General features: G+C 43.1%; 44 protein-coding genes and 1 pseudogene. 16 read left to right on the top strand and 29 right to left on the bottom strand.

What is annotated here, in order from left to right:
- Nucleotides 1-115 precede the first annotated feature (115 nt).
- Together HWQ44_RS01300 and HWQ44_RS01295 are read right to left on the bottom strand one after the other, a co-directional pair.
- Complete coding sequence (locus HWQ44_RS01300) at nucleotides 116-598, bottom strand: hypothetical protein (protein ID WP_292713815.1); 483 nt, start codon at nucleotides 596-598, stop codon at nucleotides 116-118.
- A gap of 161 nt (nucleotides 599-759) precedes the next feature.
- Nucleotides 760-3009 (bottom strand): GAF domain-containing protein, encoded by a 2250-nt coding sequence (locus HWQ44_RS01295; protein ID WP_292713814.1) that lies wholly within the window; start codon nucleotides 3007-3009, stop codon nucleotides 760-762.
- 469 nt (nucleotides 3010-3478) lie between these two features.
- On the opposite strand from HWQ44_RS01295, the gene HWQ44_RS01290 reads away from it, so the two are divergent.
- Nucleotides 3479-5527 carry a TrkA family potassium uptake protein gene (locus tag HWQ44_RS01290; protein ID WP_292713812.1) on the top strand — a complete coding sequence of 683 codons (2049 nt, stop codon included), beginning with the start codon at nucleotides 3479-3481 and terminating at the stop codon, nucleotides 5525-5527.
- 531 nt (nucleotides 5528-6058) lie between these two features.
- Here the strand turns inward: HWQ44_RS01290 and HWQ44_RS01285 are convergent.
- The 3 genes from HWQ44_RS01285 to HWQ44_RS01275 all read right to left on the bottom strand — a co-directional run bounded on the left by HWQ44_RS01285 (nucleotide 6059) and on the right by HWQ44_RS01275 (nucleotide 6821).
- A complete protein-coding gene (locus HWQ44_RS01285) occupies nucleotides 6059-6256 on the bottom strand; it encodes an NblA/ycf18 family protein (RefSeq protein WP_292713811.1) in 198 nt (65 codons plus the stop codon).
- Nucleotides 6257-6389: 133 nt separating this feature from the next.
- On the bottom strand, nucleotides 6390-6629 hold the full coding sequence (locus tag HWQ44_RS01280) for a hypothetical protein (RefSeq protein WP_292713809.1): 240 nt from the start codon (nucleotides 6627-6629) through the stop codon (nucleotides 6390-6392).
- Between the two features lie 60 nt (nucleotides 6630-6689).
- Nucleotides 6690-6821: a hypothetical protein gene (locus tag HWQ44_RS01275; protein ID WP_292713807.1), complete on the bottom strand. Its 132-nt coding sequence runs from the start codon at nucleotides 6819-6821 to the stop codon at nucleotides 6690-6692.
- Nucleotides 6822-7072: 251 nt separating this feature from the next.
- Between HWQ44_RS01275 and HWQ44_RS01270 the strand changes: the two genes are divergently transcribed.
- The 3 genes from HWQ44_RS01270 to HWQ44_RS01260 all read left to right on the top strand — a co-directional run bounded on the left by HWQ44_RS01270 (nucleotide 7073) and on the right by HWQ44_RS01260 (nucleotide 11242).
- Entirely contained in the window at nucleotides 7073-8080 is a 1008-nt protein-coding gene (locus HWQ44_RS01270) for a zinc-dependent alcohol dehydrogenase family protein (RefSeq protein WP_292713806.1), read from the top strand.
- 324 nt (nucleotides 8081-8404) lie between these two features.
- Nucleotides 8405-10393, top strand: coding sequence for a pentapeptide repeat-containing protein (locus HWQ44_RS01265; RefSeq protein ID WP_292713819.1), 1989 nt, complete (start codon nucleotides 8405-8407; stop codon nucleotides 10391-10393).
- A gap of 474 nt (nucleotides 10394-10867) precedes the next feature.
- Nucleotides 10868-11242, top strand: coding sequence for a hypothetical protein (locus HWQ44_RS01260; protein WP_292713805.1), 375 nt, complete (start codon nucleotides 10868-10870; stop codon nucleotides 11240-11242).
- A 113-nt stretch (nucleotides 11243-11355) separates the two neighbouring features.
- Here HWQ44_RS01260 and HWQ44_RS01255 read toward each other — a convergent pair whose 3' ends face one another.
- The 9 genes from HWQ44_RS01255 to larC form a co-directional block, all read right to left on the bottom strand.
- Complete coding sequence (locus tag HWQ44_RS01255) at nucleotides 11356-13221, bottom strand: ABC transporter ATP-binding protein (RefSeq protein ID WP_292713803.1); 1866 nt, start codon at nucleotides 13219-13221, stop codon at nucleotides 11356-11358.
- A 113-nt stretch (nucleotides 13222-13334) separates the two neighbouring features.
- Nucleotides 13335-14333, bottom strand: coding sequence for an aldo/keto reductase (locus tag HWQ44_RS01250; RefSeq protein ID WP_292713801.1), 999 nt, complete (start codon nucleotides 14331-14333; stop codon nucleotides 13335-13337).
- A gap of 137 nt (nucleotides 14334-14470) precedes the next feature.
- On the bottom strand, nucleotides 14471-15073 hold the full coding sequence (locus tag HWQ44_RS01245) for a GDSL-type esterase/lipase family protein (protein WP_292713799.1): 603 nt from the start codon (nucleotides 15071-15073) through the stop codon (nucleotides 14471-14473).
- Nucleotides 15074-15224: 151 nt separating this feature from the next.
- Nucleotides 15225-15893 carry a dienelactone hydrolase family protein gene (locus HWQ44_RS01240; RefSeq protein ID WP_292713797.1) on the bottom strand — a complete coding sequence of 223 codons (669 nt, stop codon included), beginning with the start codon at nucleotides 15891-15893 and terminating at the stop codon, nucleotides 15225-15227.
- A 140-nt stretch (nucleotides 15894-16033) separates the two neighbouring features.
- Nucleotides 16034-17572 (bottom strand): amidohydrolase family protein, encoded by a 1539-nt coding sequence (locus tag HWQ44_RS01235; RefSeq protein ID WP_292713817.1) that lies wholly within the window; start codon nucleotides 17570-17572, stop codon nucleotides 16034-16036.
- Between the two features lie 242 nt (nucleotides 17573-17814).
- Nucleotides 17815-19179 carry an LLM class flavin-dependent oxidoreductase gene (locus tag HWQ44_RS01230; RefSeq protein ID WP_292713795.1) on the bottom strand — a complete coding sequence of 455 codons (1365 nt, stop codon included), beginning with the start codon at nucleotides 19177-19179 and terminating at the stop codon, nucleotides 17815-17817.
- A gap of 691 nt (nucleotides 19180-19870) precedes the next feature.
- Nucleotides 19871-20512 carry an FMN-binding negative transcriptional regulator gene (locus HWQ44_RS01225; protein WP_292713793.1) on the bottom strand — a complete coding sequence of 214 codons (642 nt, stop codon included), beginning with the start codon at nucleotides 20510-20512 and terminating at the stop codon, nucleotides 19871-19873.
- A gap of 165 nt (nucleotides 20513-20677) precedes the next feature.
- A complete protein-coding gene (locus tag HWQ44_RS01220) occupies nucleotides 20678-22276 on the bottom strand; it encodes a B12-binding domain-containing radical SAM protein (protein ID WP_292713791.1) in 1599 nt (532 codons plus the stop codon).
- Nucleotides 22277-23188: 912 nt separating this feature from the next.
- Nucleotides 23189-24469, bottom strand: coding sequence for a nickel pincer cofactor biosynthesis protein LarC (larC, locus tag HWQ44_RS01215; protein ID WP_292713789.1), 1281 nt, complete (start codon nucleotides 24467-24469; stop codon nucleotides 23189-23191).
- Nucleotides 24470-24557: 88 nt separating this feature from the next.
- Here larC and HWQ44_RS01210 point away from each other — a divergent pair, with 88 nt between their 5' ends.
- The 3 genes from HWQ44_RS01210 to HWQ44_RS01200 all read left to right on the top strand — a co-directional run bounded on the left by HWQ44_RS01210 (nucleotide 24558) and on the right by HWQ44_RS01200 (nucleotide 27638).
- Entirely contained in the window at nucleotides 24558-25217 is a 660-nt protein-coding gene (locus HWQ44_RS01210; protein ID WP_292713787.1) for an L-threonylcarbamoyladenylate synthase, read from the top strand.
- A 408-nt stretch (nucleotides 25218-25625) separates the two neighbouring features.
- Nucleotides 25626-26846 carry a HetZ-related protein gene (locus HWQ44_RS01205; protein WP_292713785.1) on the top strand — a complete coding sequence of 407 codons (1221 nt, stop codon included), beginning with the start codon at nucleotides 25626-25628 and terminating at the stop codon, nucleotides 26844-26846.
- Nucleotides 26847-27161: 315 nt separating this feature from the next.
- A complete protein-coding gene (locus HWQ44_RS01200) occupies nucleotides 27162-27638 on the top strand; it encodes a PD-(D/E)XK nuclease superfamily protein (protein WP_292713783.1) in 477 nt (158 codons plus the stop codon).
- Here the strand turns inward: HWQ44_RS01200 and HWQ44_RS01195 are convergent.
- Entirely contained in the window at nucleotides 27610-28467 is an 858-nt protein-coding gene (locus tag HWQ44_RS01195; protein ID WP_292713782.1) for a DNA adenine methylase, read from the bottom strand. The two genes, HWQ44_RS01200 and HWQ44_RS01195, sit on opposite strands and share 29 nt — an antisense overlap.
- 165 nt (nucleotides 28468-28632) lie before the next feature.
- Here HWQ44_RS01195 and HWQ44_RS01190 point away from each other — a divergent pair, with 165 nt between their 5' ends.
- The 3 genes from HWQ44_RS01190 (at nucleotide 28633) to HWQ44_RS01180 (ending at nucleotide 30440) form a co-directional block, all read left to right on the top strand.
- Nucleotides 28633-28839 (top strand): DUF751 family protein, encoded by a 207-nt coding sequence (locus HWQ44_RS01190; RefSeq protein WP_292713781.1) that lies wholly within the window; start codon nucleotides 28633-28635, stop codon nucleotides 28837-28839.
- A 127-nt stretch (nucleotides 28840-28966) separates the two neighbouring features.
- Nucleotides 28967-29386, top strand: coding sequence for a 30S ribosome-binding factor RbfA (gene rbfA, locus HWQ44_RS01185; RefSeq protein ID WP_292713779.1), 420 nt, complete (start codon nucleotides 28967-28969; stop codon nucleotides 29384-29386).
- An 817-nt stretch (nucleotides 29387-30203) separates the two neighbouring features.
- A complete protein-coding gene (locus HWQ44_RS01180) occupies nucleotides 30204-30440 on the top strand; it encodes a DUF4327 family protein (protein WP_069073690.1) in 237 nt (78 codons plus the stop codon).
- A gap of 525 nt (nucleotides 30441-30965) precedes the next feature.
- Here the strand turns inward: HWQ44_RS01180 and HWQ44_RS01175 are convergent.
- On the bottom strand, nucleotides 30966-31319 hold the full coding sequence (locus tag HWQ44_RS01175; RefSeq protein ID WP_094347158.1) for a hypothetical protein: 354 nt from the start codon (nucleotides 31317-31319) through the stop codon (nucleotides 30966-30968).
- 270 nt (nucleotides 31320-31589) lie between these two features.
- The gene (locus tag HWQ44_RS01170; RefSeq protein ID WP_292713777.1) at nucleotides 31590-32336 is read right to left on the bottom strand and encodes a 3-oxoacyl-ACP reductase family protein; all 747 of its coding nucleotides are present in this window, start codon (nucleotides 32334-32336) and stop codon (nucleotides 31590-31592) included.
- A gap of 84 nt (nucleotides 32337-32420) precedes the next feature.
- Here HWQ44_RS01170 and HWQ44_RS33480 point away from each other — a divergent pair.
- Together HWQ44_RS33480 and HWQ44_RS01165 are read left to right on the top strand one after the other, a co-directional pair.
- A pseudogene (locus tag HWQ44_RS33480) lies at nucleotides 32421-32612 on the top strand (helix-turn-helix domain-containing protein); the annotation flags it as partial.
- Nucleotides 32613-32708: 96 nt separating this feature from the next.
- Nucleotides 32709-33035 (top strand): hypothetical protein, encoded by a 327-nt coding sequence (locus HWQ44_RS01165; RefSeq protein WP_292713775.1) that lies wholly within the window; start codon nucleotides 32709-32711, stop codon nucleotides 33033-33035.
- Nucleotides 33036-33623: 588 nt separating this feature from the next.
- Here HWQ44_RS01165 and HWQ44_RS01160 read toward each other — a convergent pair.
- The 9 genes from HWQ44_RS01160 to HWQ44_RS01120 form a co-directional block, all read right to left on the bottom strand.
- The gene (locus HWQ44_RS01160; RefSeq protein ID WP_292713773.1) at nucleotides 33624-34028 is read right to left on the bottom strand and encodes a response regulator; all 405 of its coding nucleotides are present in this window, start codon (nucleotides 34026-34028) and stop codon (nucleotides 33624-33626) included.
- 723 nt (nucleotides 34029-34751) lie between these two features.
- Complete coding sequence (guaA, locus tag HWQ44_RS01155; RefSeq protein WP_292713771.1) at nucleotides 34752-36374, bottom strand: glutamine-hydrolyzing GMP synthase; 1623 nt, start codon at nucleotides 36372-36374, stop codon at nucleotides 34752-34754.
- Nucleotides 36375-36602: 228 nt separating this feature from the next.
- Complete coding sequence (gene cbiD, locus HWQ44_RS01150) at nucleotides 36603-37718, bottom strand: cobalt-precorrin-5B (C(1))-methyltransferase CbiD (protein ID WP_292713770.1); 1116 nt, start codon at nucleotides 37716-37718, stop codon at nucleotides 36603-36605.
- A 142-nt stretch (nucleotides 37719-37860) separates the two neighbouring features.
- Nucleotides 37861-38238 (bottom strand): clan AA aspartic protease, encoded by a 378-nt coding sequence (locus HWQ44_RS01145; RefSeq protein WP_292713769.1) that lies wholly within the window; start codon nucleotides 38236-38238, stop codon nucleotides 37861-37863.
- Nucleotides 38235-38507, bottom strand: coding sequence for a hypothetical protein (locus HWQ44_RS01140; RefSeq protein ID WP_292713767.1), 273 nt, complete (start codon nucleotides 38505-38507; stop codon nucleotides 38235-38237). Before HWQ44_RS01140 ends, HWQ44_RS01145 begins: the two co-directional genes overlap by 4 nt.
- A gap of 91 nt (nucleotides 38508-38598) precedes the next feature.
- Entirely contained in the window at nucleotides 38599-39057 is a 459-nt protein-coding gene (locus tag HWQ44_RS01135; RefSeq protein ID WP_292713765.1) for a hypothetical protein, read from the bottom strand.
- A gap of 94 nt (nucleotides 39058-39151) precedes the next feature.
- Complete coding sequence (locus tag HWQ44_RS01130) at nucleotides 39152-39448, bottom strand: hypothetical protein (RefSeq protein ID WP_292713763.1); 297 nt, start codon at nucleotides 39446-39448, stop codon at nucleotides 39152-39154.
- Between the two features lie 36 nt (nucleotides 39449-39484).
- Nucleotides 39485-40081, bottom strand: coding sequence for a DUF3177 family protein (locus tag HWQ44_RS01125; RefSeq protein ID WP_292713761.1), 597 nt, complete (start codon nucleotides 40079-40081; stop codon nucleotides 39485-39487).
- Nucleotides 40082-40561: 480 nt separating this feature from the next.
- Nucleotides 40562-40807, bottom strand: coding sequence for a Calvin cycle protein CP12 (locus HWQ44_RS01120; RefSeq protein ID WP_069074399.1), 246 nt, complete (start codon nucleotides 40805-40807; stop codon nucleotides 40562-40564).
- 370 nt (nucleotides 40808-41177) lie between these two features.
- On the opposite strand from HWQ44_RS01120, the gene HWQ44_RS01115 reads away from it, so the two are divergent.
- A complete protein-coding gene (locus HWQ44_RS01115) occupies nucleotides 41178-42410 on the top strand; it encodes an FIST N-terminal domain-containing protein (protein ID WP_292713759.1) in 1233 nt (410 codons plus the stop codon).
- Nucleotides 42411-42456: 46 nt separating this feature from the next.
- Here the strand turns inward: HWQ44_RS01115 and HWQ44_RS01110 are convergent, their stop codons facing one another.
- Complete coding sequence (locus HWQ44_RS01110) at nucleotides 42457-43587, bottom strand: metallophosphoesterase (RefSeq protein WP_292713757.1); 1131 nt, start codon at nucleotides 43585-43587, stop codon at nucleotides 42457-42459.
- 277 nt (nucleotides 43588-43864) lie between these two features.
- Complete coding sequence (locus HWQ44_RS01105; protein WP_292713755.1) at nucleotides 43865-44008, bottom strand: hypothetical protein; 144 nt, start codon at nucleotides 44006-44008, stop codon at nucleotides 43865-43867.
- Between HWQ44_RS01105 and HWQ44_RS01100 the strand changes: the two genes are divergently transcribed.
- Nucleotides 44007-44879: an S-methyl-5'-thioadenosine phosphorylase gene (locus HWQ44_RS01100; protein WP_292713753.1), complete on the top strand. Its 873-nt coding sequence runs from the start codon at nucleotides 44007-44009 to the stop codon at nucleotides 44877-44879. The two genes, HWQ44_RS01105 and HWQ44_RS01100, sit on opposite strands and share 2 nt — an antisense overlap.
- Here HWQ44_RS01100 and HWQ44_RS01095 read toward each other — a convergent pair.
- A complete protein-coding gene (locus HWQ44_RS01095; RefSeq protein WP_292713751.1) occupies nucleotides 44856-45236 on the bottom strand; it encodes a hypothetical protein in 381 nt (126 codons plus the stop codon). The two genes, HWQ44_RS01100 and HWQ44_RS01095, sit on opposite strands and share 24 nt — an antisense overlap.
- Before the next feature lie 128 nt (nucleotides 45237-45364).
- On the opposite strand from HWQ44_RS01095, the gene HWQ44_RS01090 reads away from it, so the two are divergent.
- Nucleotides 45365-46168, top strand: coding sequence for an Rpn family recombination-promoting nuclease/putative transposase (locus HWQ44_RS01090; RefSeq protein ID WP_292713750.1), 804 nt, complete (start codon nucleotides 45365-45367; stop codon nucleotides 46166-46168).
- A 7-nt stretch (nucleotides 46169-46175) separates the two neighbouring features.
- A complete protein-coding gene (locus HWQ44_RS01085) occupies nucleotides 46176-46391 on the top strand; it encodes a DUF4351 domain-containing protein (protein WP_292713748.1) in 216 nt (71 codons plus the stop codon).
- Nucleotides 46392-46691: the final 300 nt, after the last annotated feature.

The raw sequence follows: 46691 nt of genomic DNA, 5'->3' as shown, positions 1-46691 counted from the left end.
ACAGAGTTTGATCTTGCTCACGAGTTAGAAATACTCTTAAACGAGCGCCCATATATAAGTCACCTCATGTCGATGCATTCTCTGTATTTACTTATCTTTACATAGTCTGGTTTTTTTATGCCCACCTACTTAAGGGAAGACTTTTATAGAACCTCGCATAAGCATCATACCAGCATGATTGATGAGAAGGATTACTCTTATCCCTTACCGTATTTTTCCTCACACTATTCCAAAAATGACCCTCTGCTATCTCAATAGCCTGCTTAAAGGTAATTAGGTTATTTTGGATTGTATTTTTAGTGAGAATGGTTTGATCATACCAACTCCAGAACTCTGTTTCAGTGGAAAAGCTATTTAGAGCCTCAGCCACCTTTTTAGCTTTTTGGAGGGCTTCAACTATTCCCAGTTGAGTGAAAGTACACCCACAAGCTTTAGCTACCCGCTTAGTTCCTAGTTTAAACTGGATTAGTATGTAGGTGCCATAAGGCTTAGTTTCTCTTTTCAGTCCAACTCCTGAAGGGGTCTGCTTTTGAACATCCTTAAATAAGGCTAGTAAGCGTTCAAAGCCAATTAAATTGTCTGAAGACTCGTCTCTCATTTATCTCTCAATAATGGATGAAACCATTGAGAGATATTAGAGATAACCCTTATTTTAGGGGTTATTCGTGTAATGGAGGCTACCGTTGAGCTAGTCACCCACACAAATAACAATAGTAGCACAACATCTGACATTTAGCCAGTGCCGCCCCAAAAAACCAGTTAAAAGGGGAATCTGACGGTGAAAGTGGTTTGACCTGCTGCACTATTTACATGAATTGAGCCGCCTAAATGTCTGACCATTTTCTGCACTAATGCCAGTTCCAGTCCTGTGCCACTATGTTTCCAGGGATCATGTTTGGAAAGGTGATAGAAAGGCTCAAATATCCGTGACAGTTCATTGCTGGTAAGCTCTATTCCAGAATTTGTAATACTAAGCTCTACTGCATCCCCTATCAGGTGAGCATAGACTGTGATGGATTCGCCCGCTGGGGTGTATTTACAGGTATGGTTAAGCAGTTCGGTGACAATCCGCTCCAAATCAGTGATATCTGTCTCTAAAAGCGGCAGCGCATGATCAACTCTCAGGTTTAACTGCTGTCTTTGACAGTTGGTGAGGTCTCGAAAAGACTCGATAATGGGGTGAAGCCAGCTTTGAAAGTCAATGGCAATCAAAGTTGGGGGATCGGGTTCCGCTTCTAGATATGTGAGTGTGAGTAGGTCGTTAATTAACTTGCTTTCTCTCCCACACTCGTTATGCAGAATCTGCAAGAGTTGTGGAATTATTTCTATATCTGATATTTCTGCTGGTGTGAGGACACTTTCAAGAGTTTGGACTGCAAGACTGATGCTAGTTATTGGTGTCCGCAGTTCCTGGGATAGAGTTCTGAGAAATTGGTTTTTGAGCCGATCGCATTTTTCTAGTTCTTTTACCTGTGCCTGGGTTTGCTTGTAAAGCTGGGCTTGACGAATGGCGATCGCACATTCATTTGCTACCTGCTGCACTAGCTCAATTTCAAATTCATCAAAAGCCTCTTGTGATGGTCTTGTTAACCAAATATTTCCCAAAATCCCTTGAGTATCGAAAATTGGACAAGCCATCTGGGACATAACTAGCAACTTTGGTTGCCATCCCGGCACAATTTCTAAAAATTGCAATGGTTGTTTTTGTAATAGCGACTGATAAACTTCCAGACGGTCTGCAATCTGTCTGGTCAATCCTTGACACTGAGGTAAGTTAATGCTGTATTCGTAAGTAATAGTAACTAGAGTTTGGCAGGTGCTATAGAGTTCGATTTGGCAACGCTCAAGGTTCAGTAACTGTACTAATTCCTGGGTGAGTGTCTGCAACACCTGAGTTTCATCAAGACTGTCGCGGATTTGTTCTGTCATCCGTCGCACCAAGGCTTCAAAGTTTCGCACCTGCTGCAACTGATTGGTGTGCTTCTGTTTTTGCAACTCCATCTTGACTTTAAGATCCTTGATCTGCTGATGAAGTTCTGCCTGTTGAACAGCAATGCCGATTTGAGTTGCCAACTGCTTGAGCAAGTCAGTTTCCGTTTGCTGCCATTGACGCGTTTGGTGACAATGCTGGGCAATCAACAGTCCCCACATATCTTGCTCTTGGAAAATCGGCACGACTAGATTGGCTCTGATCTGCAAAGATGCCAGTAAATCTATATGACAAGGATGCAACCTGGCTGCATAAATATCTTCGACAACTTGAATGCAACCTCGTCCGTAGTGTTCTGCATGTTTGCCACCCAAGCAGGGATCGGTGATGTTTTTTCCCAAAAGTGGATCAATAGCAGCCACACATGATTCAGCAATGATTACTCCACTGCCATCAGCCTCGAAACGATAAATTAGCACGCGATCGCAATTCAAAAACTGCCGCAGTTCAATTGTTGTCTGATGCAGAATAGTCTCTAACTCTACATATTGGTGAATCCGTCCAGCGATCGCTTCTAGTAGTTGCTCCCGTTCCGCCTGGAATCTGATCGCTTGTTCTGCTTGCTTTACAGGAGTGGTATTGCTACTAGTACCAATCAGTCGATAAATCCTGGAGTTAGTATCCTTTAGTGGGGTGAGAGTCGTACTCCACCAAGTGGGAATTCCCTGGAATTGTAAACATTGTTCGTAAGAAATAGTTGTGCCAAAGTGTACGCAGTCAGTATAGTGCTGACGCACCCTAGCAGCATCAATGGGAGAGAGAATATCCTCTGGTTTTTTGCCCCGGAGATCGTCTGAGCGAATGCCTATCCACCGCTCATGAGTGGGATTAAGTGCTACATATCGAAAATCTCCGTCCTCCAGAACATCAACTACAAATATTGATGCCTGCACAGAATCGTACATGCTCAGTAGAAACTGCTCGCTACTGCTTTTTTCATCTACTTCTGTGCCGAAAAGAATTTGAGGTGGCGATAATTTTGTCAACTCCATAGTTGATTCCACTGGATTTATATTCATGCGAGAGTCCCTGTCTGGTATTACTGACTCTTCTAGGCGCTCTCTTGTCGTTACGCTTGTAGTAGATGCACTTTAGCGCCTATAGCAAAGTATTGTCAGCTGTTGCTCATCGAAATTTGGATCTTTCTTTACTTCTGGTCAGAAATCTAGGAAAGCTAATAGGAGTCAGCTTAACAAATCCTGCTTTTTGAAGGCGAAAATACATTTGCAGGTTAGGGCAAACTTACTGAAGTTTATTTTTAACAGTTTTTCAGGATTATTACATATATCTCAGTGCAAGCATCAGTATACATCAATTAAATTTATAATTCTTAATAATATTTTGTTTAATACATCTGAGGAAAGAAGTAGGGGAGAAGAGGAGAATAACTATGGCCTAATGCCCAATTCCAAGGATTACAAGAACAGTGAGATATAATCCTAGTAAACACATACTGTTAGCAGTATCGAATGTTGCCATCAACAGAAAGTGCATCCCCCTCCTACTGGCAATCAAAAAAAACCCCAAGACCTTTTCTTAGTATGCGGACTCCAAAGTTTAGGGCAACATTGCGTTGCAGTCCTAAAAGAGTACGATGTTAAAGTCATTGCCATTAACGATGTGCAGTCCGAACATTGGGAAGTCCCAGAAGTACCTAGTTTACTAGAAAAGTTAATCATAGGAGACTGCCGCCAGCCAAGTGTTCTAGAGCAGGCAGGTATAAGCCAGTGTCGTTCAATACTTTTAGTGACTAGAAATGAGCGGATAAATATAGAAGCTGCCTTTGCAGCCCGGCGTCTTAATCCTCACGTTCGCCTGATTGTCCGTTCTGACAAACAAAATTTCAACAAACTCTTATGGGAAAATCTCGGTAATTTTGTTGCCTTTGAGCCTACTCATCTTTCAGCTCATGCCTTCGCTCTGACAGCCCTCGGCTCTGAAGCTATTGGATATTTCACCTTAGAAGGGCAACTATTGCAAGTGATAAAGCACCAGGTAGAAGCGAAGGATAGCTGGTGTAATGGCAAGCCAGTACATAGACTCAATCTTACAACTCGCCGCATCTTGAGTCACAGACCTGTTTCATCTAACCCCCTCAAAGAATTGTTTGGCTGGAACCCAGAGGCAGAAGTGCAGGTAGGAGACATGCTAGTTTACATTGATGTTGCATACGAACTGGCTTTATCTAAGCAACACCGAAAATTTCATAGTCAAAGGTGGCAGTGGCAACAGTTTATCCAAGGCATCACAGCGAAAAATCTCAAGGAGGAAATAGCACAATTTTGGCAATCTTACTACCAAAGCCAAAATCAAATCCGGCGGATTGCGACAATATATGCGATTACTGTACTTATTCTCTGGTTCCTTGGAATAGTTCTTTATCGCTTATATTATCCTGACATTTCCCTCCAAGAAGCTTTCTATGCAACAGCAGTCTTGCTGTTGGGAGGATACGGAGATTTATTTGGCGGTGTTGAGTTTTCATCACAATCACAACCCTCAGATCATATCCCTTGGTGGTTGCGGTTGTTTAGCTTGGGACTCACATTAACAGGTCAAGCTTTCGTAGGAGTATTATATGCACTGCTGACTGATGCTCTTGTTACTTCAAGATTCCATTTTTTCAATTCTCGTCCTCCCATACCACAACGCAACCATGTGGTGATTATTGGCTTAAATCGCTTGGGACAGAGAGTGGCTGCTCTTTTGCAAGAACTCAACCAGCCGTTAGTAGGAATTCATCCTACCACTCTCGACCAAGATACTTTACCCGATATACCCCTTATCGTTGGCAATGCTACCGAAGCACTCACTAAGGTGAATCTCTCCCATGCCAAAAGCATCGTTTTAGTTGGGGACGACAACATGGAAAATCTGGAAATCGGTTTGATGGCTCATGCAATCAACCCCGCCACTACCTTGATTATCCGCTCTCAAGACCGTCAATTTAGTGATAATATAGCTCCTCTGTTTCCCTATGCTCAAGTTCTGTGTGGCGCGGCTTTATCGGCGGAAGTCTTTGCTTGTGCTGCCTTTGGAGAAAACGTTCTGAGCTTGTTTCACTTGAATGAGCAAATAGTTATGGTGACGGAATACAAGGTGGAAGAGGGCGATACTCTCAATGGGTTGCTTCTATCTGAAATAGCTTATGGCTACAGTGTTGTGCCGATTCTCTACCAGAAATATCGGCGAGATAATTACTCCTTGATGCCCTGGTATGATGTTAAGCTTAATGCTGGCGATCGCTTGATTGTTTTAGCCACAAGCAGTAGTTTACAGCGAATTGAATGGGGTGAAATGCTGCCTCGCCTTTGGCAGGTGCAAATTGAAAAGGCTCTAACTACAAATGCTATTATATATGGTGCTGAAGAGATAGTTTTGATTACGGGATGTAGTTCCCCTACCGCTAGGCAATGGATGAATAATTTGCCTAGAGTGTTGCCAATACCACTTTATAAACATCAAGCTCAACGTCTCGTGCGCGAGTTAACAAAAGTACAAGTTTTGGCAAATGTAATCTTTATTGGGCAACCTTGAACCTTGTATGACTAAAAGTCAAAATAATTCATAATTATTACCCCACACATTTAGCTTGCCCGTTGTGATATGGGCTTGTCTGAAATATCCATGCGCTATGCATTTTTATTGGTCAATATTGTTTAGTTTAGCAAGTCGTAATCTGATTGCACCTCACACCTGATATCATGTTCGGGTAAAAACTTATCATTTAGACCGCAGGGGTGCAGGGGGCAGGGAGCAGGGAAAAAGAGGTTTTCCTGATTTTTGCACGGATGCGGTAATCATAAATAATTAACCGGACTTGATATGAGAGGATCATCGCCAAAAAATTCTGTTACCAAAATTGTTACCAGTGCCTTGTGCTTGGGCGGTTACTTTATCATGATATAGAGTTAAGCTCCTCACATCACACAGAAAACCGTGAAACATAGTGTTTCACGGTTTTTTTTTCAGAAATGATGTATGGGCGTAGATATGCAGACAACAGTTGAATTCAAACATTGCTCTGCTAACACGAATCTACCACACATACTTTTATTACTTCTCTGTTTATCCAGAGACTGTGCCTAAATCTAGTCTCCACTCATGTTTGAGCAATTGCTGGAAAGTCGTTTCCCGAATCATCATCTGTTCATACAGCACAAGCAAAAACTCTTGAGCTTGTTCATGGGACATTTGTTGCACTTTGTCGGCAAAACAACGGATGCTAAATTCTTGTTCTAATGATAATTCTATGGGCTGATTCATTCTTGGCTCCTGCATTAATTAGGGACGAAAATTAGAAGCTCGATACTAGCGTGTTTGATATGTTTAAACTCCCAGAATCCAGATTAGGCCTCTCTAATCACCGTGTCCGGCTTTTAGTTAATAGCCAACCTGTTTACACAGAGTTATTGAAATAGGTTGCCCAAAGAGTTCCAGTTACTCCAAGAGCGATTAAGAGGTATGTAAAAAATTTGCCTAATTCAGGTTGTTGTCCTAATACCTTGTCTTCTTGACCAGCGGTGAAAAATAATGACCAAGCTTGATTGGCATTAATTTTTTCAAAGTCGTTAAAACTAGGTCTAAAAACTACTGCCCCAAGCAAATTTTTGTTGGGATAATCAAAATCGGTTTTCATGATCTTCTCTCTATTGTTTTATTGATTCGACAAGGGAATGATTGTCATCTGTTAACTAAATTACTTGGCAGAATTTAAGCGATCTTTGTGAATTTTGCCATCAGGCATTTTTGCCCCTATTAGATTAGTCATTAGGCTGATTCTTTTCAAATCTGCCTGAGCATATTGGTCTAAAACTTCATTGGCATCCATATTGGTTGCCTCGCAACGAGTAGCGTTGTCGCTGTATATTTTTATTATAGCTATATTTCGGAATATTTAGTTTTATTTCAAATAATAGATAATTATTAAGTTGATTTTTTCCATATATACCTTTGAAGATGCGTAGGCCTCTCGCACCTTGTCGCCAGATATTGCAGTTTTTCCTCAGATGTAGCTCTGTATTCACCCTCTTGCGCTAAAGTTGCAAATGAACGTGCATCTAAAGCCAGGAGGAAAGAGTTGTGAAAGCAGTCTTGATGACAGCGGCTGGCAGTCCCGAAGTTCTGCAAGTACAGGATGTACCAAACCCTGCTGTTCCTGTAGGGAATACTGAACTTTTAGTGCGTTTAGTGGCGGCTGGTATTAACCCCATCGACACTAAACTTCGGAGTCGAGGCACTTTCTATCCCGATCGCATGCCGACAATTTTAGGATGTGATGGTGCAGGTGTCGTGGAAGCTGTGGGTGCTGGTGTTCAGCGTTTTCGCCCAGGTGATGAAGTATATTTTTGCTATGGTGGCTTGGGCGCACATCAAGGAAATTACGCTGAATATACCGTTGTAGATGAGCGGTTTGTGGCACGTAAACCCGCGTCTATCTCCTTTGCCGAAGCAGCAGCAGCGCCTTTAGTATTAATCACCGCCTGGGAAGCTTTATATGAACGGGGACGATTAGAACCTGGGGAACGGGTTTTGATTCATGCGGGTGCTGGTGGTGTCGGCCATGTAGCAATTCAATTGGCCAAACTCAAAGGTGCTACTGTTTCCACCACAGTGGGTTCTGAGGAAAAAGCTAATTTTGTCAAAGAACTTGGTGCTGATCATGTAATTTTTTACAAACAAACAGACTTTGTGCAAGCGGTATTAGATTGGACTGGTGGCGAAGGCGTAGACTTGGCTTTTGATACTGTAGGGGGCGAAACCTTTCACAAAACCTTCCCCGCAGTGCGAGTCTATGGCGATATTGTGACGATTCTCGAACCAGATGCCAATACCGTTTGGAAAACTGCTAGAACTCGCAATCTCCGCATCGGTTTAGAATTCATGTTGGCACCAGCCTTGCTAGGATTGGAAGAAATTCTCCACCATCATGCAGAAATTCTCGAACAATCTGCCACCTGGATCGATGAAGGCAAATTAAAAATCCATGTTAGTCACAAGTTTCCTTTGAAAGAAGCAGCTAAAGCCCACCAACTGATTGAAAACGGTACTGTGGCAGGTAAAATTGTTCTGCTAATTAGTGACGAATGATCGAACAATTTGCATAATTTATCTTTTAAACGCATAGGCGCTTCTCTACGAGACGCTACGCGTAGCTTGCTTCCCCGTAGGGGTACGCCTTCCCGCAGGGTAGGCACGCAGAGGTTAAACGCAAAGGTACACAGAGGAGTTTCTCTGCGTACCTCTGCGCTTCCCTTAGCGTTCCTTTGCGTTTTACTTCTCCTCCTCCTCCCCCTACCTGCTTGGGCAGGACAAACACAACCAGAACGCACACCCTTAACTCTGGAATTATTGCAAGAACGACTACGCACACCGACACTCCGCGAAGGCAATTTAACCGTAGATTTGCAAAAGATGGCGATCGATTTGCGCCCAGAAAACGCTAGCTTTCGTGATGCTTTTTACCAACTGCTGCGAAAAGAACTAGGTACAAAACCTCTAGGTTTAGACCTCAGCTATGCTTTGATTCTGGGGGATTTTGTCGGCAGTGATTTGAGTTTAAGAACACCACTGTATGCAAAAGCGATCGCACCCATTTTCACCCCTACCGAACAAGAAAAACTAGAACGTTTGCGCTTTGTTTGTCTAGAGTCACTCGCAATCGCTTTACCCAACTCTAAAGATTGTCGATCGCTTCTGGGAACAGAGTCAACCCCAGCCAGTGAAATCGCCGTCTTTCGTGGTGTCTTAACACTGGTGCAAACTCGCTTTAACGGCGAGGTTAAGTTCTCCAATACATTTTTCCTTCAGTCTGTGGATGCCCAAGGTGCAACTTTTCTCCAACCCACTAACTGGACTGAAACCAGATTTGCTCGTCCTGTTAGTTTTACCAGTGTTAACTTCCAACAACCAAGCAATTTTCAGGGCAGTATATTTTTTGAAAAAGCTAACTTTAAAAAAATTAAATTTCGGGAACTCGCTGATTTTCAAGGTAGTATCTTTGAGAATACTGCCAACTTTAACCAAGCAACTTTTAAACAGTTGGCTAAATTCAATAGTGTCCAATGGCAAGGGAATGCTGATTTTTCTGAAGTGTATTTTGCCAATCAAGCCCAGTTTACTAAAGCCGATTTTAATCAGTTCCTCCTTTTAACAGAAGCAACTTTTGAGCAATCTGTAAGCTTTCGAGAAGCGGAGTTTAACCAATTAGTAAATTTGCAAGGTGCGAACATTCTGAACCAAGCAGATTTTAGTGATGCCAGGTTTGCTAAAGAGGCTTGTTTAAGCGTACCTGGTTTAACTTTTAACTCCAATCAAGCGAAAATTTTAGGTAATCCCGGTCAGATTGGTCAGATGTTCTGCATCCCAACATTGCAAGGTAATCAAAACGTCTTGCGGAATTTGGGGCAAAATTTTCGTCAGCAACAGCAAGTAGCCGATGCTAATGAACTGGAATACACAAAACAACGACTGCGATTAATCGAGTTTGGGCATCGTTTGACGGCTACAAATATTAATAGTGCAACTGTTGCCAGTTTGATGAATCTGGGTTTTTCTGCAACTCAAGCCCAAGCGATCGCCCAGCGTCGTCTGCTAAAATCCTTTCGCAACAGTAGTGAGTTACTCACCATAGCAGACATCGATTTAAAAAAATATACCCAACTAAGCGATCGCTTAATTGTTGGGGAAACCCTTTCTATTGGTGGATGGTTACTGCAAGCTTGGAGTTGGTTGGCGTTGAGTGTACTGCTGTTGTTGAGTGGCTATGGGACAAATTTTTGGTTAGTCTTTGGCGTGGGAGGATTAGCGATCGCTTATTTCGGCTTACTATTTTGGCTAGTGGATCGCTATCGTCGCCTGCATCCCGTACCAATTATTCCCACATCTTACGAAACCATTTCGATATTAGTCAGTTTTAGCGTTTTAGAATTCTTCAGCTTACTAGCGATCTTTCGTAATACTGCACAACCTTGGCTGACATTGGGGTGTCTTTTTATAATTATTGTCCCCGTGCCAATGGCTTTATTGATCCGACTTTACCAACAAGGTCGTTATCATGACTTAATGGACGTTTCTTATTTCACAGAAGACGGCACATTTCGCCAATTACGATTATTGATTGGACGTTTGCCAGTGATACCAAGGAATCAGACATTTCGGGAACGATATATGCCCTTGTTGGGCGATCGCCATTGGAACTGGCTCAACTACTATGATTTTAGTCTCAACAACCTAGTTAAATTAGGATTTAACGATATTCGTTTGCGAGACGAACATTTACCAGGTATTATCTCTGCACTTGCTTGGTATCAATGGAGTTTGGGTTTAATTTACATCACGTTGGTTTTGTGGACACTTTCGCGTACAATTCCGGGATTGAATTTGTTGATTTATCTGAAGTAGCTGATCGCGCGATTAGATAGCGGCAATAAATTCATTAACTGTAAGTCCAGCAGTACGGATAAGACTACGCAATGGTAAACCAAGTTCTGCACGAACTTGAAGACAAACTGCGATCACACTACAAAGTTAAGTGAATACGGCAACCGCCTTGTTAATGCGTCAGCTTGCATTGTGAATGCGACGGCCGCTTTGTTAATGCGTCAGCTTGCATTGTGAATGCGGCGGCCGCTTTGTTAATGCATCGGCTTGCATAAGTTAACTTACTCTTTTTCTAACTTTGTTTTAAACTGTTACATTTACAATCAATTTGCATTTTTTTAAATTTTGAGAAAATTTTCAAATCCTCTCTCTGTTCCCGTATTTATTCAAAAGGGAAAATTAAAAACCTTACATTTTATCTAAAAACTTCACCCTACTGTTATTTTTTACGTTCTATTGGGCACATTAAATATAGAATTTAGCACGTATACATATATGCCTAACCAAGATACAACACGTCGGTTGCGGTTTCAAGTCATTAGTCAAGATATTACCTCATTCCACGGTTTGCAAACCGTCAGCACTTACGATACAAGCCGTTCTAATGCCTCTGTTGCAAACATTCAGCAAGCTTATCAGGCGATGTTGGCACAGCAACAGGCTGAAACTGAGAAACTAGCTTTATACCGTGCTGCTGTCGATGCTGCTCGATTGGCAGAATGGGAATTTCACAATGCTGTATTAGCCATGAAAGAAGTTGTGCGCGGACAATATGGCTCAGATAGCGATCAAGCCCAAGCTGTTGGACTGAAGAAAAAATCCAACCGCAAGCGTCCCACTCGCAAAAAGTCGGTTGCAGTTGCAAGTTAATTAACTTAACTAATCAAGTCAAGTTTAAATTAATAGGTAAGCAAGTTCGTAGTAAGGACTTTAGTCCTTATTTTTTAAGCACTAAAGTGCCTACTACAAACCTTCAAAACTTATCAAGCGATCATTCCCTTTTCGACGTTATCTGTGCCAGTGCGAACCTCGTCGAGATTTTCTGGTAGAAATCCACCTGCTTGCATTTTCCATAACCTGTAGTAAGCGCCGCCGAGTGCCAGCAGTTTAGCATGGGAACCATCTTCGATAATGCGACCTTTGTCGAATACCAAAATCCGGTCTAGATGGACGATGGTAGATAATCGATGAGCTACCACGATGACCGTTTTCCCATTCATTGCTAAGTCGAGGGTATCTTGGATTGCTTTTTCGGTGATTGAATCGAGGCTAGAGGTGGCTTCATCTAAAATCAGAATCGGCGCATCTTTGAGGATTACCCGTGCGATTACAATGCGCTGTCTCTGCCCTCCAGACAACTTGACACCACGTTCGCCTACCAGAGAATCGTAACCGTCCTGACTTTGGATGATGAAATCGTGAGCATGAGCTTTTCGCGAAGCCTCCATCACTTCCTCATCGGTTGCATCCAAACGTCCGTAACGAATATTTTCTAGCAAAGTGCGATGAAACAGAGACGGATCTTGGGGAATTAAGCTGATCTGAGCGTGTAAGGCATCCTGAGTCATGTCTCGAATATCGACCCCATCAATGATAATCTGTCCAGATTGTGGGTCGAATAAACGCAGAATCAGATTGACAAAGGTCGATTTTCCAGAGCCGGACAAACCCACCAGTCCGACACGCTGTCCCGGTTGGATGGTGACAGAAAGGTTGTTGAAAACTTTCTTCTCATCTGTGTAGTTGAAATTCACGCGGCGAAACTCAATCTTACCTTGAGTGATTGAGTGTGCGATCGCTTTCTCGCGATCGACCAACTCGTGCGGTTGAACGATGGTGAAGACACCATTGGCGACATTCCCAACATGTTCAAAAAATTCCAGAAAGCGGCGGCTCAAATTGCGGGCTTCACTGATGATCAACAGTGATAAGCTAGTTGCTACAACAAAGTCAGCAGTAGCGATCTTTCCTTGACTCCAGAGAGAGAGTGAGTAATACAGGGTGCTGATTTTCAGAATGGCTGCTGAGATGAACTGAAACCAGCGAATGCGCTCCGAGTACCAGTTAGATTCTCTCACGTGTTTGAGTTCGTGTCTTAATTGCTCATTCAAATAACGTCGTTCAAAACCAAAGCGAGCAAATAGTCGGCTACTAGTGAGATTTGTGACTGTATCTACAATGATGCCAGTTGTCTCACTTCTGGCGGCTGCGGCTTTTCGGGAGTAAAATCGGCAGCGAGTTGCCAGCCAGAACGAAATACTGATGAAGAAAACTGCCCATATCCCCACGAGTGCAGCCAGCGGAGGATAGGCGCGATACAGTATCGACGTGGCAACAGTATACACAACGATTACTGGCATAAATTCAGTAATCATCATTTGCATCGTCTGGGTAACACCCAGAGAGGTTTCGCTAATCCGATGTGCCAATGCCCCAGAAAAACTGCTGCTTAAGTAGCGATGCGAATGGTACTGTAAGTAGGCATATAGCGATCGCACAATATGCTGTCGGTGGATGGGATGGAGGATGGTTTGCAAGAGTCCAGCCGAGCGCCCAAATACCACTTCACCCACACTCAAGCCGATGAACAGCATCAGGGGTTGTTTCATGGCATCAAAAATCGGCTTGCTGTCGCCCGTCGATCGCGTTACGCCCCGAATGATCTCGCCAATAGCATAAGGCAACATAATGCCACAAGTTGCGTGTATTACCTCCAGGATCACCATTAACACATACCACCAGCGGAATTGGTTAACGAAATAGCAAATGAACCTGAATGGAGTTGATGGCAAATCTGGTGCATCAGGAGCACGTTGAAAGGATTTGGATTGTCTGGTCTTTTTCGTCATGAAAGTTCCGGTTTGCAAACACGTCTAATACCAATTCGTAATGACGCTCCTACATCGCTAGTGCTGCGCTAACGTAATTCGTAATTATGAAAATCATTTTTTATTAATAGAAACTAACGAAGAGAATCTCCCCTCCGGTATTCGGCGGTTAGATCGTCTAACTTTTGTTTCAAACTATCGTCAAGTTTTAGTTCTACTGCCTTTAAGTTGTCAGTAAGTTGTTCTGGACGGCTAGCGCCAATGATGGGAGCAGTGATAATAGGATTAGATAAAACCCAAGCCACCGCTAGAGTAGTGAGGGAAAATCCCGCAAGATCCGCGACTGTGCGTAAATCTTCGACAGTATTGAACTCGCGATCGTGCCAGTAACGATCTTGATAACGTTCTGCGGCAGCACCTAGCGTGAAACGCGTACCTGATGTGGGGCCTTGAGCAAGAATGTGTTTGCCAGTTAGCAGACCACCCGCCAAGGGATTGTAAGAAATTACACCCAGTCCTTCTTCTTTGGCCAAGGGCAATAGTTCTCGCTCAATTTCGCGAAACAATAGGTTGTAGCGGGGCTGAATTGAAATGAACTTAGTTAAATTGCGTGTTTCGGCACGACCCAAGGCGCGGGCGAGTCGGTAAGCTAAGAAGTTGGAAACCCCGATGTAACGCACCTTACCAGCACGAACTACCGCGTCCAGAGCTTCCAGAGTTTCATCGAGAGGGGTTGAGGCATCGTCGGAGTGCAATTGATACAGGTCGATATAATCGGTTCCCAGCCGCCGTAGAGAAGCATCGATCGCATCCAAAATATGTTTCCGGGAAGCTCCCTGATCCCAAGGTGCAGGGCCAACTCGACCGACGCACTTAGTAGCTAAAATAAAATGTTCGCGTTTGCCTTTCAGCCAGCGCCCAACGATTTCTTCAGTGCGTCCCGCAGTAGCAAGCCCGCCGCCAAGGGGATAAACGTCGGCTGTATCTAAAAAGTTGATTCCGCCATCGGCAGCGGTATCGAGGATGTGCCTGGAAGTTTCTTCGTCGGTCTGTAAACCAAAGGTCATAGTGCCGAGACAAAGACGCGAAACAGTCAATCCAGTTTTACCGAGATTAGTAGTTGGTAAAGTCATAAAGATGTTGTTAATTGAGAAAGTGTGGAAATTTTTAAATAGAATGCGACGTGCGCTTCGCTAACGCAAAACTAAAAGCTTATGCGATATATAAACATCAGCCATAATTAGCCAATAAGATAATGATGTCGGTATTTTTAAGGTGTGAACCAATTTAACCAACCTTCCCAGTTTTGGACGATCGCAGCAAATTCTGCATAACCATCAGCTTTTGGATGAGCGCCGTCATTGGCTTTTGCTTCTGCTAGCCAAATTGGTGACTTCACCAAACGAGAAAACATATCGAGATACGGAACATCTAGTTGATCGCAAACCAATGCGAATTCCTCTGAGAGATTGGCAAGAATTTGATTATCACCACAGGGTGGCAGACTAACCATCAAGATTGGATAGAGTTGCTTTGCTTGGCTTAAGATACTGCGAGCATTTGCGATCGACTCTGAAAGTTCGATTCCTTGCTGTTTACCCGCCCATCCTGAATCGTTTGCCCCAAAAGAAAACACTACTCGACCATCGGATTCTCTTGGGAGACGATAGGAAACTTCTGAGTACCAACGTTGTTTGAGATACCGACTCGTCTCTGCCCGCACCCCCAAGTTGTAATGGGTGATAGCGTATCCTCTTGACTCAGCATTGCGGCACACTCTACCTGTCCAACCCAGAAACTCTGGATCGCCTGTGCCATTGACAAAGGATTCACCAATAAAACAAATTCTGATTTCTTTGCGAGAATCTGACATAATTCAACTAAATTTTGCCGAAAAAGTTCGGTTTTGACTTGAGAAGCATTATGTTCATGATTCTAGAAGATATTAATATATTGTTATGTTAGGCAGGCAGAACGCTGCCTACTCCACTGAATATTGCAAGTTAGTTTTTGAACATTTCACCTCAAGCAACTACAGAAATTTCACGGCGGTTCTGGGAAATTAGCCACTGTTGTAACTTCGGATCGCCGTATACCTCATCTGCAATAAAATGATCGCCTTCCGGTAGCACTGTAAAATCGACTTTTCCCCCGACTTTGCGTAAGCGCTCAACAAAATTCTCTGTATCCTCAATCGGCAGATTTTTGTCCTGTCCACCTTGGAATATCTGAACGGGAATATTTTTGAGTGCAGCTAGTTCGCTTTCTGCTAATGTTTTTGGTACACGTCCAGACACAGGTACTAAACCTGCGAAGCGATCGGGATGTAAAGCAGCGATATGCCAGATACCCGCCGAGCCTAAGCTGAACCCAGCCAATATCACCCGTGCTGGATCGACGGGTTGGGAAACGATCAGTTCATCAAGCAAAGCAAGCACATCATCTGCTCGATCTGCCCAAGTCTGTTCAGCCGGAATTTGGGGTGCAGCAAAGACATAAGGTAAGGAGTCAGATAAATCTACAAAACGAGGTAAACCCCATTTCAGTAGCACATTCAAATCTGTGCCGCGATCGCGTCCTCCGTGTAGAAAAAGTACTAAGGGTGCAGGTTTGTTGGCATTGTCAGAAACAGGCGAGAACAGATAAGGCAAGGAACCATTGTTGGTGTCGTGAGAGCGTTGTTCAACAGGCATTGTTGTGACTCCTAATTTGATTTGGGGATTGGGTACAAGAGGCAAAGGGGCAGGGTACAGGGTGCAAGGGGGAGAATGAGTAATTAATTTACCTCTTTCCCCTTCTGCTCCCTGACTCCCTTGCTTATTCACCTCGCCTTTTACGCCACCACTAAACTCTTGTCCACTTGTTTAAATTCGGTGTTACCTACCTTGGATTCGATCGCTGTACCCTTAAAGAAATCGGGGTTAGCTTGGGTGTAAAACTTGTAGGGATTAGCGAATACATAAGACTTGAAGTCGGCTTCAGAAATAACGCCTTCTTGTACGAGATCCCAGCTTTCAGCCAAGGGGGAAGTTAAGTCTGGCACATCCCAGTGACCAACATCGGAGGAATAGATGGCGTTGATTTTGACTCCCAAGGGATTGGCTTTGTCGTTGAATGCCGTAGCGATCGTGCGATCGTCGGACTCGGAACCAAAGAAGAAACTATTCACCCAGCGATCGCGGATGTCTTCAATTGTTTCAATACCTGCTGCTGCAAAATCATCCAATTCGCTACCAATGGGCGCACGGCTATGACGGCTAAATGAAGCTCCCAGTACAGTCTTGGTCAATTCGTCCTTATCGAGGAAATGTCCTTGAGTAACTTCTGCACCGTAGCGCTCAAATATCTCAAACAACTCATCGGCATTCGTCAATGCTGGATTGTAGTTTTCCAGTGCCTTGATATTGCGCTTGGAGAAACGATCTACCAAATGAATGTAGACACGCGCACCCCAATCTGCACCACCTTCCAGCATCGCTACACGCAACTGGGGAAAACGCTTGGTAACACCGCCGAAGAACAGCGCCTTCGCAAATGCTTCCGAACCATCGGCGAAGTGACCGATATGGTTGTTCATGTAGTTACTGATGGAGGAGCGACCAGTCCAGCCTTGACTGCCGTAATGGGTAGTAACGGGTACGCCAAGTTCCACGACCTTTGCCCAGAAAGGATCGTAGTCGTATTCACTATCTAATCCGTAGAAGTCGATATAAGAAGCATACTTGGCGATTTCGGGGAATTTATCGGCTGGATATTTATCAGCGATCGCTTTGATTGGTCGTTTCACACCACCAGTGATATTAATTACCTTTAAGCCCAGTGTTTTCACAGCAAACTCTAGCTCCTCAATGCCTTCTTGGGGAGTAGTTAATGGGATGCCAGCAACCGGTGTCAGGCGATCGCTATATTTCCGGTAAATATCAGCATGATAGTGATTGACTGCGCGTTGCAGCGCCTGACGATTCTCTGGACTCGCTCCAGCCGGTGCTAAAACATTGTTGGGAAACAGCACCGAATAATCCGATCCTTGCTCCGCCTGACGCTCATAGAGCAGTCCGGGGAGAGTGTAAGTTGCGAGATCCAATGTGTTTTTGGTAACTCTAGCCCACCAAGGCGATCGGATTGTCCGATTGTATTGACGTTCTTCAGGAGTTTGTTGATACCAGTCTTTACCGTTGCTCTTGGAGTTGAGGCGCGAGGCTTCAGTCTTGCGTAACTCATCTACAAGTTTCACACCGCCGTATTTAGCGATGTAATCCTCAAAAGCTGGCGTGAAATCATTAGTGTGAACGTCGGTGTCAATTACCGGATAATCAAGGGTTGCTCTGATTGCAGCAGAGCGTGAGGTCTTCAATCGGCTATATTCAGTCATATTTTTTTCCTTGCCTACGGCACAAAAATTACAGAGTTTTTCAGCATCCAATGCTGCTATTGACAAATACATTTCTTGTAGAGACGGCGATTTATCGCGTCTCTCCACAATCGCGTCTCCCTACGATTTTCTGTAAGGCGGCGATCTACAGAAGGTACAGTTTAAAAGGTATGGCTTAAGCATCCGTGAAAAATTCATTTATGCTACAGCACTATAAACACAGTGCAGATATGAAAAGTCATTTACACCAACACCAATCTTTCATCTAGTTGTTTAGCAGCAAAACGATTGGCCGGACGACGCAATCCCAGATTTTCGCGCAAAGTACTGCCTTCGTATTCAGTACGGAACAGTCCCCGTTTCTGTAGAACGGGAACGACTAGGTTAACGAATTCATCCAATCCTGTGGGAAGGATTGGCGGCATGATATTAAAGCCATCGGCTGCACCGTTGTTGAACCATTCTTCTAGCTGGTCGGCAATGGTTTCGGGAGTACCAAGTATGGTGCGATGACCTCGTGCAGTAGCAAGAGAGAGATACAACTGACGCAGCGTAAGACTGCCACGAGTAGCTAAATCTTTGACTAGTTTGAGACGACTTTTGTTAGTGTTGGTGTCGCTGGGTAGTTCGGGAGCTACATCATCTAAAGAATATTTCGACAAATCCACACCCTTGTAATAGTTCTTTAAAATCCCCCAAGCGACATCGGGATGGATTAACGATTGCAGAAATTCGTACTTCTCTTGAGCTTCTGATTCGGTACGGCCAATGATTGGGAAAGCACCAGGCATAATTTTGAGATCCTCTGGCGATCGCCCATATTGTGCTAGCCTGCCTTTGATATCAGCATAAAATTCCTGGGCATCGGCTAGGGTTTGATTGGCGGTGAAAATAGCCTCGGCAGTGCGTGCAGCTAAGTCCCGTCCCGATTCGGAGGCTCCAGCCTGAACAATCACCGGATAACCTTGGGGCGGACGACCAACGTTTAAAGGGCCTTTTACAGAAAAATATTTGCCCTTATGGTTCAATGTATGCAGTTTATCAGGGTCGAAATAGACACCAGACTCTTTGTCACGGATGAAAGCATCGTCTTCCCAACTATCCCATAGACCTTTCACCACTTCCACAAACTCTTCAGCGCGTTCATAACGCTGGCTGTGTTCTGGGTGATGCTCAAGTCCGAAGTTACGTGCAGCATTCTCATTGCCTGTAGTAACTACATTCCACCCCGCCCGGCCCTTACTCAAATAGTCCAACGAGGCAAACTTACGTGCCAGGGTATAGGGTTCTTCATAAGTGGTCGAGGCGGTGGAAATGAAGCCGATGTTTTGGGTTACAGAGGATAAGGCCGAGAAGAGGGTGACAGGCTCAAAATGGGCAATTTTACCATTGCGATGCTGAGTTTCTGGAGCGCCGCCCCAGACTCCTGGACTGTCTGCTAAGAAAACTGCATCGAATAAGCCGCGTTCGGCAGTCTGGGTTATTTCTTTATAATGCTCGAAATTCAGTCCAGCATCTGCTTGTGAATCGGGGTGTCGCCAAGCAGAGACATGGTGTCCGGTAGCTTGAATGAATGCACCTAAACGAATTTTGCGTGTTGTACTCATGCTTTTTTCTTTTCTTAAAATTGGCCTTAGCATTAGCTCTAAGGTTGGTATCGCTGATTTGTATATAGCTACGTCAGTTATTATTTGACTGCTGCTACGATAGGTTGGCTAATTCCTAATTGCTCAAATGCCTGACACATATTGGTCAAATCCAGATGCCTACGTGGCAAATGACTGATGAAAAGACGACAGCATTAGGGTTTCAACCGCTGATATAAGTCCAAAAAATACTCGGATAGCATATCGACAAAATCTTTTCCCCATAAAACTTTGAGGTATTCCTGTCAGCCACTCAGGCATTCACCTGTTGCTACACACTGAATGTAATCATGGAATGCTCTCTAGCAATCAAGATTACCGTTCAGTTACCTAATAATTGCTCAAAAATCAAATAACCGAATTGTAAGCAAGTTTAATAGCACAGCAGAATTAAGGATGCTGCTGCTTGGCGCTCGAATTACCATAAATTTATCTAGTAATTTTACCCAGCAGATATGAGCCTACACGATCGATACAAAAAAAGATGTGTTGGCAATCACAATATCATGAAATACTAATTATTAGTCTATCGAATATTAAGTATTGCAAACTATTCGTTTGCGGAGTATATAGTTATGTATGATGCCCAAAGCTTGTTAGACGAGACTCTAGGTTCGCTTGACCTATCCCCAAGGCTAGAAACTACGGATTTTTAATCTGGCAATTGTTCGCTGGTTTCAAGATTTTCTTTCATAGCAGCACCGATGGCATGAACAGTTGGCTCTGTACTTTGTAGCAACGTGTGTGCAACATTACTCTGGTCAAAATGACTGCGATTTTGGCTAAGTTTGTATTTCCCTTCCAGTCGCGTGATGGTCATCTCAAAACCGATAATGCCGTTCATCATTCCCTCGCGAAAGTTATCGGATAAGCTATGCCATTGAGATTTATACTCAGAGCTATATGTGTCAATCATCTGCTCAATCATCTTATCCATCAATTCCGGCGAATCACCAAGGGTAATAACTTGAGGTATACCATAGGCGTGTACAGCGATGTAGTTCCACGTCGGTACACTCTCTTGCTTCTCATACAAAGATGGCGAGATATAAGCATGGGGCCCCGTGAAGACAGCAAGTGCCTCGCCTCCCCCAAACACCTGCCATTGAGGATTTGGTTTGGCAAGATGACCCGATAGCTTAACCACATTATTTTGCACTGTGACAACCAGCGGAATATGTGAGGCAACAGGAACATCATTAAGAATAGACACCAACGTGGCAAAACTGTTTGCACGCATGAAGGCGACAAGTTTCTCAATGTCATCTTCTCGAAAAGCATTTGAGATGTACATGATGCTTTAACCTCAGTCTCATTCCTCTGGATATGATAACGAGAGGTGTTGTAGTTTGATCGTTCAATCTACACCAAGAGATAATGATTATCTCCTGGTATGATTGGGAAAGCGATCGCATCTGTTGTTGAAAGAGGCATTCAGTGGAGGTCTTAAACCTTTGCTCTAACTACTATGAGTTAATACTTCCATCACTTCTGCTTCCGGTTTTACCCTAGCTTCTGCTTCCAGAAATTCAGCCACTTGCGCCTCAATTTCATCCCGAACAATTTGGCGATATTCCAAGAAATGCTCAATTTGGGCACAAACAGCTAAGTAGCTACTCACCCCACCCGGATTATGCTGATACATGTTCCATAAATTGCGCCAGAATTGCCAGCGCGTCTGACGACGTACACCTTGACGCCAGCAAATAATCAAAAATGCTCGGAGTACTTTCCAGTTCAATGGTTTCTTGGCAGCTTTGCCCTTTTTCGGGTAGGTTGCTTCGCCCAAAAGCCGGAAGTGTTTGTATGTACGCTCCAAAAACCGCTCTGGCTCATACAAATCACAGAAAGCCTGCACATATTCACGAGCGATGTCTTCTAAAGGTCGAGTTGGGACAAAGTTCATCAACGTGGTTTGGTTGATGTTGGCTGATTTATTGCGGAGTCGTCCTTCCTTTTCTAATCTATGCCAAAGAGCTGTATCTGGCAGGGCTTGCAACATACTAAATAAGGCTGTGGGAATTGCTGTTTGCTCGACAAACTTGACAATTCGGGCGCCGGCTCCTACTTTCTCGCCATCAAACCCAATGATAAACCCTGCCATGACTCGCAGCCCGGAGCGGGTAATTTTATTCACCGCCTCGCTGAGTGAGTCTCTGGTATTCTGATATTTCTGCGTGAAAGTAAGACTTTCTTCGTCGGGGGTTTCAATTCCCAGAAAAACGGCTCCGAAATTACACACTACCATCAAATCCATCAGTTCTTGATCTTGGGCTAAATCAACTGAAGCCTCTGTGGCAAAGGAAAAGGGATAGTTATGTTCCACCATCCAGGGTAGAAGGGACTTCAGAAATAATTTGACGTTCCGCTTATTGCCGATGAAGTTGTCATCCACCATAAAAATACTGCGCCGCCAACCCAGTTTGTAGAGACAATCAAGTTCTGCTAAGAGTTGCTCTGGGTTTTTGGTGCGGGGTTTGCGACCATATAGCACAATAATGTCGCAAAATTCACATTGAAAGGGGCATCCACGGGAAAATTGCACCGACATCTCTGCATAAGCTTCAAACTCTAGCAAATCAAAGCGAGGAGTTGGAGTGTTGGTGACATCTGGTTTTTCACCGCCAGAGCGAAAGATACCTGTGCGATCGCCGCGGGCGATCGCTGCTACAAATAAGGGTAGGGTAATTTCCCCTTCGTCTAATATCAAATAATCTGCCCCAGCGGATGTCATTTCATTCGGTAGCGCTGTCGGAAAAGGCCCACCCACAGCAACTTTCTTACCTCTCTGCTTTGCTTCCAATATCTGAGAGAGCAAATCCTCTTTTTGCACAATCATCGCCGACATTATAACTAAATCGGCCCAAGCCCATTCGGCTTCTGTACAGACGCGAACATTTCGATCTACTAGCTTGAAATTCCATTCTTGCGGTAAAATCGCCGCTACAGTCACCAAGCCTAAAGGCGGTAGCATTGCTTTACGGTCTAATAAAGCCAGTGTTTTTTCAAAAGACCAAAAACTTTTTGGAAAACGGGGGTATAGAAGTAAAACATTCATATTTGATGCTTATAAACCTTGATTTTCGTTGCTAGTTGAGTTCATGTCAAACTAAACCAGTCGTGATCACACATTAGAGGAGCTTCTATATCCACTAGCTGTAACCTCTACTATGACTTATTTAGACAAAGCAATATTTGTTAGGGCGATTATTCCTGTTTTCAGACCAGAGTAATAGCTCAAAATTGCTCAATAAGTGTGAAGAGTTGAATCGCAGTTTTCAGAAATCCTCAAACATCTCTGGTTCAAGAGGAAAACAGTTCTTGCTCTACTTGGGATGCATCCTAGATGCGCTCTAAAAGACGCTGCACGTAGCTTGCTTTTGCGTAAGGAGCAATAGGTGGACTCGGCTAACGCTCCGCTGTGAGCAGCATGTGCCCTTCTCCCAAAGGTAAAGGCTAGCAGTGAGGGAGAATACCGCACTGGCTTCTTTGTATAGCGCATTTCGATACAATTTTTTTATATATAGCGGTTGTCGATTGTATGAGAACACCAAAGTCCTTGTTGTCAAATCATTTCAGCAAAGTTTTTGTATCTCACTGAACTGCACACCGCTATACTTATCCGCCTCTATACCCACAACTAAAATTTCTGTTAATCCTTCCTTCCTTCTGCCTCCAGCTTTTCTTTGTAAAGAATTTCGCCGGAAATACCAGAACTTGGGAAACGAAGCTAATATCTCTTCTTTTTATAACTTGGCAAATTGGCAACTCTGAAAAAACTAACTGTGTTATTTTGAATCTTATACAAGGTGTATTTGCACTTTCAAGCTATTTAGACGGGCTGCAACCCGTCTTTATTTATCGGCAGACCTTTTTAAAATCCCGTAAATTCTCGTTTCCAGGTATAACAAGGAAATGCACTTCAAAACATTACCTTTTTCTTAAGTTGTCACCAACAAAAGAATTTGTATCAGCGATTTTCTAAATACCAACGCTGTAGCACCAGCCGTTGAATTTCGCGCCAGGGAATATTATGTTTTCGGGCTAACTCTGCACAATCTTCATATTCTGGCTGCACATTAGCAATAACTTTTTCTGGTGATTGTCCTTTCCATGCAACTTTGACACGCACTTTGCCATATTCAATTTCCACTTGTTGAATTTCCCGTTGTAAAATGGCGCGTTGCTGAGTTGTTCGCCGAATGCCCAAAGTTGTAGTTTCGCGGAATATAACGGCTTCACAACTGAGCAAATTTTCTGGATGACAAATCACAGTCAACAAAATCCCTGGACGCGACTTTTTCATGCCGATCGCTTGGGTAAAAACATCCACAGCACCAGCCGCAAACAATGCCTCAAACACATAGCCGATCGCTTGCGGATTTAAATCATCAATTTGAGTTTCTAGTACCGATATCGTTTCTAAATTTGAGCTAGTATCTTCAGAATCACTGAAATTAGCCTGTAAACTTGCGCTTTCACCCAGCCAGAGGCGTAAAATATTGGGAATGGGTAAATTTATGGTTCCGGCTCCCAGTCCTACCTGCTTGATAGCGATCACAGGTGGTGAACCAAAATCTCTTACCAAAGTAGTGGCGATCGCAGCTCCTGTTGGTGTCACAAGTTCTCTGTCAATGCCATTGCTATAAACTGGACAACCCCGCATTTCCCACAGCTTTAATACCGCTGGGACTGGTACTGCCATCTGACCATGTGCAGCCCGAACAGTGCCGCCACCAGTTGGGAACGCCGAGCAGTAAAGTAAGGGCCATCCTTCGTCATTACTCTCAATCCCCAACCAATCTAACCCCAGGCAACTACCCACAATATCTACGATCGCATCTATAGCACCCACTTCATGAAAATGAACTTTTTCAGGGGAAATCCCATGCACCGCTCCTTCTGCGACTGCTAGCTGTCGGAATACCGCTAAACTCCAAGCTTCTGCCTGTGATGGCAACCCCGCTTTGAGAATCATCTGCTCTATTTCCGGCAAGTGGCGTGTGTGATGGTGATTGTCTTCGTGATCGTGGTCGTGGTGATGATCATGTACTAAATCCACATGGACTTTAGTTGCCTGCTGACCATTCCGTTGGACAAGTTCTGCCCTTAACTGATATTCCTGTTCAATACCCAACCCATTGAGTTTTTCAATTAAATACTCCACAGGAACACCCAAACTTACCAAAGCACCCAGGCACATATCACCAGAAATTCCTGTCGGACATTGAAGATAAGCGATTTTATTCATAATAAATTAGTTATTAGTCATTTGTCATTTGTCATTCGTCATTTGTTAAGAGTTAGTAACTCTCTACCCAATCCCCACTCACCGAGTTATGGCAAAAATTTTCTCAGTTCATCCGGATAATCCTCAAATTCGCCGAATAGAGGAAATAAAGTCGGCGCTTTCTAGTGGCGCAGTTATGCTTTACCCTACTGATACAGTCTATGCGATCGGTTGTGATTTGAATGCCAAGTCGGCGGTAGAACGAGTGCGGCAAATTAAAAAGCTAGCAAATGATAAACCACTGACATTTTTATGTCCCTCGCTTTCAAATGTGGCAACTTATGCCTTCGTAAGTGACACAGCCTATCGGATTATGAAACGTCTAATTCCGGGTTCATACACGTTTTTGCTCCCAGCTACTAAGTTAGTACCGCGATTGGTGCAAAGCCCCAAGCGGAAAACTACTGGAATTAGAGTACCAAACCATACTGTGTGTTTGGAGTTACTGGCAGCGTTGGGCAATCCGATTATTTCAACTTCGGCACATCTGCCACCAGATGAAGCAGATAATGGCATGGTTCGGATAGATCCAGAAATTGTTCAGTCGCGGGTAGAGTTATTTGACCGTTTGGACAAGTTGGTAGACATAATTGTAGATACTGGCGAGGAACCTACATCTGAAGTGTCTACCATCTTGGATATGACGGGAGACGAAGCAGTAATTATACGGAGGGGTTTAGGTTGGGAAGCAGCAGCAGCATGGGTATAAAAATTCAACTTCACAGGCGCACCTCTCCGTTTCGGAAATTGTGATAAAAACGACTCCAGTTTTGAAATTGTCATATTTAAAGGCGATATCTACGATGAGCTGTTCGGTGAGGCAGTGGATATAACAGGATGGTGGCAACAGTTGGCACAGCAAGGTATTTGACAACTTTGAGAAAATGGCGGGTACTCGTGTGCCAGCGTCAATTATGATGGCTTGTGAAAAAACCGACACATTGCCATAGCTGTAACTCTTTCGTATTTCCTACAGTTTTATATATGAGCTTTAAATGTGAGCATTACATGCGGCAAGTCTTGATGGATGAATGCCCAAAGATTCACAAGCCTTGGACGGTCTTGATTGCTGTGTCTGCGTTGTAATTACGGTGCAATACTACTACCTGGAAAAGTCATGAAAGCTAACGTCGTTAATCTACCAAACTCTACACCCATTTTTAAGAACCACGTTTCGACTGAAGAATTTTCAGATAGCAGCACTGATACCTTGATTCAATTGCTGTCTGAGGAAATGCAAGCGCAAGTGAAAGCAACACCCAAATGCGTAGAAGCTTTAGCAAAGCGCATAGCCGTAGAAGTAGAACGCATTTGCGACAAAAGCTCCCGTATCCAAACATCTGGAGAAATCAAATCCTGGCAGATTACGTTGGGAAGGCATCGGATGCAAAAGTGCTTACGTTACTACCAACTGGGTTCCAAACAAGGACGGGTGGAATTACATAGCAATTTGGGTGCTATGGTTTACCGCCATGTAACTATATCTGGCTCTGAGTTGGGTTTTGAGGCTCGTTACAGCCTGATTGAAGATTTTTTACAAGCATTTTATATCGAAGCTATCAAAGCTTTCCGCAGAGAAAACGAACTACCTGACGATCATACACCGCGTACTCAGCTGCAATTAGCTGAATACATGGCCTTTACAGAGCAGTATGCCAAACGCCGCATCAATTTACCTGGTGGTGCAAATCAGCAATTGATTATTTTGCGGGCCCAAGGTTTTGCTCGTCGTCAGCCGCAAGAAACTACGGTGGATATTGAAATGGCGGTAGAGTCTGCTAAGGGTGAAGAAGCAGAATCTTACCAGCGTAACTCGGCGGTGCAACAACTGCGATCGCAAATGATCGCCCAAACTAATTTCGATCCATCAGAAGAGTCAGAACGCGATCGCGTCATCACTGAATTGATGAAATATCTGGAGTCTCAAGGTCAATCTGATTGTATGAACTACCTCAGCTTGAAACTTCAAGACCTTTCAGCCCCAGAAATTGACCAAATTCTCGGTTTAACCAGCCGTCAGCGCGATTATCTTCAACAACGCTTTAAATACCACGTCGAAAAGTTTGCCAAACAACACCACTGGCAATTAGTACATCAATGGTTAGGTGCGGGTTTAGAGCAAAAGTTGGGTTTATCTTCCCAGCAGTGGGAAATCTTTGTGAATCAACTCACAGAACAGCAACAGCAAATATTACAGTTAAAAACTGCCCGACAAAACGACCAAGCGATCGCCAAAGCCATCAAATGCACCCCCAAACAGCTGCAAAAGCGCTGGACTCAACTTTTAGAAATAGCATGGGCTATCCGCAACGGTCATACTGAAGCCCAGACAGGTTGAATTGAAGGCGAAATCACTAAAATTTATCTAAGCTAAATTCCGGTTATTAAAGAGGTTAAGAAAAAGGTTAAGGAGCAAAGAGAAAAGGAAAATTCCATTTCTTTCATACTTTCCTGAATTAGTAACTCGTTTCTTATCCAAATTATTAATACATTTGTATTTATTTAGTACAAAAGTACCAAAAAGTTCGGATTTTTTACCTATTAATCCAACCTTGTTTAGTCAAAATCAAAAATTCATATTAAGCAACTTACCATTTGTTACTGCTTTTGTGAAATCCTATGATCAGCAGGACTTTTGGCAGAGGGATTTAAGATGGCTCTGACTCAAGGCGGACGGGCAAATAAGTCTGGGAATATTTTAGAAGGAAATGTAGAAGCAATCTTGAATGGGCATAATTATTTCCAGGTAGGGAACTATGTCCAAAAACAATTTATACTAAATGCTGCTTTATTACCAAAACGTTATGGAAAAGAAGTTTATATTGGAACTGGAATTTATCATACCGATCTGAAGGTTGATTTTTATGTTGTCGGCTCACCTACAATGCCATCTGGTTTAATTTTCGAGTGTAAATGGCAAGAAAGCCCTGGTTCGGTCGATGAAAAATTTCCTTACTTAAACATGAACATTCAGCACTATTATCCTGCACCAACTATCGTTATTTTAGGCGGTGAAGGGATGCGAGAAGGTGCAAGTAAATGGCTAAGAGCAAGAGTTAATGATAACCATAATTTATTAGCAGTTTATAGTTTAGACAGATTCATTGCTTGGGCAAATAAAAATCTTTAAAAGATGTAATTAATAGTTCGTCAATCAGTCCCCTATTTTTTATGTTTGAGTTAATTGAACGCGCCGCTTTAATTTTAGATGTTTCAAAATTGATATCAGAATAAATATGTTTAATAAATTCACTATCAGAATTACATACCATAACTTTGACACCACGACTTGCTAATTCTGCACAAGTATCTCTTAAAAGCTCTTGGTCTTTTTTACTAAAACAATTTTGACTATAAGCAGTGAAATAGCTAGTTCCGCTGATCGGATGGTAGGGCGGATCAAAAAATACAAAGTCATCACTGCTAGTCGCATGATTGAGGACTTCTGTAAAATCTGCTTGTTTAATTTTTGCATGAGAAAGTGCTTCTGATGCTACTCGCAGTAAATTTTCATGACAAATATTGGGATTTTCATATCTGCCTAATGGCACATTGAATTTACCCTGTGAATTGACTCGATAAAGACCATTAAAACAAGTCTTATTAAGATAAATTAGACGAGCAGCTTTTTCTATCTCAGTACCATCATGGTTGTCTCTGACACTATAGTAATAATCTTTATCATGGCGGTTTTTATGCTCTTTCAATAGAGAAATTAATTCCTCAACATGATCTCTAACACAACAATAAGTGTTAATTAATTCGGCATTAATATCAGTTAAAATGGCTGCACTTGGTTGGAGATAGAAAAAAACAGCACCACCACCTAAAAATGGTTCATAGTAATTTTTATAACTCTTGGGAAAATAAGGAATATATTGCTGTATCAACCTACTTTTACCCCCTGCCCACTTCAAAAATGGACGCGGGCTAGTTTCCTTGGGGATTTGAATTACCATTTACTTACGATTTAACTAAAAATAATCACAACTAAATAAAGCCAATATAACCGATGAGCCAAATTTTATATTAACTGGCTAAATTTCGAGCCACATATATTACAATTGAGTAGATAAAGCATATCAAAACAAACGTAAGTATATAACAAGGCAGTTTACATTCAGATGTTTGACGGATTTTGGGATAACGTCTTTCGCTACCCCCGGTACTTAATTACGATCGTCTTAGGCTTGTTTCTAAACACCTTCGCGCCATTCGTGCCACTGTTGAAACGCCCTATCACCTTGATCGCTATCTTGGGTTTATTTGTGAGCAGCCTAGTCTTCCTTACTTTCACTCTACGGGCAATGCTGGGCTTGAGTACAATCTAGACTAGCGCTATATCCGGGCTATGCCCCACAGACGGTTGCTCTTGGCGTTGCTCCCGCTAAGTACTGTCTACCCAACTTACATCTATATTTTTTTGTCGTACAACCTCTGTGATGAGGCGAAATTTTTATGGCTACAAATCGTCGGGTTTCCCGCGTTGCTGAACTGATCAAACGGGAAGTTAGCCAAATGCTGCTCAACGGCATTAAGGATGACCGTGTGGGTACTGGAATGGTCAGTGTTACTGATGTTGATGTTTCTGGCGATCTCCAACACGCCAAAATCTACGTCAGCATCTATGGTACAGATGAAGCTAAGGTAGAAACAATGGCAGGCTTGAAGTCGGCCACAGGTTACGTCCGCAGCGAACTTGGGGCGCGGGTAAGGCTACGTCGGACACCAGAGGTAATATTCCTCGAAGATCGCTCCATAGAACGCGGTAATAAGGTACTGGCACTGCTAAATCAACTTAACCATGAGCGTCCCCCAGAAAATCTGGTAGCAGTAGAAGACAGTACCAATCAAAATGATGAAGAATTCTCCGAATAAGTAACTAAAACAACAATGTAAATTCAGAACAATTAATCTCAGCAAATCCGCCAAACAGTTTACAGACGTGACGAGATCGCGTCTGTTTTAATGTGACCATAACCTAATTTAGGGATTCAGTAGTTGCATATATACGCTTTCTGTTTGTCTTAGCTTTCATCTTTAATCTAGTATTCTCCCTTTGCCTCTGCTTCCACAGCAATTGGGTATTTTTTTATTTGGAATTCTTTGACTCCACCTTCTTACAGATGTTTATCTAAGGAAAACTGTTTAATATGAGTGCTGAAATTAACCTAAGTAATTGCGGATTTGCTTAAAAAAATGTTAATAGATGCTAGGGTAAAAGCTTTCGTAGTATATTCTCGCTGTTATATTTTGTAACAGTTTATACTGTGGGTTCTGACAAATATTCTTGTGTTGTTTACCCTTAGATAAATACCAGTAGTTCTAGATCAAGTTTTAAGGTGATTATTTGATATGTAAGCGATTGCGATATAAATTCTTCCCGCCCACTAAATCTTGCCTAAAGACAGTAATGGCAAGAGTTTCAGGCTTGTGGCATCAAAGTCATACAGCTAGATAAGCAGGTTAAGTTAACTACTTGGAATTTTTTTTGTAAAGCGGATTTTCGAGAAATGTCAGGATTCGTTGACTTTCTTAACATTTCTTGAGATAATTTCCGGATATGTAGCGTCAAAATAAAAATAGTTCCGTATAGCAAACTACAAAATCCTAGCCACAAGTCTAATTTCTGTAATGTTTGTTCCTAATTATTAACGGGAACACTATCGTAAGTGTTAATTTGTGAGTAAAAACCATGAGTGTGAATACGGTGCCTTCTATCAATTACTACTCTCTAGACGTGATTCAAGACGAAGCACGCCGACTGGTGCAAAAGGGAATGATTAGCCGACAACAGCCAATATATACCCTCTGCCAATACATTCCAGCGAGAGAGTGGGTTTGCGTTGAATGTGAATTAGAGAAATGTGACTTTTTGTTACGCGATCGCATTGGCGACCTAATTGGTCGTGAACAGTGGGACAACGACTAAATCAATTGTTTGATTTCGGATTTGGATTGGGAGCTTATTTTCGATGTGTGGATGTCACCATCAACGATTCGACGCCCAATCTGGGGGATAATCTCTGGTTTTTGATGAGCATTGCCCCATAGAGAATCTTGCGTTTTTCATTAACACAGAAGCATTAGAGTCTGAATTTATACAACTTTTCAAGTTAAAGAAGGCATCATCACCATTTTTTCTATATGTCTGATGTCACCGCTTGAGTTTAGTATGTAAATTCTGTGAGGTTCCTACATCGATCCGATAGAAATGTAGGAACTTCACTTTTGACTAGCAATTTATTGCATCGCTTCCCTCAAGTAAGCGATAATCTGCTTTCTGTCCAAAGCCAAAATCCGTCTTAAAAAGTTTGCTTAGTCGGGCTAACCAACACCAGTTGTGACAATAAAGCGAACCTCTGCCTGCAACCGACTGAACCTTCACCAAATCCAACATTTGTATAGTATTTTTTCTGAAAAAATCTCGGAAAGCATAGAAAAATCGGATGAACTATTATCCTACTTGCTCTAAATACTGATTAATGTCTTCAATGATGCGAGTAAGTTCAGCTTCAGTAGTCAAGCGGATGTTGACGTTGCGGACAGTCAGCAAAACTTTGGCTGCGAAGGGCGTTGGCCAGATATTAGGATTACAGAAAATTTCTAAAAATACTTCACCCGTATAACGATATTCCAGGGGAGGCTGGGGAGTGACTCTACCGCCGCCAGGAGTGGGTTTAGCAGCGATCGCTTTTAGGCGTTCCATTAGTTGATCCGTCGCTGTCTTTAATTCTCGTGCTGCTTGGGGTGAAAAACTGAAAGAGACTGAACCTTCAATTAAGTTCAATGTTAAAGGAATTGAAGACATATTTTTTTTATTAAAACTTCTTGATAAGTACTTATATTACCGGAAGAAGGGGTCTGAATCGCACTCTGATAGTTTCTAGTGTCTTCTTCAAAGACCACCAGTAACACTGCGGGTAATTCGTTAGTCTGGCAAGACAAGTATTTTTTCCTGGGTAAATAAGTTTGTAGTAAGGACTTTAGTCCTTATGTTAAGCACTTCAGTGCTTACTACCTACTAGGCTTTCATTAGCTTGCAATCAGAGTATTACCCTGTCGTTGTGTGGTCGCCGAATCAGGCTGCGAAGCCGCCATCAATTTTCAGACTCGCACCGGTCACAAAACCGGCTTCTGCACTGGCGAGATAGGAAACCATGTCGGCGACTTCTTCACTCCGGCCGTAGCGCTGAAGGGCGATCATGCTTCTCATGGTGTCGGCAAAGGAACCCTCTGCTGGGTTCATGTCGGTGTCCACTGGGCCGGGTTGGATATTGTTCACCGTGATGCCACGAGGGCCGAGATCGCGGGCAAGACCGCGTGTAAAACTAGCGATCGCACCCTTGGTCAAAGCGTAGACGGAACCACCAGCAAAAGGCATAATGTCGCTGTTGACGCTGCCGATCATGATGATCCGTCCGCCCTCGCCCATGTGGCGGACAGCCTCCTGAGTCGCCACAAATACGCCCTTAACATTAACCGCAATCAGTCGGTCAAAATCATCCAGTGAGAATTGATCGATCGGGGCTAAAGTGGCGACCCCCGCGTTGTTTACAAGGATATCTAGACGACCAAAGGCTTTCACAGTCTCGGTGACAGCGTTCTTCACAGCTTCAACATTGGCACTGTCAGCGCGGATAGCCAAAGCTCGTCCATCTGCTGCTTCGATCGCAAGCACCACTTCATCGGCTTTTTGCGGCGAGCTAGTGTAGGTGAGGGCAACAGCTGCGCCATCCTGCGCGAGACGTTTAGCGATCGCCGCCCCCAAACCGCGTGAGCCGCCTGTTACCAATGCCACCTTACCTGTAAGTTTTTTGGTGCTCATAGTATTCTTTTGTTATTACAATTTTGTATCGCATGGTATAGATATAAGGCATAGGGGCAAGCCTGTCAAGAAACTATTATACTGATGAGTATGAAACAGGAAAAAACCACTGCGGCGATGGGCCGGCCCCGCGAGTTCGATACCGATGAGGCGCTCGATCGTGCAATGTATGTGTTCTGGCGCAAGGGCTATCTGGGCACATCTCTCTCGGATCTGACGGAGGCTATGGGCATTAATCGTCCTAGCCTCTACGCCGCTTTTGGCAACAAGGAATCTCTATTCCGCAAAGTGCTTGATCGCTATACCGATGGGCCGTCAGCCTATCTCCGTGAGGCTCTCAAAGAGCCGACTGCGCGTCAGGTAGCCGAGCGGATGATGCACGGGATCGTTGACTTGGGAACCGATCCGCGCAATCCACCGGGATGTCTCTGGGTTCATGGCACGCTTTCATGTGGAGATCCAGCCGATCCAATCCGGCAGGAATTGTCCGCACGCCGAGCATCAAGTGAAGCCTCTCTGCGTAAGCGTTTCGAGCAGGCGATTTCGGAGAGGGACTTGCCAGCTAATTCCGATCCAGCCGCTCTTGCCCGCTTTGTTGTGACGGTCAATTGTGGAATGTCAGTCCTAGCGGCAACCGGAGCCACCCGAACGGAACTACTGCGGGTTGTTGAGACAGCCTTGCAAGCTTGGCCCAAGTAAGATAATAGCTATTTGGTGTCGCATGGAAATCTGAGGTGGAAAGAGTTCAGATTTCGCTCCGCAAATTTTGACCATTTTCCGAATAAATCATGAGCTTCTTTATCTTTATCAGCCAGTAAATAACACTCATTAAGCTGGTCGGTTCTTGAGAGTAAATACAGACTACTGATGGTCGTCATAATATCTTTAAATACAATTCGATATAATCCTAGTGATGTAAGCATTTAGGCTTAAAAATTCGGTTTTCAAGGGACAAAAAACGAACTTTTTCATGGACTATTAATGCTTTGTTTATTAGCATCACTCCCAGCTTGCGTATAAAAGTCAGAAAAAAGTTCACCTTTATACTTCCTTCCTAACAAAACCTATCGTTGACAAATGGGTTGTAACCTTAAGTTGACACTAATGGCAAGATGCCCACCCCACAAGATTGGGTAATCTATTTGTTGGAAGTCCCTTATTACCAACATTTTTTCACAACCAAATACTTATACCAAAAGTGATGTTCTATAACCTTGATTTCTTCGTTTAAAAAATATGATGAGGGAAATAACAAATAACAACCGACAAATAACTGCATGTTTTGTGTTAACTCTTATAAAAAGCAACCAAATCCGCAATGATCGCAACTAATTCTCCTGGATCAACTGGTTTAGGTACATGAGTCTGAAAGCCTGCTTCCAGGGCACGGCTACGATACTCGCTATCACCATAGGCAGTTAAGGCGATAGCGGGAAGTTTTCCATAAATATCAGACTTCAACGCCCGGATCTTGCGGATAAGGGTGTAGCCATCTTCATCAGGCATAGCAATATCACAAATCAAGACATCTGGTTGCAACTCAGGTAGTACTTTCAATGCTACTCCTGCCGATGCAACTGCCATGACACTAGCTCCATCAGCTTCCAACACGGTAGTAATATAAAAGCGGCTATCTTCATCATCATCAACTACGAGGATGTTTAAGCCAGCAAGAGGAAGAGCAGGTTCCATAACATCTCCATTAACGTTGATCAAATGAAATGTATTTATAATCAGCTGCTTGTTTTTTTCTCTGTCACCATACCATTGGTAATTTTACTGCGATCGCGCCTACTTTTCTAAACAATAATTCAATTTTTTCAGCCACCATCCAATTGATGGTTCATTATTCGTTGGCATTTATAATTATTGACTGGATAAAATTATGTTGGTGTTTCAATTACTTTACATTTAAAAATTAACTTTAGCGAATAGTTGGAGTTCAATAATAATCTTGCTAATTACTCACTGCTTTATTACTAACAAGTTTGGATTTTGATGAAGGCTTTTAAAAATTAAAAGTAGTAAGTTTACTTAAAATTTAGCAAATACGAGATTTTGTGGCATTCTTGCTCTTAAGTACACCAAAATTCAAAAAAATAGACAATGCCGAAGCTTAAAACTAGTCAGGTCGGCATTGCCATTTTGAAATACAGCAAGAGTCAGAAGTATACTAGTACACTGTGGCAGGAATTTGCCTACCTCTAAGCAGTTACTCAGAGCAACTTGTCTGGTTAATTGAGATGGTAGCCGGGGTTTACGCCGTGCTGTACTAGGCTTTATAACTGGCTCTTGAGTTGAAAAGGTTTACCTGATTAACTTGTAGACTACTGTATGTGAATCTAAACTACTGCAAGGGATCTGAAGCATAGCAAAGAGTGATGAGCTTCTTAGTTAAGTCAACTCAAAACTTGATTATTCCCATTCAATTGTTCCAGGCGGTTTAGACGTGATGTCATAAACCACCCGATTCACCCCTTTCACTTCATTCACAATCCGAGTGGAAATCACTTCCAGAACATCGTAAGGCACTCTCGCCCAATCAGCAGTCATGCCATCTTCACTGGTGACAATCCGCAAAACAATCGGGTAAGCGTAAGTCCGTTGATCTCCCATAACGCCAACACTACGAATTGGCAGCAATACAGCAAATGCTTGCCAGAAATCATGATACATACCGCGTTGGTTAATTTCTTGCCGGACAATCAAATCGGCATCGCGCAAAATGTTTAACCGCTCAGATGTGACTTCCCCCAGGATGCGAATTGCCAAACCAGGCCCAGGAAAAGGTTGCCGTTGGACAATTTCTTCTGGTAAACCGATAGAACGCCCAACTTTACGGACTTCATCTTTAAACAGTTTCCGCAGTGGTTCTACCAATTTAAATCGTAGGTCTTTGGGTAAACCACCAACATTATGATGGCTCTTAATTTTTACCGCTACCCGCTCACCACTTTGGGGGTCAACGTTAGTGTCAGCAGATTCGATCACATCTGGATAAAGAGTCCCTTGAGCCAGATAGTCAAAGTGACCGAGGCGCTTGGATGTTTCCTCAAATACACTGATAAACTCGTGTCCGATGCGGCGGCGTTTTTCTTCAGGATCTGTGATATCAGTAATTGTAGCTAAAAAGCGATCGCGAGCATTAACATACTCTACAGGAATGTGAAACTGCTCTTGAAACAGCTTTACCAATCGCTCTGGCTCATACTTTCGCATAAAGCCTTGATCGATAAACACGCAAGTCAGTTGGTCACCAATGGCTTTATACAACAAGAAGGCCAAGGTAGAAGAATCCACTCCCCCAGACAGCGCCAACAGCACCCGCTTCTGGCCAACTCTGGCGCGAATTTCTCGAATTGCCTCTTCGACAAAAGCTGCTGTTGTCCAAGTAGGTTCGCAATCGCAGATATGGTAGACAAAATTACGGATTAATGCAATACCGCCAACAGAATGCACCACCTCTGGATGAAACTGAACGCCGTAAAGTTTCCTTTCGTGGTCGGCAATGGCAGCACAGGGTGTATTTTCTGTATGTGCCAGCAATTCAAACCCTGATGGTATTTGAGTAACTGAGTCTCCATGACTCATCCACATGGTAGTACCATCTTCGACATTAGTGAGCAAATCTGTGGGATCATCAATATATAATGATGCTTTGCCGTATTCACCTCGATCAGCCTTTGCCACTTCCCCGCCGAGTTGATTTACCATCAGCTGCATCCCATAGCAAACACCCAAAACGGGTATTCCCAAATTCCAGATTTCTGAGTCACAATGGGGAGCGTTATCACCATAAACCGAACTTGGGCCACCTGAGAGGATGATTCCCTTAGGATTGAGTTGGCGCAATTGTTCAGAAGTAGTGCGATAGGATAAAACTTCCGAGTATACTTGAGTCTCGCGGATGCGACGGGCAATCAGCTCAGAATATTGAGAGCCAAAGTCCAGAATTACAATCAATTGGCGATCAAGTCTCCCAAAATTTTCCAATGTTTGGGGCGCTTGTTCTGTTGGTAGAGTCACCGCTGTATTCATGACGGGAGAGTTATATCTGTTAAGGATAGATAGATGCTTTGTAGTCTATGGTGATGCTATTATTCAGCCTGGACAGGCTGATAATGGTATAGAGAGCCTTTACAAACGCGAGTTTATGTACGTTTGTCTAGTCCCTGAGTCGGAGATGGTATTAGAACGATAAACTTACCCTAGAGTGGTTACTTAAAGGATTATTTATTTGGATTGTTTACGATTATTCATAATAAATTAACATAATTTTCCCATCAACAGGCCAGCAGTTTTACTCTTCACGATAATTTTGCGATCGCGATCGAAGAGAATCGAGCCACAGACTGTTACTTTTGTGCCGCTTTCGCTATGACTTTGGATATATTCTTGGGAACGAACATCGATAGTTTCGGCGATCGCACTGTAAACTTGATTTACCCAATCACTACCAGTTGCAGCATCTATGGATTTTAGGTGTGTTAGTGCTGCTTCAGCAGTTGTACTATTAAACACAGCTTGGATATCTGGTGATTTTAAACCTGCGATCGCACAGTGCGCTGCCAAAATTTCCCGGCGTCCATCAGCCAAGTAGTGATGGGTGTGAAAAATCCCTCCGGCTAGTTTCATCAGCTTACCGTGATAGCCAAATAATAAGATTTTTTTCACGCCCAACACATCAGCTTCTACTAACATTGGGCCAAGCCAGTTAGCAGTTTTGACCAATTGTTCAGGATTAATCCCTAGTTTACGCGCCAAATCTAGGCCATTCTCCCCGATACAGAATACTAAAGTTTCAAAACGACTGGCTTTATTTTGTAATTCCGCCCGAAAAACTGCAAGCTGATCTGGTGTACTTAAGGGTTGAGAAATGCCAGTTGTGCCTAAAAGGGAAAGTCCTTCAACCACACCAAAAGCAGAATTTGAAGTGCGAATAGCTAGCGATCGCCCTTCGGGTAAAATAATCGTCACCGTAATTTTTTCCCCCGGTGCTAGTATCCGTTGTAAATTCTCTTGCAACAGCCTTTGGGCGTAAGCATAAATAGCCGGCTTGTCATCAGCGTTTAATTGCCTACCAATCCCTTCCCCACCTTTAATAATTACAGCATCATCACCCTGTTCGCGCCATTCCACCAGCGCCCAAATCGGTGTATCTTTAGTCAAATCGAGATTATCACCAGGATCGCTGCGAGCGATCGCTAAAGCTGTATTCTCAGATAATCCTGCTACCTGTTCAATGGGGATTTCTGCGATTTGAGCGGGTTCAATCAAATCTACAGATGCTATGCTTAGGGGTTTGCGATCGTGTAACCAGTGTAAAGCTGCAACAGCAGCAGCGCAGGCAAAGACGGGAAGCGTGTATCCAGAACGGTACATTTTGTAAATTCAAAAGTCAAAATAATTCTTCAAAAATAAAGACAGTTTTAGACGGCAATTTAGACATCAACTGTAGCTTACTTCCTTTAGGATAACGTTCCCTCTCTACCTCACTCAATACGGTCGGCGTGCAACGGGCAATTTAGACCGTGTTTACTTTGCTGAGTTCGACGCGACCGCCTTCAAATACTTGCACCATTAGCTGATAACCCTCCATCAGGGACATCCCGACGAGTGGTTCTGAATCAGCCTCATCGACCGGGATTGTCAGAATATCTTCATCCCAAAGTAAAACTGCTTCATAGACATTGAAAACGCATTCACTCCCATCTCCAAGAATGGCTCGTCCTCGCCTCTTCCATCTCAGATTCAACTGAGCGATCAAATCTGGAGGCAGTGAAAGCCAACCGTTAAAGCCTGTGTCCACAATCGCATCTTGTGTGTAAATTTTGCCATCGGAACCACAAACTGAAAGTGAAATAATCGGTTCAAAATCCGCGTTAACGATTCCGGCGATCATACGGCTTTTTTCATGCGTCCGCCGAATCGACGAACATGGCGAGAACCAATGCGGACAATCCAGATTTGAGCGTCTGGGTGACGGGCTTCGAGGCGATCGCAGGCAGAAATTTCACTTATATCGACTTCAAAAGCTCCGGTTTCAATGTCGATTGCCACAATCTTGCCATAATTATCTGCTTCAACCTGTGAGCGTACCTGAGATTCATAAATCTCATCGCCACGTCGAGCGAATTCTTCTTTGCTATACCGGGGTTGGCGAATTGTCATAGAAATAGCCTCATGCTCACGCCTCTAATTTTTCTATTTTAGGCTAGGGGCTTTTCCCTTCGCTCAGAGCCTACAGTTAGATAGAGCCAAGCTAGTCAAGATGATAGTTACGACCACCTTCAAACATCGATTCTAGCTCCTCAACAGTTGCAATAATTGCCTGTATATCTCCATCTGAAGCCAACTCCTTAATCTTTTTGAGACGTTCCAACACTCCTGCTTTCCCATCTGGAAGCAATGCATTAAACTGATACCAATTGTAGAGGTGATACAGCAGGTGATACGTAACACTGATATCTAGTTCATGACTAGGTTCACGTAGAAATAACTCTAAATCAACTAACCAGTCTATTGCGGCTTCAATTCCATCAATGTAAGTGTGAAAAACAGCAGTTTTCAGCATCTCCTCTGGTGCATTGGGATAAGCTTGGCGGAATGCCTGTTTTGCCTCGCTACTCAGGTTGCTATGTTGTAGCAAAGTTCGTACAATTTCCCAACGTTGTTCTCGACTGAATTGTTTTGGCAAGTTCGCATCCTGTGACTGTTGCATCTAAGCCCATCCGATAAAGCTAACAATGTAACCAGTCTGTCTTAACTGCGATCGCCATACTGCTCTATGTTAGGAATTACGAATTACGAATTAATTAGATTCCTACTTCTAATAATAGAGCTTCCATAGCTGACCAAGAAATTCCTTGTTGAATATAACGCGGTGCTTCAGGATTGTAAGGACTGGCTACTCGGTCAATGTTGAGGATGTTTACCCCATCTGGTAGAACTGGTACATCTGCATCAAATGCCGTTGGACGCATCAAAGAACTGGAAAAGCCTTTGAAAATAGCAATTGTATCTTCCTCATCGGCAATTTCCACCGTTACAATTAGGACTTCTTTGGTGCGTTTAGCGGTGTATTGTTCCAGTCGCTTACCAATGGAATTCATTTTTTTAGAGTTAGCGGTATAGTGGCGCAACGATTGTTACTGTGGTGTAGCTGAACGTCCCTGCTTGCCCAGCTTAATCAAAACAAAATAGCTCAAGTAAAGCACATAAATTACTAAACTAGTTATGCCAAGAAAACCTAAGAACTCAGCTTTGCTGTTAGCATGAAAATATTCTTTGAATAGTAATGGAGCCTCGAACCAGACACGACAATAGGGAGTCTTCAGCATATTGCCAGAAAAAGCACAACCCAAAAAAGGTATAAATGCTAGTGCGCCCAAAAAACAATAAACAGTTGTCGCCCAGCGCCAAGAGGTAAAAATAAATTTCAAAGAACCACTGGTTTGATACTCAATTTCATCGTTGATATCCACCCAGAACCATAACGAAATCGGGATCAAAATCTGAGCTATCAATCCAGAGATAAAGCTAACTGGATACTGGGCAATCATTAAGTAAATCGTGATTGCCACCAAGCTTGATACTCGCCAGTATATAGCCAATAAGCGTTGTATGCTTTCTGCTTTTTGTACAAATGCCCAAATCAGAAGAATTAGCGGAATAATTACCAGGAATAATACTGCCAGTCGGTAATCAATCCAGACGAAAGGTCGAAACCAAATATTATAGTCCATATTTTTTCTCAAACAATAGATAAAAAAGAAGTCAGGAGTCCGAATAAATCAAGTGAGTTTTTATACCAATACCTGATTATAGACTGCTAAATAAGGCAGGGATATTAAACCCTTTTATTTAGGAGTCAGTCGGACTCTAATTCATCCTGAATTCTTCTTGATAATAGTTTATTGAACCTCGTATGACTAGAAGTCACGATTATTACAAAAAATTTATAGGGGCGTACATCTGTATGCCCCTAGTGCCAATTAATTGGTTGTTTAATTTATGAAAATCGCAACTTATTCCTTTGGAAGAAGCCTATTGATTCAAATTAGGAATTTATTTTTTGTTTACACGACTAAAATCGGCTGCTTTAAATGAAACGCTTGCGAGTGGAGGACATTGGTGAGTTTCCACGTCCTCCACTCTAGGCGTCTTCTTTGGTCAATTTTGGTTGTTTGCTAACCAAACAACAGAAAATCCAGTTGCCTTAATTTCTAGTCGTCGTAAACCCGGCATTCAATTGCATCTGGGTTGTCATCACAATACTGTTCTAGAGAGTTTTTGGGCTTGCTTTGGCGCTTGTGGGAAGCTTCGGCTTGCAATTCTTCTACTGCATCCCAAGCAGCAGCACACTCAGGTGAATTGCTACCGTTGATATCACAGACAGTACGCGCTTGTTCTACTTCTTCTTGAATTTTCTCTTGGATGTCGCCTTTTGCTGTTTCTTGGATGTTGGTCATTGCTTTAGTCTCGTTGTGTGTTGTTAATACTAGTATAGAAAAACTTTAGGAATGGCAGATTTTAGCTTGATTACTAACTATTCTAACTATTCAGCTAATAAGTTAGTACTTTAGCCTATTGATTTATAACCAATACTGTAAACTGCCGCATCTATAATGCATTCATCTTTATTTTTTAATATTTTGTGCAATCAGTACCATAGATAAACAATCATACAATATATTTAGATGCATATATTAGGGAATGACAACCCCAGCTTCTTGGGATGGAGGAGACAAAAGGCTGGCACTAATTTTTGTAGGATACAATTCTTCCCAAAATAAAAAATCAAAACCTACTAGCCCAAAAAGAGAAAGAAGCTCAAAACTCATGGCAGACCAAATGCAGTGGGCAAACGCCCTATCAACCCGTCATTCTTTGGAAGCCGCTGTTACAGATGTGGTGGAACGAGCTGTCTCATCGTTAACAGCACCTGCGGATCTAGGACTGGTATTCATTTCGTCTGCTTTTACGAGTGAGTATTCCCGACTGTTACCCTTGTTAGCTGAAAAACTTTCTGTGCCTGTGCTAATTGGCTGTAGTGGTGGTGGTGTAATTGGGACGACAGTTAGCGGAGAAACCCAAGAATTAGAAGCTGAACCAGCTATTAGCTTGACTTTAGCACACCTTCCAGGAGTGAAGATTCAAGTTTTTCATGCTGTTGCTGAAGAATTACCTGACTTAGACAGTTCACCAGATGCTTGGCTTGATTTGATCGGTGTACCTGCATCACCGACACCGCAATTCATCTTGTTGTCTAGTTCTTTCGCCTCTGGAATCAACGATTTGTTGCAGGGGCTGGATTTCGCTTATCCAGGATCGACGATCGTAGGAGGACAGGCTAGTGGTGGGGGTATGGGTGGTCGTGTTGCCCTTTTCTGTAACGATACTAACGGTGAGGAACAGCAAAACTTGTATCGCGAGGGGACTGTTGGTATAGCTTTGACTGGCAATATTGTTTTGGAAACGATTGTAGCCCAAGGATGCCGACCGATTGGCAAGCCATTACAAGTTACAAAAGCCGATCGCAATATTATTCTAGAGTTAGATGAGCAAGTGCCTTTGGTGGTATTGCGAGATTTGATTGCTAGTCTCAGCGAACAAGAACGGACTTTAGCACAGCATTCTCTGTTTGTTGGTGTGGCAATGGATGAATTTAAGCTGGCTTTGCAGCAAGGAGACTTTTTAATTCGTGGTATTCTTGGGGTCGATCCAAATGCTGGGGCGATCGCAATTGGCGATCGCGTCCGTCCTGGCCAAAGGCTGCAATTCCACCTCCGCGATGCTCAAGCCTCTGCTGAAGACCTCGAATTACTCCTGCAAAGTTATCAACACCAACGAGAATCTGAACCCTCTGCTGTAGCTGCTTTGATGTTTTCTTGTCTGGGAAGAGGTGAAGGACTCTATGGTAAACCCAACTTCGATTCTGAACTATTTCAGCGCTACCTTAATGATATTCCTGTAGGTGGCTTTTTCTGTGGCGGTGAAATCGGCCCTGTTGGTGGCAGAACCTTTTTACACGCCTACACTTCAGCATTTGGAATTTGTCGTCAAAATCAGTAATGAGTGGTGAGTGCTGAGTATTGAGTGTTGGAGCAACTTGTAACTCTTAACTCTTATCTAGCAAAAGTGTGCTGTTATTATCAATCATCGTCAAATTTCGATCAGTAGCGATACCTGGATTGGGCTGTGATGCTGCACTATATGTCTGAATATAGCGCCGCACTTCTGGGGGAAAATGAGGATAATCTAACACTGCATCCCCATCGGCAATAGTTGCCCAGAAGTCGCGCAAACCAGGAGCTAATTCTTTTGCCTGTGATAATGGTAAGTTTAATGGAGAGTGAGTTAGTAGCTTAATTAGAAAGGGGAAAGAGCGATCGCCCATCCACTGCCGTGATGACTGTTGTAAGTCGGGGAACTCAGGCACTGACTCTACGCGATGGGATAAAATTTGCAATGATTCTTTACCTTGGTTATCCCGATGAAACTCCAGCACTCGGTAAGGGTGAGGATAGCTCACTAAAGAACCAGTGGTAATATCATATACTCCATCTGAGTAAGCAATATCCTGAACGTGCAAATGCCCGGTAAACACTAGCTTGACTCCGTAGCGCCTCAGCAACTGCAATAGTTCTGCTGAATTGGACAACATATAGCGATTTGCTAGTGGATGGTTCGATTGATTGGGTAAATGTTCCACCACATTATGATGTACCATTACCAAAACTAAGTCATCACCAGATGCCGCCAGTACCTCTTCTAACCACCGTAGCTGTTTGGCATCCAAACACCCCACTTGCTCACCCCGGTCATTAAAGGAGTTAGAATTTAGTCCAATTAGCTTAACTCCAGGCAGCAATTGACGAATGTAGTACATCTGCTGAGGGTCGTCATAGCCAAACTTCGTGTAATAGTAGGGAAAATCCGCAAAAGCAATTGATTGCTGGTCGGCCAACAGCACAGGAACGTCATGATTACCAGGAACTACATAGACAGGAAAAGGTAGCTGGGCTAAACATTGTTGCAACCAAGCGTGGTTCTCTGGTTCACCGTGTTGGGTTAAATCTCCTGGTAACAACAGGAAATCTAAATCGAGTTGTATTAAATGTTCTAGTACACTTTTAAATGCTGAGATACTTACTTCTACCAGATGAAAGCGGCTAGGATGATCCCAGATTGTGTGAGGAAGTGCCAGGTGTAAGTCGCTGACTACCGCAAAGCGAAAATTGAGAGTCATTGATTTATGAAAATGTTAAAAGCAGGGGTTAAAATAAGCCTTTTCCCAAAAGTATAACCCTTACTTTCTCTCGCTGCTCAGGAGTGCGTCTACTTAACATTTGTATACATGAAGCATCGATTATCAACTATGGTGACAATTGACTTAAGGGTTAATCATAAGCATTTAATCTCTAAAAATTATCGGAAATTTGATTGCTAAAAATTATTAATTAATACTCGAATAAGTGGGCGATCGCTGCTATCTGTAGCTGAATAAATAATGAATGGGTAATAATTCAATAGTGTTCGCGGTACAAAATGCGATGTCTACGACGGGCTACGCCTACGCGTAGCTCATCGTAGACATCGCTTTGTTTTCTGCTACTCCCCTTTTCGATAAAATAACTGAGCAGATTAGCAAAGAACAGGTTCAGAATCATGGCTCAAGCTAGTATTGGGATTATTGGTGGTAGCGGTCTTTACAAAATGGATGCCCTCAAAGATGTCGAAGAGGTGCGAGTCGAGACTCCTTTTGGTTCACCATCTGATGCTTTGATTCTGGGGACTTTGGATGGTACACGGGTAGCTTTTTTGGCGCGTCATGGCCGCAATCACACGCTTTTACCCTCTGAGTTACCGTTTCGCGCTAATATCTATGCGATGAAGCAATTGGGCGTGGAGTATTTAATTTCAGCTAGTGCTGTGGGTTCCTTGAAGGAAGAGGCCAAACCACTAGATATGGTGGTGCCAGATCAGTTTATTGATAGAACGAAAAATCGGATTTCAACCTTTTTCGGTGAGGGAATTGTGGCTCACATTGCCTTTGGCGATCCGATTTGTAAGAATTTAGCTGCTGTCTTGGCAGATGCGATCGCATCTCTCAATTTACCAGATGTTACTCTCCATCGCGGTGGTACTTATGTGTGCATGGAAGGGCCAGCTTTTTCTACAAAGGCAGAATCGAATCTTTACCGCAGTTGGGGTGCAACAATCATTGGGATGACAAATTTACCAGAGGCGAAGTTGGCAAGGGAAGCGGAAATTGCATACTCAACTTTAGCGCTGGTGACAGATTATGATTGTTGGCATCCAGACCATGACAGTGTGACAGTGGAATTGGTGATTGGCAATTTGCTGCGGAATGCTGTGAATGCTCAAAAGGTGATTCAAGAAACTGTGCGGCGCTTGAGTGAAAATCCACCAGCGAGTGAGGCGCATTCGGCGTTGCAGTATGCGATTTTGACTCAGTTGGACAAAGCACCAGCGGCGACGAAGGAAAAGTTAAAGTTATTGTTGCAGAAGTATTTGTAGTATTGCTGATGAATGAGCGATGTTTATGACGGGCTGTTCGGTAACGCACTTTCTCAGATTACAGCAAGAGCGATGTCTACGATGGTCACTGAGCTTGTCGAAGTGCGGGCTACGCCTACGCACGTAAATATATAAGCTGTCGTCACCAAAATCATGATTTTCATTGACAAACTCGTGATTTTCATTAACAAAATCGTGATTTTCGTTGACAAACTCATGATTTTCATTGACAAAATCGTGATTTTCATTGACAAAATCGTGATTTTCATTCACAAACTCATGATTTTTGTTATAAAGCTTTGCTTGTTGCTTGTGTCTAGCAAATGATAGTGCGTAGGCGTAGCCCGTCGTAGACATCGCACCATCAAATTATAAAGGCGATCGCTTTATCTCAATTTGGGGCGTAGGCGTAGCCCATCGTAGACATCGCTCATTACTAAAATCTCTTTGTGACAGACAAGACCTCGCTGATATAATACCTGTCTATGTTTGATAACGTCTGTCGCTTTTTAGCAGAGTCATTTTCAACCGATTTCGCCACCTGGTTACTTGGCGAATCTATTACACTCACCCAACTCAGTCCATCAGAATTATCCCTCGAACCGATTCGAGCAGATGCGTTAATTCTGTTACAGTCAGATGAAATTGTTCTGCATATCGAATTCCAAACCGAAGCAAAAGCCGAAATTCCCTTTCGGATGACTGATTATCGGTTGCGGGTGTATCGCAGATTTCCCCGAAAGCGGATGCATCAAGTTGTCATTTACCTGCAACCCACCACATCCGAATTAGTCCAACAAACAGCTTTTGTTTTAGAAAATACTCGTCATGAATTTGGAGTTATTCGTCTTTGGGAGCAACCCAGCAACATATTTTTGAATACACCTGGTTTGTTACCGTTTGCAACCCTCAGTCAAACTGAGGATAAAACGCGAACATTACAACAAGTTGCACAAGCTATTGAGCAAATAAACGATACCCGAACACAAAGTAATATTGCTGCGTCAACGGCAATATTGGCTGGGCTAGTATTAAACAAGGAACTGATTAAAAATTTATTACGGAGTGATACTATGCGCGAGTCTGTAATTTATCAGGATATTTTGCAGGAAGGAGCTTTATCGATTGTTATGCGACTACTTCGTCGTCAAGTCGGAACTATTCCACCTGCACAGCTATTGAAAATTCAAGCTTTAGACTCAACACAGTTGAATAATTTAGCAGAGGCTTTACTTGATTTTTCGAGTTTAAGCGATTTAGAAGCTTGGTTAGCACAAAATCAAGGTTAGTGATGCTATGCGCGAGTCTGTAATTTATAAGGATATCCAGCAGGAAAAAGCTTTATTGATTGTTACGCGACAACTTCGCCGTAGAGTTGGAACTGTTCCACCTGCACAATTATTGAAAATTCAAGCTTTAGACTCAACACAGTTGGATGATTTAGCTGAGGCTTTACTTGATTTTTCGGGTTTAAGCGATTTAGAAGCTTGGTTAGCGCAAACTCAAAGTTAATGATGCTACAGCGATCGCACTTCCTCAGATTACAGCAACAGCGATCGCTACGACAGGCTATTCGGTGACGCACCATGATTTGAAATAATAGAGGCGATCGCAGTGTATTAAGATTACGGCAAGAGCGATGTTTATAACGGGCTATGCCTACACAACATCACTCGACTCAAATTCGGCAACTTGGAGCCTAATAAAAAAACAACCTAGTTATTGCGTTTCTGAGATAGTCCTCTGGGATACTACACCAGGGTTAGCGCGTCTCAAAGCCTATTGACAATAGGACTTGCCTGATATAGCAAT

Origin of the sequence: Nostoc sp. JL34 (assembly GCF_017114945.1) — a bacterium.
Lineage (GTDB): Bacteria > Cyanobacteriota > Cyanobacteriia > Cyanobacteriales > Nostocaceae > Nostoc.
The sequence above is the reverse complement of the archived record's forward strand: the minus strand, read 5'-3'. Positions and strand labels throughout refer to the sequence as shown.

Bases quoted from the DNA above. Each gene is read 5' to 3' on its own strand.
- HWQ44_RS01245 (WP_292713799.1), bottom strand. From the start codon at position 15,073: ATGTCAGATTCTCGCAAAGAAATCAGAATTTGTTTTATTGGTGAATCC.
- HWQ44_RS01175 (WP_094347158.1), bottom strand. From the start codon at position 31,319: ATGTCTTCAATTCCTTTAACATTGAACTTAATTGAAGGTTCAGTCTCT.
- HWQ44_RS01205 (WP_292713785.1), top strand. From the start codon at position 25,626: ATGAAAGCTAACGTCGTTAATCTACCAAACTCTACACCCATTTTTAAG.
- HWQ44_RS01200 (WP_292713783.1), top strand. From the start codon at position 27,162: ATGGCTCTGACTCAAGGCGGACGGGCAAATAAGTCTGGGAATATTTTA.
- HWQ44_RS01135 (WP_292713765.1), bottom strand. From the start codon at position 39,057: ATGCAACAGTCACAGGATGCGAACTTGCCAAAACAATTCAGTCGAGAA.
- HWQ44_RS01210 (WP_292713787.1), top strand. From the start codon at position 24,558: ATGGCAAAAATTTTCTCAGTTCATCCGGATAATCCTCAAATTCGCCGA.
- HWQ44_RS01190 (WP_292713781.1), top strand. From the start codon at position 28,633: ATGTTTGACGGATTTTGGGATAACGTCTTTCGCTACCCCCGGTACTTA.
- HWQ44_RS01085 (WP_292713748.1), top strand. From the start codon at position 46,176: ATGCGCGAGTCTGTAATTTATAAGGATATCCAGCAGGAAAAAGCTTTA.
- HWQ44_RS01145 (WP_292713769.1), bottom strand. From the start codon at position 38,238: ATGATCGCCGGAATCGTTAACGCGGATTTTGAACCGATTATTTCACTT.
- HWQ44_RS01240 (WP_292713797.1), bottom strand. From the start codon at position 15,893: ATGCCTGTTGAACAACGCTCTCACGACACCAACAATGGTTCCTTGCCT.
- HWQ44_RS01090 (WP_292713750.1), top strand. From the start codon at position 45,365: ATGTTTGATAACGTCTGTCGCTTTTTAGCAGAGTCATTTTCAACCGAT.
- HWQ44_RS01230 (WP_292713795.1), bottom strand. From the start codon at position 19,179: ATGAGTACAACACGCAAAATTCGTTTAGGTGCATTCATTCAAGCTACC.
- cbiD (WP_292713770.1), bottom strand. From the start codon at position 37,718: ATGTACCGTTCTGGATACACGCTTCCCGTCTTTGCCTGCGCTGCTGCT.
- HWQ44_RS01295 (WP_292713814.1), bottom strand. From the start codon at position 3,009: ATGAATATAAATCCAGTGGAATCAACTATGGAGTTGACAAAATTATCG.
- HWQ44_RS01275 (WP_292713807.1), bottom strand. From the start codon at position 6,821: ATGGATGCCAATGAAGTTTTAGACCAATATGCTCAGGCAGATTTGAAA.
- HWQ44_RS01265 (WP_292713819.1), top strand. From the start codon at position 8,405: ATGGCGATCGATTTGCGCCCAGAAAACGCTAGCTTTCGTGATGCTTTT.
- HWQ44_RS01125 (WP_292713761.1), bottom strand. From the start codon at position 40,081: ATGGACTATAATATTTGGTTTCGACCTTTCGTCTGGATTGATTACCGA.
- HWQ44_RS01165 (WP_292713775.1), top strand. From the start codon at position 32,709: ATGATGCACGGGATCGTTGACTTGGGAACCGATCCGCGCAATCCACCG.
- HWQ44_RS01160 (WP_292713773.1), bottom strand. From the start codon at position 34,028: ATGGAACCTGCTCTTCCTCTTGCTGGCTTAAACATCCTCGTAGTTGAT.
- HWQ44_RS01225 (WP_292713793.1), bottom strand. From the start codon at position 20,512: ATGTACATCTCAAATGCTTTTCGAGAAGATGACATTGAGAAACTTGTC.
- HWQ44_RS01195 (WP_292713782.1), bottom strand. From the start codon at position 28,467: ATGGTAATTCAAATCCCCAAGGAAACTAGCCCGCGTCCATTTTTGAAG.
- guaA (WP_292713771.1), bottom strand. From the start codon at position 36,374: ATGAATACAGCGGTGACTCTACCAACAGAACAAGCGCCCCAAACATTG.
- HWQ44_RS01140 (WP_292713767.1), bottom strand. From the start codon at position 38,507: ATGACAATTCGCCAACCCCGGTATAGCAAAGAAGAATTCGCTCGACGT.
- HWQ44_RS01300 (WP_292713815.1), bottom strand. From the start codon at position 598: ATGAGAGACGAGTCTTCAGACAATTTAATTGGCTTTGAACGCTTACTA.
- HWQ44_RS01120 (WP_069074399.1), bottom strand. From the start codon at position 40,807: ATGACCAACATCCAAGAAACAGCAAAAGGCGACATCCAAGAGAAAATT.
- HWQ44_RS01220 (WP_292713791.1), bottom strand. From the start codon at position 22,276: ATGAATGTTTTACTTCTATACCCCCGTTTTCCAAAAAGTTTTTGGTCT.
- HWQ44_RS01255 (WP_292713803.1), bottom strand. From the start codon at position 13,221: ATGACGAAAAAGACCAGACAATCCAAATCCTTTCAACGTGCTCCTGAT.
- HWQ44_RS01105 (WP_292713755.1), bottom strand. From the start codon at position 44,008: ATGATTCTGAACCTGTTCTTTGCTAATCTGCTCAGTTATTTTATCGAA.
- HWQ44_RS01250 (WP_292713801.1), bottom strand. From the start codon at position 14,333: ATGACTTTACCAACTACTAATCTCGGTAAAACTGGATTGACTGTTTCG.
- rbfA (WP_292713779.1), top strand. From the start codon at position 28,967: ATGGCTACAAATCGTCGGGTTTCCCGCGTTGCTGAACTGATCAAACGG.
- larC (WP_292713789.1), bottom strand. From the start codon at position 24,469: ATGAATAAAATCGCTTATCTTCAATGTCCGACAGGAATTTCTGGTGAT.
- HWQ44_RS01180 (WP_069073690.1), top strand. From the start codon at position 30,204: ATGAGTGTGAATACGGTGCCTTCTATCAATTACTACTCTCTAGACGTG.
- HWQ44_RS01280 (WP_292713809.1), bottom strand. From the start codon at position 6,629: ATGAAAACCGATTTTGATTATCCCAACAAAAATTTGCTTGGGGCAGTA.
- HWQ44_RS01235 (WP_292713817.1), bottom strand. From the start codon at position 17,572: ATGACTGAATATAGCCGATTGAAGACCTCACGCTCTGCTGCAATCAGA.
- HWQ44_RS01095 (WP_292713751.1), bottom strand. From the start codon at position 45,236: ATGTCTACGACGGGCTACGCCTACGCACTATCATTTGCTAGACACAAG.
- HWQ44_RS01260 (WP_292713805.1), top strand. From the start codon at position 10,868: ATGCCTAACCAAGATACAACACGTCGGTTGCGGTTTCAAGTCATTAGT.
- HWQ44_RS01130 (WP_292713763.1), bottom strand. From the start codon at position 39,448: ATGAATTCCATTGGTAAGCGACTGGAACAATACACCGCTAAACGCACC.
- HWQ44_RS01100 (WP_292713753.1), top strand. From the start codon at position 44,007: ATGGCTCAAGCTAGTATTGGGATTATTGGTGGTAGCGGTCTTTACAAA.
- HWQ44_RS01170 (WP_292713777.1), bottom strand. From the start codon at position 32,336: ATGAGCACCAAAAAACTTACAGGTAAGGTGGCATTGGTAACAGGCGGC.
- HWQ44_RS01285 (WP_292713811.1), bottom strand. From the start codon at position 6,256: ATGAATCAGCCCATAGAATTATCATTAGAACAAGAATTTAGCATCCGT.
- HWQ44_RS01110 (WP_292713757.1), bottom strand. From the start codon at position 43,587: ATGACTCTCAATTTTCGCTTTGCGGTAGTCAGCGACTTACACCTGGCA.
- HWQ44_RS01115 (WP_292713759.1), top strand. From the start codon at position 41,178: ATGGCAGACCAAATGCAGTGGGCAAACGCCCTATCAACCCGTCATTCT.